This is a genomic window from Kaistia adipata DSM 17808, from assembly GCF_000423225.1.
In the GTDB taxonomy this organism is placed as follows: domain Bacteria; phylum Pseudomonadota; class Alphaproteobacteria; order Rhizobiales; family Kaistiaceae; genus Kaistia; species Kaistia adipata.
On the sequence record NZ_KE383991.1, the window covers coordinates 757931 to 815601 of the forward strand.

Here is a 57671-nt window from a genome sequence, read left to right on the forward strand (position 1 = left end):
CGGACGCGAAAACGCCGGCAGCCCGGCTGAATGGATCCCGGATCTCCGCTTCGCTGCGTCCGGGATGAAGGCAGAGCTATATCACCGCCGGCTCGGGCGCTCCCCGCGCCGAAGAAGGCCCGATCCGGACCGCATTCGCAAAGCGCGATCATCATCCTGAGGTGCCCGGCAAAGCCGGGCCTCGAAGGAGGGTCCAGGGAACGGCCCGGGCTTCCAGCCCAGGTCTACAGACTGGCGTGCTTTGCTGGATCGTCCTTCGAGGCCTCGCTCACGCGAGGCACCTCAGGATGATGGCGGAGCCGGTCGAACGGCGAGGAAGACTGGAGCTTGAGGTAGCCGCGAGCCGCCTACCCCACCGCCGGCAGCATCGAGCCCGTCTCCTCCTGGCGCAGGTGCCAGGAATAGGCCTCGGCGAGAAGATGCGGGGTCTGGCCGCCGCGCTGCTTGACGGCGCGACGGTAATAGTCGGCCGCGAGCTCGCGATAGCTCGGATGGATGCAATTGGCGATGATCACCTCGGCGCGCTCGCGCGGGGCGAGGCCGCGCAGGTCGGCGAGGCCGTTTTCCGTCACCACCACGTCGACGTCATGCTCGTTGTGGTCGACATGCGGCACCATCGGCACGATGCGCGAGATCGAGCCATCCTTGGCAAGCGACTTGGTGACGAAGATGCCCATATAGGCGTTGCGGGCGAAATCGCCGGAACCGCCGATGCCGTTCATCATGTGCGTGCCGCCGACATGCGTCGAGTTGACGTTGCCGTAGATGTCGCATTCGAGCGCCGTGTTGATGGCGATGACGCCGAGCCGGCGGATCACCTCGGGATGGTTCGAGATCTCCTGCGGGCGCAGCACGAGGCGGCTCTTGTACTGGCCGATATTCGGCATGACACGCGCCTGGCAGGCGGCCGAGAGCGTGATCGAGGAGCCGGAGGCGAAGGCGAGCTTGCCGGAATCGAACAGCTCGAACGTGCTGTCCTGCAGCACCTCGCTGTACATGGTCAGGTCATGGAACGGGCTGTCGATCAGCCCGTGCAGCACGGCGTTGGCGATCGAGCCGATGCCGGCCTGCAGCGGGCCGAGCCGGTCGGTGAGCCGCCCCTTGCGCACCTCGGAGCCGAGGAACTCGATCAGGTGGCCGGCGATCGCCTTGGTCTCGTCGTCGGGCGGCGTCGTCTCGGCCGAGCTGTCCTCGCGCTTGGTGACGACGATCGCCGCGATCTTGGCCGGATCGATCGGGATGAACGGCAGGCCGACGCGGCTGTCCGGCGTGATGACGGGGATCGGCTCGCGATGCGGCCGCCGGGTCGGGATGTAGATGTCGTGCAGGCCCTCGAGCTCGGGCGACTGGTCGAGGTTGAGCTCGATGATCACCTTCTCGGCGAGGATGGCGAAGGTGGCGGAATTGCCGACCGAGGTGGTCGGGATGATGCCGCCCTCGCGGGTGATCGCCACCGCCTCGACGACGGCGACGTCGATCGGGCCCATCTGGCGCGACCGCAGCAGTTCGACGGTCTCGGAGAGATGCTGGTCGATGAACATCACCTCGCCCTTGTTCAGGGCGGAGCGCAGCACGCGATCGGACTGGAACGGCAGGCGGCGCTTCAGGACATGCGAGCGGGTCAGCACCTCGTCGATGCCGTTGCCGAGCGAGGCGCCGGTGATCAGCGTGATGCCGAAGGGCTCGGTCGCGGCGCGCTCGGCGAGCGCCAGCGGCACCGCCTTGGCGTCGCCGGCGCGGGTGAAACCGCTCATGCCGACCACCATGCCGTCGCGGATCAGCGACGCCGCCTCGGCTGGCGACATGACCTTGTCGTGGAGCGATGCGAGACGAATGCGGTCCTGCAACATGCTGGAGAACTCTCTGCTGGGGGCGTGCTGGGCCGGACAATAGGCCGGTGGATCGCGCCGCGCACCCCGCAAAACGCACGAAATCCGCGACGGGCTGTCGCGGATTCCGGGATTCCAACTATGTCGCCGCGTCAGCCGGTCCAGGACCGGCCGGGTCGCGTGATCAGATCAGGCCGCCCATCAGGCTGCGCTCATGCGTCTCGCGGTCGTAGCCGAAGGTGGCCAGCGCAGCGTCGTCGAGCGAGAGCTGGTAGCCGTTGACGAAGCGCTTGGTGCGGCGCTCGCCGACATGGCTCAGGCGGGCCACAGCGCGCGGCACGACGCCCCGCCCGCGGCTTCCCGCCGGGGCAACGCCGATTTCGCCATAAGCTGCAGCCAACATGATCCAGTTTCCTTTTACGTAAGGCGCAGTGCGCCGGAGATGACGAGGCATACATAGCGACCTTCCGCGCGCGAAAGAACAGCTGCAACGGAATGACAGACATGCGGTTTTTGCAACGCACAAGCTCCGGTGGATTGTGCACCGCAACGCAAACGGGATCGCCAGGCGAATTGCCGAGGCCGGATCGCGCCGCTAGGGTCGCGCAAACCGTCGCGACCAGCGAAGAAGGCACCAGCGAATGTTCCAGAATTTCGACGCGCCCAGCCGCGCCCACCCGATCACCGATCGCCTCGTCGCGCTGCGCGCCCACCTCGCGCGCGCCGGCCTAGCTGGCTTCGTCGTGCCACATGCGGACGAGTATCAGGGCGAATACATCCCCGCCTCCGCCGAGCGACTCGCCTGGCTGACGGGCTTCACCGGATCGGCCGGCGCCGCCGTGGTGCTGGCGAAGGAGGCCGCCGTCTTCGTCGACGGGCGCTACACGCTGCAGGTGCGCGACCAGGTCGACGTCGCCGACTTCACTCCCGAGGACCTCATTGCTGCACCGCCGCATACGTGGCTGAAGGGCCGGCTCAAGGCCGGCGACCGCATCGGCTATGACCCGCGCCTGATGACGCTCGCGGAAGTGCGCCGCCTGGAGACCGTCTGCAACGCCGCCGGCGCCGCCTTCGTCGCGCTCGACGAGAACCCGATCGACGCCATCTGGCACGACCGTCCCGCCGCCCCGCTGTTCCAGGTCATGCAGCAGCCGGACGAGCTCGCCGGCGAAAGCGCCGACGCCAAGATCGCCCGCCTGCAGGCGATCCTCGCCGACAAGGACGTCGACGCGGCGATCCTGGCGCAGTCGGATTCGATCGCCTGGACCTTCAACATCCGCGGCGCCGACGTGCCGCACAATCCCGTCGTCCTTTCCTATGCGCTGCTCCGCCGCGACGGCCGGCCGACGCTCTATGTCGACGGCCGCAAGCTCTCCAACAGCATCCGCGACGATCTCGCCAAGCGCGCCGACATCAAGGAAGAACGCGCCTTCCTCGCCGACCTGACGGCGCTCGGCAAAAGCGGCGCGAAGGTCCTCGTCGATCCGCAGACGACCCCTGCCCTGTTCGCGCAGACGCTCGTCGCCGCGAACGGCGTCCTCGTCGAGGGCGCCGACCCCGTCGTGCTGCCGAAGGCCCGCAAGAACGCCGTCGAGCTCGACGGCACGCGCCGCGCGCATCGCCGCGACGGCGTCGCCATGACGCGCTTCCTCGCCTGGCTCGACGCCAACGGCGCCAAGGGCACGGAAACCGAGATCAGCGTCGCGAAGAAGCTGGAGACCTGCCGCGCCGAGGCCGGCGAGGCCGACGGCTCGCCCCTGCTGGAGATCTCCTTCGACACCATCTCCGGCGCCGGATCGGACGGCGCAATCGTGCACTACCGCGTCACCGAAGCGACCGACCGCAAGCTCGAGCCCGGCACGCTATATCTCGTCGATTCCGGCGCGCAATATCGCGACGGCACCACCGACATCACCCGCACCATCGCCATCGGCAAGCCCTCGGCCGAGATGCGCGACCGCTTCACCCGGGTGCTGAAGGGTCATATCGCGCTCGCGACCGCGCGCTTCCCTAGGGGTACGACCGGCGCGCAGCTCGACACGCTCGCCCGCCATGCGCTCTGGCAGGCCGGCCTCGACTTCGACCACGGCGCCGGCCATGGCGTCGGCGTGTTCCTGTCGGTGCATGAAGGGCCGGTGCGGATCTCCAAGGCCGGCCATCTGCCGCCGGAGCCCGGCATGATCCTTTCGAACGAGCCCGGCTACTACAAGACCGGCGCCTATGGCATCCGCATCGAGAACCTGATCGTCGTCACGCCACCGGCGCCAATCGAGGGCGGCGACCGCGAGATGCTCGGTTTCGAGACGATCACGCTGGCGCCGATCGATCGCAATCTGATCGATACCGCCCTGCTCACCCCGGCCGAACGCGCCTGGATGGACGCCTATCACGCCCGCGTCCGCGAGGCGCTCGCGCCCGGCCTGCAGGGCGTCGACCTGCAGTTCCTGATCCAGGCGACGCAACCGCTGGACGCATAGCCAGTCACTCCGAATGCCATCACGGAACCTGTCAGCGCGACAGGTTTCGTGATGGAACGTGACCTACCCGCCTCCGTTGTCCCGGCGAGCCCAAGCTCAATAGGCTAGAAAAGACACGGAGTTAACGACCATGAAGAAGCTGTTTGGAACCACCGCCCTGGTCGCTCTCCTGACTGCTGGACCCGTGCTGGCGCAGGACGCAACCACGCCCGCCGAGCCGGCCACGCCGCCGGCGGCCACAACCCCGGCAGAGCCTGCGACCCCGCCGGCCGCGACGACCACCGTCGCTCCGGCCGCCGCCGACCGCTTCATCGTGCTGGAGGACGGCAGCACCGACTGGCTCGCCTCGAACCTGATCGGCTCGACCGTCTATAGCGGCACCGACGAGAACCTCGGCAAGATCGTCGACATTCTCGCCACCGACGACGGCCAGGTGAAGGCCGTGGTAATCGGTGTCGGCGGCTTCCTCGGCATCGGCCGCAAGGACGTCGCAGTCGCGCCCGCCACGCTGGAGCGCGTGAAGACCGACAAGGACGTGAAGCTGGTACTCGCCACCAGCAAGGAAGAGCTCAACGCGGCGCCGGAATTCAAGACCGCCGCGCAGCAGGAATCGGATGCCGCCAAGGCGGCCGCGCCGGACACGAGCATGCCGGCGGCCGACCCGATGCCCCCGCCGGCCAGAGATCCGGCGGCACCGGCAACGGCCCCCGCGGCGCCGTAAGACCCACAAGCCGCAGCAACCGAGGCCTGCCCGAACGGGCGGGCCTCAGCGCATGGCGGGAGCCGAGACGGGACGTTCCGCGCCGCCTCCGCTGCCGGGGTGCGCGGAACGTCGCCGTCATGTGAATCCAGCCCGGAGGAAGCCACTCAGACCGGGCGGTGGATGAACTGCCGCGCAGCCCCACAGCCGGCGGCCGTCCCCAGGCAACTCATGCTCCCGAACGACACTTCTCGAGCGCGACCATGGCCTCGGCCAGTTCGAGATCGGCCGGGTCGGTGATCTTGATGTTGCGAGCGCTGCCCTCGATAAAGGCCGTGCGAATGCCCGCGACCTCCAGTACTTCCAGCAGGCTGGGATCATCCGACACCGCTGCCGCATCGAGCGTCTGGTAGGCCCGCCTTACCGCATCCGCCGAGAAGACGACCGGCTTCTGGCCGACCAGAACGCCGCCCGGCGGATGCAGGATCTCGCCATCGCGACGATACAGATACTCCGTATTGACGATGCCGGGAGCCGAGGCTCCGCGTTCCCGGGCGGCCTCAAGCAATTGCGAGACCGAGGCTGCCGTTGCGAAGGGGTGCACCACGTCGTGCAGGATCAGCCAAGTCGCAGTCGCCTCGTCGATCAGCCTGCGGGTCGTCTCGCTGCGGGTCGATCCGCCAGCGATCAGGATGATGCCGGGACCGCCGACCAAGGAACGCGCCCGATCCAGATCCGCGGCGGGAACCGCGATGACAATGCTCTCGACAAGAGAGCGGAACAGCCCGACCGAGCGCTCCAGCAAGGTTTCGCCATCGAGCCGCACGAAAGCCTTGGGCCCAAGCCCGAGCCGCGATCCGCTTCCGGCGGCCTGGATGAGGGCCTGGGCGGCGGGCGGTCGATCCTCAAGGGCGGACATCGTCACTCCGTCGAAGCAGGAAATGCAGAGCCCGGCCCAAGGACCGCCGGATCGCAGCGCTTCGCCTTCCGGCGCGATCACGGGCTCCGCCAAAGAACGCCTCCCGGCCGTGCCGGTTGATCCGATCGAGGCAGGCGGGATCGAGCGTGTTCAGGACGGAGGGCGCACGGGCGGCGACATAGTCCTGCTTGCCGGTCAGCCAGTCGCGAAGCGCCCCGCGCAGGCGCTGGAAATCCCTGCGGACGGTGTCGTCGCGGCCGAGCACCCCGCCGACGGCCGTGGCGAAATGGGGACGGGCGTCGCGATCGCCCTGAAAGCTGAGTGCCCCATCGCGATCCAGATCGAAGAAGTGCAGCAGGTTGCAGTGGTTGCCGGGGTCGAGCCGATGATTGTAGAGCTCCAGCCCGCGCGAGCTCACCATCAAGCTGTGCGAGGCGTCATGCACCGCGAAGGCCTTGCGGATGTCCATGTCCGTCGCGTCGGGCTGGCTTGCGGTGAAATTCTGGGAGAAGGCAAAGCTGCGCCGCGGCGCCGACACGAGGCTCCGGCCGGATCCAGAGAAGGGAAGCGCCGGCGCGACACCGAGAAGATCGAAGCAGGTTGCCGCGAGATCGATAGTGCTCGCCAGACCATGGTCCGTCCCGGCCGGCAGCGACGAAGCACGGATCAGCAAAGGGCAGTGCACGATCTGGGTGTGCGGCTCGACGCCGTGCAGCAGCCCCTTCTTGAAGCCATGCGTCCAGTAGTCGTCGCCATGGTCGCCGAATATGACGACCACAGTCTCGTCCATCAGGTTCTTGCGCTCCAGGACATCGATCATCGCGCCGAGCGCATGGTCGGCAACCGCGCACGCGCCGCCGATCAGGTCGTCGAGGCCCTCGGCATGGGAGGCCAGTGCCATGGCATGCTCGACATGCGTCACCAGGTTCCAGACATAGAGGGCGAAGCGATCCGCGTTCGTCGCCTCGTCGAACCGCCGCAGCAGGGCGCCGAAATCGTTTGTCGACCAGACGGGAGGGAGCGTTTCGGCGAGAAGCGGAAGCATCCGCTTCGCCGGCCGCGCCGTCACGCCGAGGAATTCGGTCCGGTATCCGGCTTCACCGAGCGTCGCGAAGAGACTCGGATTGTTGGCGGCGGGCCTGGCAAGGCCCGGCGCCGCGTCCATCTCGCGGTCATTGCCGTGAAACAGGTAGGCGAGCACCATCTGGGTCGAGGTCGCTGACGAGAAGTAGGACCGGTAGACACGCGATTCCGGCATCAGCCGGTTGAGATTGGGGAACGCTTCCGGAAAGGACTGGAGCGTTCGCCAGGCAATGCTCTCCAGATGGAGAACCACGAGATTCCTAGTCGTCACGGATGAGCGAGCCTTCCGTGGGACGGGATGGATTCGGAAGGCGAACTGCGGAGGCTCATGATTTCGCCTCGCGCCAGGTCTTGAAGATCGTTACGAAATCCAGGCCGGTGAAACTCCGCCCGGTCCAATTGCGCCCCTCGCCCGCGCCATGGCGCTCGAAATGATGCCAGCCGCTCTTGAAGCCACCCTTCGCGACGGCGAGCCGGACATCGGGATTGAGGGCCAGGTACAGTTCCTCGTCGAAGAGCGCCCTGTCCGGCAGCGCCGATGCCACGACGCCAAGCCCTTTTATGGCGGCGACCCGCGCCCTTGGTGTTCCGTCCGACAGATCACGATAGCCGCGCCACGGCAGGACGGGCTTCAGCTTGAGATCGCGTTCATCGACAAGGTGCCCGTAGCCGATGGCCTGATGCTGGTTGTGCGGATCGATCGCCCGAAATTTCTCGAACCGACGCTCCCGATCGCCGCGATCCATCATGCTCAGGTGATAGAGATAGGCGTTCATCCGCGCCTGCGGCGCCGCGTCGAGCTCCGGCGGGAACCACGGCCGGTGCATGGCGGATCCCCGCTGGCTGGAGTCAGGCGGAACCCTGAACATGCGCACGGTCCAGCGCGGGCCGCACCGGCCATCGGCACGGAAACGATCGGGCGCATTCCAGAGATTGACGATCCGGACCAGCCGCAGATGACGCCCGGTCCGCTCGCCATGGGCCGCCTCTTCCCGCAATCGCCGCAGAAAGGACTCCTCGAACCGTTCGTCGGCGTCCGCACAGAGAACCCATTGCGCGCCCAGCCTGGCCGCCTCGACCAGCAGCCGGTAGCGGTTGCTGGTCTCGTTGGCGTGAGGCGCCCCTTCGCGGTCCTCGCGCAGGACGGAGGCGACGCGGGTATCACGATGCAGGATCTCGGCGGTGCGATCCGTGGAACAGTCATCCAGCGCGACGATCCCGTCCACATGGTCGCGAATGTGGTGAAGGAAGCCGGGCAGATACCCTTCTTCGTTGCGAACCGCAATCAGACAGAAAACACGCACGCCGGTTCCTTGAACGAGAACAGGAGCCAGCCTCGGGAGCGTCATCGCGCCCCCGTCATTTTCTCCCCCTGCGGCAACCTTCTACACCCAAACTGTGCCGTCACAAGAGGCGCAAGCTGCTGGGCCCGCTCGGAAATCCTCATAAACACCTCGATGACCGATCATAAGCTGCATCTAACCACATCTTGCCATCAAGAGTTGCGCAAGCCCAATCGGCCACCCAACGCGCCCGTTCCCGCAGCAAGGGTCCGCCGGGCCAGCCGCCCTCCGCCCGCGCGCGGCCGGACGGATGCGTCACTTGTCCTCCAGCCGGTTCGTCCGTATCAGCGGGAACTCACTCGCAAGGACGGAATCGCATGACCAGTCTGGTTGGAAAAGTCGCCTGGATCACCGGTGCGGGCAGCGGAATCGGGCAGGCGGTCGCGACTGCGCTCGCCGGCGCCGGCTGCGTCGTCGTCCTGACGGGACGGCGCCAGGAGGCCCTCGGCCGGACGGCGGAGGCGATTGCAGGAAATGGCGGCCAGTGCGTCACGATCGCCGGCGACCTGACGCAGCCCGAAATGGCGGGCGCGATCGTCGCCAGGATCGAGGCAGAGTTCGGGCGGCTCGACATCCTGGTCAACAACGCCGGCGGCAACATCGTCGAACGCGCCTGGAAGGACCTGACCACGACCAGCATCGACGGCCTCATCAACAGCAATCTATCGGCTGCCTTCTACTGCGCCGCCGCCGCCATGCATCCGATGCGCAGGGCGCAGCAGGGCCAGCTGATCCACATCGCGTCCTGGGCCGGCAAGTTCATCCATCCGGTCAGCGGCCCCGCCTATACCGCCGCCAAGCATGCCGTGGTGGCGATGAGCCAGAGCATCAACATGGAGGAGTATCGCAACGGCATCCGCTCGACGGCGATCCTGCCGGCGGAAGTCGCGACGCCGATCCTCGACAAGCGGCCGGCGCCGCCGACGGCCGAGGAACGCGGCGCGATGCTCCAGCCGGCGGACCTTGCCGAACTCGCGCTCTTCATCGCGACCCAGCCGGCCTCGGTCTGCCTCAACGAAGTCGTGATCAGCCCCCGGTTGAACAAGTTCTACGAGAGATAGCGCTCTGGCCGGTACAGCTCGATTGCGGAGCACGCCGCGATCGAGCTGGCTTCAGGCGATCCGCCGCCTCGTTGTGAAGGCGTAGGAGCGCCCCGAGACGGGACGCCGCTTGTCGCCTCAGTCCGCGCCGACCAGCGTGAACCAGCCGTCCTCGTCGATCACCTCGATATTGTGCTCGGCGGCGGCTTTCAGTTTCGAGCCGGCGCCGGGGCCGGCGACGACGAGATCCGTCTTCTTCGACACCGACCCCGCGACCTTGGCGCCGAGCCGTTCGGCCATCGCCTTCGCCTCGTCGCGCGTCATCCGGACCAGCGTGCCGGTGAAGACGACCGTCTTGCCGGCGACGGGGCTGTCGGTGCTGGCCGCCTCGAGCGGCTGCGGCGTCACCTGCTCCAAGAGCCTTGCGAAGGCGTCGCGATTGTGCGGCTCGTCGAAGAAATCGACCAGCGCCTCGGCGACAACGCCGCCGATGCCCTCGATGTCGATCAGCTCGACCCAGGCATCATTGCCCTTCAGCAGTTCCGGCCCCGGCGGCCGCGCCGCCTGCGCCGTGTCGCGAAACGCCTCGACCGTGCCGAAATGGCGGGCGAGGCGCTTGGCGTTGGTCTCGCCGACATGGCGGATGCCGAGCGCGAAGATGAAGCGGTTGAGCGCGATGCTGCGGCGGTCGTTGATCGCGGCGAAGAGGTTGCGCGCCGAGGTCTCGCCAAAGCCGTCGCGGTTCCTAAGCCGCTGCAGCTGGTTCGCGTCGCGCGCCTCCAGCGTGAAGATGTCGGCCGGCTCCTTGATCAGCCCCCACTCGTAGAAGGCCTGCACCTGCTTCTCGCCCAGCCCCTCGATGTCGAAGGCGTTGCGCGAGACGAAATGGCGGATGCGCTCGACGGCCTGCGCCGAGCAGATCAGCCCGCCGGTGCAGCGTCGCACCGCCTCGCCCTCTTCGCGCACGGCATGGCTGCCGCAGACCGGGCAAAGCGTCGGGAAGCGGTAGGGCTCCGCATCCGCCGGACGGCGATCGAGCATGACCGAGACGATCTGCGGGATGACGTCGCCGGCGCGCTGCACGACGACCGTGTCGCCGACGCGGATGTCGACGCCGTCGCGGATCGGCAGGCCGTCGCCGCCGATGCCCCGGATATAATCCTCGTTGTGCAGGGTCGCATTCGAGACGACGACGCCGCCGACCGTCACCGGTTGCAGCTTGGCGACCGGCGTCAGCGCGCCGGTGCGGCCAACCTGGATGTCGATGCCGTTCAGCACCGTCACCGCCTGCTCGGCCGCGAATTTGTGCGCGATCGCCCAGCGCGGGCTGCGCGAGACGAATCCGAGCCGGTTCTGCAGGGCGAGCGAGTTGACCTTGTAGACGACGCCGTCGATGTCGTAGCCGAGCCCGGCGCGATCGGTCTCGAGCGCGTGGTAGAAGGCGAGCGCCTCCTCGACCGTGGTGCAGAGGGTCATACGCGGATTGGTCGGCAGGCCCCAATCGGCGAAGGCCTCGACCATGCCCATCTGGGTCTCGGCTGGCATGGCGCTCATCTCGCCCCAGGCATAGGCGAAGAAGCGCAGCGGCCGCGAGGCGGTGATCTTCGGGTCGAGTTGGCGCAGCGAGCCGGCAGCGGCGTTGCGCGGATTGGCGAAGCTCTTGCCGCCGCCGGCCGCCGCCATGCGCGCGTTCAACGCCTCGAAATCGGCATGCGCCATGTAACACTCGCCGCGGATCTCGACGATCTCGGGCACGCCCTTCGGCAGTGCTTTCGGGACATCGCGGATCGTCAGGGCGTTGACGGTGACGTTCTCGCCCTCGAAACCGTCGCCGCGCGTCGCCGCCGTGACCAGGCGGCCGCCCTCGTAGCGCAGCGACAGCGACAAACCGTCGATCTTCGGCTCGGCCGTGAACGGGATCGCCTCGCCACCATCGATCTTCAGGAAGCGGCGGGCGCGATCGACGAAATCGACGACGTCCTCGTCGGCAAAGGCATTGTCGAGCGAGAGCATCGGCACGGCATGGGGCACCTTGGCGAACTTGGCCAAGGGCGCCGCGCCGACCGAGGCGCTGGCGGTCGAGATCAGGTCGGGAAAGCGCGCCTCGATCGCGACGAGGCGGCGGCGGAGCGCGTCATAATCCGCGTCCGAGATCGTCGGCGCGTCCTGCTGGTAGTAGCGGATGTCGTGCTCGGCGACCGCGGCGCCGAGCCGGGCGTGCTCGTCGGCCGCCTCCTCTGCGGTGAGGATCTCGACCGGCTTCTCGCGCGCATGGTCCAACGGCATGGCAACACTCCCATTCAGGGGAAAAGCTATGCCGCGCCGCCGGATCGCTCGCAAGGGCGCAAGGCATCCGCCAACAGGCGAAGCACCCGGTCATCGGAACCCGGGCGGACGAGGCCGCTCGGGAAACGCTCAGTGGCCGACGTCGATCACGGCGGCGGGATCGGGATGGTGCGGCGCGAACAGGCGGCCGCGCTCCGTCCAGAACACGACGCCGAGGCTGAGGATCCCGGTCGCCAGGAAGCCGATGGCGAGCGGAAGCACGCTGCCGTCGAAGGCCTGGCCGATCGCCATGCCGACCAGCGTGCCCAGGATCGTCGTGTAGAAGCCGATCATCGACGACGCCGTGCCGGCGATGTCGCCGAGCGGCTCCATCGCCATGGTGTTGAAGTTCGGCATCGTCAGGCTGAACAGGAACTGGCAGACGGCGAGGTTGAGCGCGAACAGGACGAGCGGCGGCTTGCCGTCGAAGGCATAGGCCGTCACCACCATCACCAGCGACATCAGCACATGGCCGCAGACGCCCGCATGCGAGATGCGCCGCATGCCGAGACGCCGCACGAGGCGGACATTGACGAACGAGGCCACGCCCATCACGGCCGCTACCAGGCCGAAGACGAGCGGAAACAGATGGCCGAGACCATAGACCTCGGTCTCGAAGATCTGCTGCGACGAGCCGATATAGGCCATCAGGCCGCCGAACATCAGGCCGATCGCCGTCGAATAGCCGAGCGTCATCCGCTCGCGGACACAGCGCTTGGCGCCGGCGGCAATGCGCTCGAACGAGAACGGCATGCGATATTCGGGATGCAGCGTCTCCGGCATGCGCTTGCCGAACCAGATCGCGATGACCACGGCCATGACCAGCATCGAGACGAAGATGGCGTGCCAGGAGCCGAACAGCAGGAACAGGCTGCCGATCGCCGGCGCGAAGACCGGCACGATGATGAAAATCATCATGGTGAACGACATCACGCGCGCCATCTCGCGCCCCTCGTAGCGGTCGCGCACGATCGCCACCGAGAGGATGCGCGTCGCCGCCGCGCCCATGCCCTGGATCAGGCGGGCGACGAGCAGCAGCTCGAAATTCGGCGCGAACAGCGCGATCAGGCTACCGACCGAGAAGATCACCAGTCCGATCGTCAGCGTCGGCTTGCGGCCGACGATGTCGGAGACCGGGCCGTAGAACAGCTGCATCAGCGCGAAGCCCGCCATGTAGACGGTCAGGATCAGCTGCACCTCGTTGGCCGAGGTCAGGCCGAAGTCGTTCTGGATATGGCCGAAGGCGGGCAGCAGGTTGTCGATCGACATCGAGCCGAGCGCCATCATGACCGCGATGATCAGGACGAATTCGGGAAAGGACGGTTCGCGGGCCGGGCGCGCGGGAGCGCCGGCGGACAGGACGGACATGGCAGATTTCCAAAAACGGCATCGGCGGGCAATATGGCCCGCGCGACGTGCGAACGACCGGGAGCCGGTGGCGGGCCCGATAGGATCGACGCGAAGTCTTATACTAAACGAATATTTGTGGCGCGGCCGTGACGGGTGTCACAGGCGATACGCTTGGGCAAGCTTACTCGACGCCCCTGCGTACTATGAAGGCAGCCTTACGATCAACGCTGAAACCCGCCCCGCCTTCGATTTCCTGCCGACTGCGGCATGTCGATCACAGACTGGCGGGGACTTCCGCGACGACGGAGCGACGCAAGAGTGTGGCTGCCGGGTCCGCTTTGGCGTAGCATGCGCCGGGCACTTCCGACGAGATCGGCGAAGACGCGAGCCGGAGGAAGCAGCCATGCATGCACAGGAATCCATCGAGCTCTCCAACCGCCTGAGAGGGCCGGTCATCGATCGCGACAGCCTCGATTATGACGAGGCCCGCAAGCTCTACAACGGCATGATCGACAAGAAGCCGCTGCTGATCGCCCGCTGCAGCGACGTCGCCGACGTCATCGAGGCGGTGAATTTCGGGCGCGAGCACAAGCTCCTGATCGCCATTCGCGGCGGCGGGCACAATGGCCCCGGCCTCGCCAGTTGCAACGACGGCCTGGTCATCGATCTCTCGTCCATGAAGGGCGTCCGGGTCGATCCCGCCAGTCGCACCGTCCGCGTCGGACCGGGCTGCACCCAGGGCGACGTCGATCACGCGACGCATCCCTTCGGCCTCGCCGTCCCGGCCGGCATCGTCTCGACGACAGGCATCGCCGGACTGACGCTCGGCGGCGGCACCGGCTACCTGACCCGGCAGTTCGGCCTCACCATCGACAATCTGCTCGAGGCCGACGTCGTTCTGGCCGATGGCCGCTTCGTCACCGCGAGCGCGACCGAGAACTCCGACCTGTTCTGGGGCCTACGCGGCGGCGGCGGCAATTTCGGCGTCGTGACCAGCTTCCTGTTCCGCGCCCATCCCGTCGACATGGTCTTCGCCGGCCCCATCTTCTGGGACCAGAAGGACGCCCGCGCCGTCATGAGGCGCTATCGCGACATGCTGCCGAAGGCGCCGGAACAGCTCGGCGCCTTCCTTGGCCTGAAGACCATTCCTTCCGCCGATCCGTTCCCGCGCGAACACTGGGGCAAGCGCATCTGCGCGCTGATCTCCTGCTACAACGGGCCGGAGGCGGACGGGCAGAAGGCGATGCAGCCCTTCCTCGAAGGCCTGCCGCCGCCGCTCGTCAACTGGATGGGCATGATGCCCTTCCCGGCGCTGCAGAGCCTGTTCGATCCGCTGCTGCCGTCCGGCATGCAGTGGTACTGGCGCGGCGATTTCGTCAACACGCTCAGCGACGCGGCGATCGACGCCCATCTGGCGCAGGCCGAGCGGACCCCGAGCGCCCTGTCGCTGATGCACCTCTATCCGATCGACGGCGCCGTGCATCGCGTCGGCCATGGCGATACGGCCTGGAATGCGCGCGGCGCGACCTGGTCGATGGTGATCGCCGGCATCGACCCGAACCCGCAGCAGGCCGGTCCGATCAGCCGCTGGACCAAGGCCTATTGGGAGGCCGTGCATCCGCACAATGATGGCGGCCAGGGCGGTGGCTATGTCAACTTCATGATGGACGACGAGGGCGAAGGCCGCATCCGCGCCACCTATGGCGACAACTACGCCCGCCTCGTCACGATCAAGGCCAAGTACGATCCGGACAATCTGTTCCGGGTCAACCAGAACATCCGGCCGCTGCATTGAGCCCATGAAGACGATGCGGGCGCCACGGCGCCCGCATCATCGGCATCCGTCTATCTCAGTCGTCATGCGTGTCGTGATGGCTGGCGAGGCCGCGCTTCCAGTAGCCGGACGCCTTCACGCGCTTCTTCGACAGCCCCTTGTCGTCGACCAGGATACGGCGGAGCCGCTTCGCCGTGTCGGATTCGCAGGCGACCCAGGCGAAGCCTTCGCCAGCCTCGGGCGCGAAGGCCGCGACCGCCGCGTCGAGCAGCGTCCCCTCACCCGGCGCTGCCGCGCCGCGATGAAGCCAGGTGACGGTGCATCCGGCCCGTTCGGGCAGCGCGATCTCGTCGGTCGGGGCCCCAACTTCCACGATCACGGCCACGCGCGCATCGGGGCGCAGTTCCTCCAGCCGGCGGGCGATCGCCGGCAGCGCCGTGTCGTCGCCGACCAGCAGGTACCAGTCGAAATCATCCGGCACGATCATCGATCCGCGCGGTCCGGCGATATGCAGCGTGCTGCCGACGGTGGCGTTGATCGCCCAGGCAGTGGCGGGGCCCGCCTCGTGCACGGCGAAATCGAGGTCGAGCTCGCCGGACGCGGCATCGTAGCGGCGGGGCGTGTAATCGCGCGCGATCGGTTTCTCCGCGCCTTCCGGAAAGTCGGGACCGTTCGGCCCGAAGGTCGGCAGCGAGGGAACGGTCTCGCCGGGCCGGGCGAAGAACAGCTTGACGTGATCATCATGGCCGCGGCTCTCGAAATCGACGAGATCGGGCCCGGTGAGCGTGACGCGGATCATCGAGGGCGATAACGGCTCGGTCCGCACCACCGTCAGGCGACGGATCCTGAGCGGGTAGCGGACGCGGTAGGTTTCGAACGGAACGGCGGGGGATTGAGTGTCGGACATATCAACTCCTGAGGAGAGCAGTCCGACCGATGCAACGTCATCAAGGCAACGCCGCGCAGGCCGAACCTGCTCGGGCAAGCTCGATCGGCGCGTTGTTTGACGTTAACGCCTACGTGCAGGCCTGTGGCGAGCCCGCAAACCACGGCAGGAAAATGCCCCGCCACAGCCGGCAATGCAAGCCCGCTCAGGCCGTTCCGTGGATGAGCTGCTGGGCGGCGGCGCGCGCCTCGTCGGTGATGACGCTGCCGGCGAGCATGCGGGCGATCTCCTCGCGCCGCTCCTCGCCGTCGAGCGGGGTCACGCCGGTCGCGACCCGATCCTCGCCCGCGACGCCGTCCTTGGCGATGCGCAGATGGCTGCCGGCGCGAGCCGCCACCTGCGGCGCATGGGTAACGGAGAGCACCTGCACCCGCTCGGCGAGGCGCGCCAGCCGACGACCGATCGCCTCGGCCACGGCGCCGCCGACGCCGGTGTCGATCTCGTCGAAGACGAGCGTCGGCGCCGAACCGCGGTCGGCGAGCGCCACCTTGATCGCCAGCAGGAAGCGCGAGAGTTCGCCGCCGGACGCGACCTTCATCATCGGCCCCGGCCGCGTGCCGGGGTTGGTGCGGACGAAGAAACTCACATTGTCGATGCCGTGCTCGCCCCGCTCCTCGGTATCGGTCTCGATCGAGACGATGAAGGCGGCGCGCTCCAGCTTCAGTGCCGGCAACTCCTCGGCGACCCGCGCCTCGAGCTCCTCGGCGACGATCCGACGACGGGCGGACAGCGCGGCGGCGAGCGCGTCATAGCGCCGGCGGGCCGCCTCGGAAGCGGCTTCCAGCGCGGCAAGCCGCTCCTCGCCGGAATCAAGCGCCGCGAGATCGGCCACCATCTTGTCGCGCAGCGCGGCGAGGTTTTCGACCGCGACGTCATGCTTGCGCGCGGCGCCGCGCAGCGCGAACAGGCGCTCCTCGGTGCGCTCCAGTTCCTTGGGGTCGAACTCGCTGTCACGCATCGAGCGCGTCAGGATCGACTCGGCCTCCTCCAGCGCGTTGATGGCGCTGTCGATCGCCTCGACGACGCCGTCGAGCAGGCCGCCGGCCTGGTCGCGCTTGCGCTCCAGCCGCCGGGCGAGGCTGGCGAGATTCGGGATCGGCGAGGTATGGCCGGCAATGGTGTCATGCGCGTCGGAAAGGTCGCCGGCGACCTTTTCGGCCTGCATCATCGCGTGGCGACGCTGCGCCAGTTCCGTCTCCTCGCCGGGCTGCGGCGCGAGCTTGGAGAGCTCCTCGACGGAGGCGCGGAGATAGTCGCCCTCGCTGCGAGCGGACGCGATCCGGCGCCGCAAGGCTGCGACCTCGCTCTCGGCCGCCCGCCAGGCGCGGAACGTCTCGGCGACGGCCCCCGCCTCGGCATCTAGCGCGCCGAAGGCGTCGAGCAGGCGGCGATGGATGGCGGAATCGATCAGCGCGCGGTCGTCATGCTGGCCATGGATCTCGACCAGCGTCGCGCCGACGTCGCGCAGCAGCGCGACGCTGACCGGCTGGTCGTTGACGAAGGCGCGCGTGCGCCCGTCGCCGGTTTGAACCCGGCGCAGGATGATGTCGCCGTCATGATCGATGGCGTTGTCGCCGAGGAGGCCACGCACCGGATGATCGCCGGAGACGTCGAAGACGGCGGTGACCTGGCCCTGGTTGGCGCCCTGGCGCACGAGCGCGCCGTCCCCTCGCCCGCCGAGGGCGAGCGAGAGCGCGTCGAGCAGGATCGACTTGCCCGCGCCGGTCTCGCCGGTCAGGACCGTGAGACCGCGCGCGAAATCAATTTCGAGCCGGTCGATCAGGACGATGTCGCGGATCGCGAGCGCGGCGAGCATGGCGCGCCCTGCCCCCTGTTAGCCCGTAACGGAACGGAATGCGCGGCTGATCCAGGAGCCCTTGTTCTCCGAGGGCGACACGCCGCCCGTCTGGAGAAGCGAATAGGCGTCCTTGTACCACTTCGAATCCGGGAAGTTGTGACCGAGCACGGCCGCGGCGGTCTGCGCCTCGGGCACGATGCCCATGGCGTAATAGGCCGCGGTCAGGCGGTACAGCGCTTCCTCGACGTGGCGCGTGTTGGCGTATTCGGTGACGACCAGCTTGAAGCGGTTGATCGCGGCCGGATATTCCTTGCGCTCGAGGTAGTAGCGGCCGACCTGCATCTCCTTGCCGGCGAGCTGGTCGCGCGCCACGACGATCGCCTTCTGCGCGTCGTCGACATATTCGGAGGTCGGATACTTGTCGACGACCTCCTGCATGGCGGCGATCGCCTTGCGGGTGGCGTCCTGGTCGCGCGTCACCTCGGGGATCTGCTTGAAGTAGGCCTGACCGATGATGTACTGCGCGTAGCCGGCGTCCTGGCTCGACGGATAAAGCGAGATGTAACGCTTCGAGGCGTTCACGGCCTCGTCGAAATTGCCGAGACGGTAGTTGGTGAAGGCCTGCATGATGAGCGCCTTGCGGGCCCATTCCGTGTACGGATGCTGCTGATCGACCTTCTCGAACTGCTGCGCCGCCGACTTCAGCTTGCCGTTCTGCATCAACGCCAGGCCTTCATTGTACATCTGGCCGGCGGGAACGTCGGGCTCGTCGACCGTGTCGTCTTCCTTGGTCAGCGAGCAGCCGGCGACCGCGACGAGCGCGCAAAGCGCGACGGCACGCAGCGTGACGGCGCCGAACCGGCCAACATTGGCAAAGGTCGACGGGCGGATCGAGCTATATTCGTTCATTCACACATCGAACCGGCGTCAGCCGGCATCGCCTCTTTCGATGGGGCAAAGCGGTGCAGCCTCTCTAGCGGAAACAGCACGATGACGCCACAAGCCGTCGCAACGCATTGCCGCAATTTCGTGGCAGAGAAAGACGCGACCCCGGAAATATCCGAAATGTGCGGAATATGCCGCTTTCCGGACTAGGACTTGTCCGGACCGAAGGCCGCCGCCGGCAGGCGGACCGGCATCTGGTCGTGCACGAGGTCGCGCTTCGCCGGCACGGGAGCCTCGACATAGGTCCAGGCATCCGAATCAGCGAACAGCGTCTCGACGATCTTGGCGTTCATCCGGTGGCCACCGCGATAGGAGCGGTAGGTGCCGAGGATCGGCGCGCCGGCGAGCGCGAGGTCGCCGACGGCATCGAGCGTCTTGTGACGCACGAACTCGTCCGCGAAGCGCAGGCCTTCCGGGTTGATCACCTTGTCCTCGCCGAGCACGACGGTGTTGTCGAGCGACGAGCCGAGCGCGAGGCCGCGCGACCAGTAGAACTCGACGTCCTTCATGAAGCCGAAGGTGCGGGCCCGGGCGAGATCGCGACGGAAGACGTCGGCGTCGAGGTCGACGATGAAGGCCTGGCGGCCGATCAGCGGCGACGAGAAATCGATGTCGATCTCGAAGCGGCGGCCATTGTGCGGCAGCAGCTCGGCGAAGGCGCCGTTGTGCTCGATGCGGACCGGCTTCAGAACCTTGACGAAACGGCGCGGCGCGGCGAGCGCGACGATGCCGACCTGGTCGATCAGCTCGACGAAGGCGGCGGCGCTGCCGTCCATCATCGGCACTTCGGCGGCGTCGATCTCGACGACGACATTGTCGATGCCGAGGCCGTTGAAGGTCGCCATCAGATGCTCGATCGTGGCGACGGAGACGCCGTCGAACGCGACGGTGGTGCAGGAATCGGTCGCGTGCAGGCGGTCGATCCGGGCATGGATCGGCTGCATGTCGCCGGAATCGATGCGGTGGAATACGATGCCCGTTCCGGCCTCGGCCGGGTTCAGTGCCATCGCCACGGGCTTGCCGCTATGCACGCCGATACCCGAAACCACAACGCGATCGCGCAAGGTGGTCTGGTGCGTGCCCTGTCGTTTAGCCATCAAATCGCCCCAAGAGAGCTTGTCAAAAAATCCGACTGCTCTGTGGTCCGTCCCTCTGCTGTTGCGATCGACCGATACCCCTGGGATCAGGACGCAGACCAACAGGGAATCATCAGATTCGTCAGCATGTTGTGATGGATAGATAGAGCCTCGACCAGCTGGTCAACAAATCACTCTTTCTAACCTTCTGTAACGCGGCAGGCCGCGCCCTCAACAAGAGAGGCCCGGCGCTGTTTCCAGGGCCGGGCCTCGTTTTCTTTCTATGCCGCCTCAGTTCGCCTGGCGACGGAGGAAGGCCGGGATCTCCAGCTGGTCATCCTCGTTGCGCGGCATCACGCGGCCATGCTGGTCCAGCTCGGCCTGGCGCGGGCGGTACATCGCGTCCTGCGACTGCTGCGGGGAACGCGGCTGCATCGGCTGCTGCGGGGCGCGCGGCGCGGCCTGCTGCGGCGGACGCTGCTGGGGCTGCTGGCCCTGCTGCGGCGCGCGCTGCTGCGGAGCCGGCTGCGGACGCTGGGCCTGCGGCGCCTCTTCCTCGCGACGGCCGAGACCGACGCTCGCCAGGCGGCGGAGCAGGCTCATCGGGCCGCGGTCTTCCTCGTGCTGCGGCTGCTGATCGGCACGCTGGGCCTGCATCTCGCGCTGGGCGACGACCGGGAAGTCCTCGACGCGCGGCATGCGGGCCGCGGCCGGGGCCTCGGCGGCCGGCGGGATGAAGGGCTGCGGCGCGGGGACATGCTCCTCGCGGACCGGCGCCGGCACCATGCCGAACTCGTGGTCCAGCTCGGCCTCGTCGAAGGAAACCGGCGGCGGCGCCAGCGGGGCGATGGTGACGCCCGGGTCACGCATGACCGGCTGGGCCGGAGCGTGCTGGACCGGAGCGGCCTGCTGCGGCGCGGCCGGACGGAAGGCCGGCGCGGACGGCTGGACCGGGGCGCGGGCCTCGGTCTGCACGTTGGTCGGACGCGGAGCCTGCGGCGCCTGCGGGGCGGCAGCCTGGGCGGCGGCCTTCATGCGGGCAGCCATTTCCTGCGTGCGCAGGTCGGCCGGCGCAACTTCGTCCTTGGCGTCCGACTCGATGCCCGTGGCGACGACCGACACGCGGATGACGCCCTCGAGGCTCTCCTCGAAGGTGGCGCCGAGGATGATGTTGGCGTCGGGATCGACTTCCTCGCGGATGCGGGTCGCGGCTTCGTCGACTTCGAACAGCGTCAGGTCACGGCCGCCGGTGATCGAGATCAGCAGGCCGCGGGCGCCGTGCATCGAGGTCTCGTCGAGCAGCGGATTGGCGATCGCCGCCTCGGCGGCCATGATCGCGCGGCGCTCGCCGGAGGCCTCGCCAGTGCCCATCATCGCCTTGCCCATCTCGCGCATCACCGAACGGACGTCGGCGAAGTCGAGGTTGATCAGGCCTTCCTTGACCATCAGGTCGGTGATGCAGGCAACGCCCGAATAGAGCACCTGGTCGGCCATCGCGAAGGCGTCGGCGAAGGTGGTCTTGTCGTTGGCGATCCGGAACAGGTTCTGGTTCGGGATCACGATGAGCGTGTCGACGCTCTCCTGGAGTTCCTTTATGCCGGCTTCGGCAACGCGCATCCGGCGGGCACCTTCGAATTGGAAGGGCTTGGTCACCACACCGACGGTCAGTATACCGTGCGAGCGGGCCGTGCGGGCGATGACCGGCGCGGCGCCGGTGCCGGTGCCGCCGCCCATGCCGGCGGTGACGAACACCATGTGCGAGCCGGCGAGATGATCATTGATCTCGTCGATGACTTCTTCGGCGGCCGCGCGGCCGACATCCGGCATCGAGCCGGCGCCGAGACCCTCGGTGACCGCCACGCCCATCTGGATCAGGCGCTCGGCGCGAGCCGACATCAGCGCCTGGCTGTCCGTGTTGGCGCACACGAACTCGACGCCCTCCAGACCCGAGCGGATCATGTTGTTGACGGCGTTGCCACCCGCGCCGCCGACGCCAAAGACCGTGATCTTGGGCTTCAGCTCAGTGATATCCGGCATCTTCAGGTTGATCGTCATGGTGACCTCGTCGTCTTGACCCCTAAGCCGGTGGCGTTCCCCGACCATATTTCCATCAAATCGGTACGACCCGCCGCGGCCGTCCCGTCCTGCTGAACTCAGAAACTCTCTCTGAACCAGTGACCGAAGCGGGCGAGATAGCCCCCCGTCCCGGTCATGGCCAATCGATGCCCACGCATCGCGGATACCTGCTCGATCTGCGCGACCTGCGGATAGATCAGGAGACCCACCGCGGCCGAGAAGGCCGGCCCGCGTGCCGCCTCCGGCAGACCCGTCACGCCGAGCGGACGGCCGAGCCGGACATTGCGGGCGAGAATGCGCCGCGCCGCCTCGGTAATGCCGGTCAGCTGGCTGGCGCCGCCCGTCAACACGATGCGCCGGCCGACCATGGTCTGGAATCCGGAGGCATTGAGCCGGTCACGGACCAGTTCCAGGATTTCTTCGATGCGCGCGCGGATGATGCGCGTCAGCGCCGAGCGCGGAATCTGGTTCGGCAGGTCGCGGTCGTCGTCGCCGATCGGCGGCACCGAGAGGATGTCGCGGTCGTCGGAGACGCTCGGCAGCGCGCTGCCATGCATGGTCTTCAGCCGCTCCGCGTCCTCGATCCGGGTCGAGAGGCCGCGGGCGATGTCGGTGGTGACGTGCTGGCCGCCGATGGCGATCGCGTCGGCATGGACGAACTGGCCGTCCATGAAAACCGAGATGGTGGTGGTGCCGCCGCCGAGATCGACGCAGGCAACGCCGAGTTCCGTCTCGTCGTCGACGAGCGCCGACAGGCCCGAGGCGTAGGGCGTCGCCACCATCGCCTCGACGGAGAGGTGGCATCGGCCGATCGCCAGCTCGAGATTGCGCAGCGGGGCGCTCTCGCCGGTGACGACATGCATGTCGACGCCGAGACGCTCGCCCAGCATGCCGCGCGGATCGCGGATGCCGCCATTGCCATCGATGGCATAGCCGATCGGCAGCGAGTGGATGACCGAGCGATCCTCGGTGATCGAATGCTCGCGGCCGGCCGAGAGCACGCGCTTGATATCGGCCTCGACGACCTCGTGGCCGGCAAGCGCGACGCTGGCCGAGAAGGCCTCGCTGGCGAGACGGCCGCAGGACACGTTGACGATCAGCGATTCGACCGTGCAGCCCGCCATCCGCTCCGCCGCGTCGACCGCCATGCGGATCGCCTGCTCGGCCTTGTCGAGATCGACGACGACGCCGGACTTGATGCCGCGCGAACGCTGGTGGCCGATGCCGAGAACTTCGACCGCATGGGTACGGCCGGGCAATACGTCGCCGACCTCGCGCGGCTTCAGCCGGGCGATCAGACAGCAGATCTTCGAGGATCCGATGTCGAGGATGGAGACGACAGTGCTCTTCTTGGTCGGAAGCGGACGCATGCGGCTATCGGAGGATACAAACAGGGACATCAGGTGCTCGCCCCCCTGCGCTTGGCGAGCTTCTCGCGTTCCTTGATCTCGGCGGTGCGGCGCGCGGCCGCTTCCGGCGTCAGGCGGACGAACATCCGCGAGCCGAGGCGCAGGTCGACGCTGGCGATATCCTTGGAGAGGAATCCGTCGCGCGCATCGAGCGCCGCGATCAGGGCCAGAGCCTGCTCCGGCTGCTCCTGCGGCAGCATCAGGGTGACGCCATTGTCGAGGACGAGGTTCCAGCGGCGCTCCGAGATCAGGACGGCGGCGCGCAGGCGGTCGCGGATCGACGCCGACGTCTCGGCCAGCTCCAGCGCCTCGCCGGCACGCTTGTCGGCGCCCTGCCCGACCACGCGGATCAGGTCATAGTGGCCGTCGGCGGTATCGCTGATGACGCGGCCGGTCTCGTCGATGACCGAGAGGGTCTGGTCGCGCTGCCACAGGACGAAGGGCTTGCGCTCGTCGATCATGATCTTGAGCGTGCCGGGATAGACCTTGCGCAGGGTCGCGTTCTCGACCCAGGGCAGCGTCTCGACCCGCTCGCGCGCGGCGGCGAGATCGAAGAAGGCCAGCGATGCCTCGGGCTTGAGCTCGAGCCGGTTCAGCACGGCGATCTCGGAGGTCTCGGTCTGGCCGGTGATGCGCACGGATTCGATCGCGAGGCCCGAGGTCGAGCTGACCCAGGTCAGCGTCTCGTCGACGCGATCGGCCGAGATCACGCCTGCGATGCCGGTCGCGGCGAAGAGGAGCGCGGTGCCCTTGAGGCCGGCGTGGCGGGGAACCCGCCACTGGGCCCGCGAGAGGGCGCGGATCCGCCGGTGCAGCCAAAGCGGCAGCTTCGGCCACGAGGCCGCTTCCGCCGCAGGCGCTTCCTTCGTTTCCCTGGTCGATCTCGGGCTTACCTGCCGCAAGATGCGTCCTCCACCATCCAACTGACCAACGCCGGGAAGTCGATCCCGGCATATCGCGCCATGTCCGGGACCAGCGACGTCGCCGTCATGCCCGGTTGCGTGTTCACTTCGAGACAGACGAGTTCGCCCGTCCCGCCCGGACGATCGTCGTATCGGAAGTCCGCCCGGCTGATGCCGCGACACCCGAGAGCCCGATGCGCCCGTACCGCTAGATTCTGTATACTTTGGTAAATATTTGGTGAAAGCGGCGCCGGAATAACGTGGCGGGCACCATGGTCCGAATATTTGGAATCATAGTCGTACCAGCCACCATCGGCCATCACGAGCTCAATGATATCAAAGGCTTCGTCGCCCCTGACCCCGCAGGTGAGCTCCCGCCCACCGACGTAGCGCTCGACCATGACGGTCTCGCCATAGCCCCAGTCATCCGCAAATAATTGCTGAGGCGGGTTAATTGCGTCCTCGCGGACGATCAGCACGCCGAAGCTCGACCCTTCCGCGACCGGCTTGACCACGTAGGGCGGCTTCATCGGATGGGCGCGGGCGACCTCGAGGCGGTGCATCAGGAGCGATTCCGCGACCGGGATGCCGGCCGCCTTCATCACGTCCTTGGCGCGCGCCTTGTTCATGGCAAGCGCCGAGGCGAGCACGCCGGAATGGGTATAGGGGATGCCCAGGATCTCGAGCACGCCCTGGATGGCGCCGTCCTCGCCATAGGGGCCGTGCAGGGCGTTGAAGGCGACGTCGGGCTTCAGCTTCGCCAGAACCTCGGCGATGTCGCGCTGCACGTCGACGCGCGTGACCCGGTAGCCGGCCTGCTCCAGAGCGTCGGCGCAACCCTTGCCCGAGTTGAGCGACACGGGTCGCTCGCTGGACCACCCGCCCATCAGGACGGCGACATGCTTCGCCAAAACGCATTCCTTCCAACCGAATCGGATTGGAACGGAATATCTCCGAAAATTGGTAAAGAAGCGTTAACCAAACCCGATCACGAACGAGAAAAAGGCGGCCGTTTCCGGCCGCCTTTCCTGCACTGAGTCAATCGGTCGCGCGGTGGCGACGGTCAGCCGGCCTTGGCCAGCGCCTCGAGCTCGCCCGGAAGCGCATAGGCCCAGCTGGTGATCGAGCCGGCGCCGAGGCAGACGACGTAGTCGCCGGGCTTGGCGAGCGCCGCGATCTCGGGAGCCAGCGCCTGCGGGCCGAGCAGGACCCGCGCATCGCGATGGCCGCGCATCTTCATGCCATCGACCAGATGGTCGCTGTCGATGCCCTCGATCGGCGCCTCGCCGGCGGCATAGACCGGCGCGACGAACACGGTGTCGGCATCGTTGAAGCAGGAGCAGAAGCCGTCGAAGAGGTCGCGCAGGCGCGTGTAGCGATGCGGCTGGACCACGGCGATGACGCGGCCCTTGGTCGAGGCGCGCGCCGCGCGCAGCACGGCCGCGATCTCGACCGGATGGTGGCCGTAATCGTCGAACACCTCGACGCCGTTCCACGAGCCGGTGCGGGTAAAGCGCCGCTTGACGCCGCCGAACGCCGCAAGGCCCTTGCGGATCGCCTCGTCGGAAATGCCGAGATGATGCGCGATGGCGATGGCGCCGGTCGCGTTCTGGACGTTGTGTTCGCCCGGCATCGGCAGGATCAGGTCGATCAGCTCCGTCGTCTCGCCCGTGACGCGGTCGCGCAGGCTGGCGGTGAAGATCGAGGTGCCGTTCTCGTTGCGCAGATTGCTGTAGCGGATGTCGGCCTGCGGATTGGCGCCGTAGGTGATCAGCCGCCGGTCCTCGATGCGGCCGATCAGTGACTGCACCTCGGGATGGTCGAGGCACATCACGGCGAAGCCGTAGAACGGGATGTTCTCGATGAACTGCTTGTAGGCGTCACGCGCCTTGTCGAAGCTGCCATAGTGGTCGAGATGCTCGGGATCGATATTGGTGACGAGCGCCACGTCTGCCGGGAGCTTGACGAAGGTGCCGTCGCTCTCATCCGCCTCGACGACGACCCAGTCGCTCGCGCCCATGCGCGCATTGGTGCCGTAGGCGTTGATGATGCCGCCATTGATCACGGTCGGGTCGAAACCACCGGCGTCGAGCAGCGCCGCCACCATCGAGGTGGTGGTCGTCTTGCCATGCGTGCCGGCGATGGCGATGGCGCTCTTCAGGCGCATCAGCTCGGCCAGCATCTCGGCGCGGCGGACGACCGGCAGCAGGCGCTCGCGCGCCGCCTTCAGCTCGGGATTGCTCGCCTTGATGGCGGAAGAGACGACGACGACGCGGGCGTCGCCCAGATTGGCGGCGTCATGCCCGATCGCGATCGTGGCGCCCTTCGCCTTCAGGCGCTGGACATTCGCGTTCTCGGCCGCGTCCGACCCCTGAACCCGATAGCCCAGATTGACCAGCACCTCGGCGATGCCGCTCATGCCGATACCGCCAATGCCGACGAAATGAACGGGACCAATGTCCCGGGGCATCTTCATGTTCAAACTCCGGTGGATGCGCCGACCCGCTCGCCACCGGCAACCCGCTCGACCAGATCAGCCAGGCGTTCGTCAGCGTCGGGACGTCCGACTGATTTCGCGGCGGCCGCCGCCTGGGCGAGACGCCCCGGCTCGGCCAGGAAGCCCGTCAATTCGCGCGCCAGGCGGTCGGCTGTCAACTCGGGCTGCGGCACGACCCAGCCGCCGCCGACCTTGGCGAGCACGAGCGCGTTGGCGCTCTGGTCCTGGTCGATGGCGCCGGGCAGCGGCACCATGATGGCCGGGCGGCCGATGACGGCGAGCTCGCAGACGGTCGACGCGCCGGAGCGCGAGATCACGAGATGGCTAGCGCCGATGCGCGCCGGCATGTCGCGGAAGAACGGCGCGAGCTCGGCCTCGATGCCGAGCCCGGCATAGGCGGCGCGGACGCGCTCCAGGTCCTCGGGCCGGCACTGCTGCACGATCGAAAGCCGCACGCGCTCCCCGGGCGCGAGTTTGCCGAGCGCGTCGGGCAGAAGATCGGAGAAGAAGCGCGCGCCCTGGCTGCCGCCGAAGATGACGAGATTGAGCCGTCCGCCCTGCGCGAGCGCCGGATAGGCGACCTTGCTGGCGTCGATCACCTGCTCGCGGACGGGATTGCCGGTCTGCACCACCTTGCCGCCGAGGCCGCCCACATGGCCGACCTCGGGAAAGCTCGTCGCCACGGCGCTGGCGCGCTTGGCCAGCAGCCGGTTGGCACGGCCGAGCACGGCGTTGGCGTCGTGCGCGATGGTCGGGATGCCGAGATGGGCGGCCGCGAGCACGGGCGGCACGGTCGGATAGCCGCCGAAACCGACGACGGCGCTGGGCCGGACCCGCTTCAGCATCGCCTTCGACTGACGGTAGCCGTGCCACAGGCTCCAGGCAGCAGAGATCATCGCCTTCGGCGAGCGGACCGACGGCGTGGCGGATCGGATGATGTGGGTCTCGTCGGCCGGGAAGTTCTGGCCGTAGGTCTCGGCGCGATGGTCGGTGGCGAGATGCACCGACCAGCCGCGCCGCTTCAGCGCATAGGCCAGCGCCTCGGCGGGAAACAGGTGCCCGCCGGTACCGCCGGCGCAGAGCAGGATCGTCTTCTCCATGGCCTCACGCAGCCTTCGCCGTGCCGAACCGGCTGAAGCCGGAGGTGAGCCGCGCCGGCTCGAAGCGGCGGCGGGTCAGCGCCAGCACCAGGCCCATCTGGAAGGCGAGCGCGATCATCGACGAACCGCCATAGGAGATGAACGGCAGCGTCATGCCCTTGGCGGGCATCAGGTTCAGGTTCACCGCCATGTTGATCACCGACTGCACGCCGAACAGCACGAGCAGGCCTGCCGAGGCGAGGCGCACGAAGGCGTCCTCGTTCTTCAGGCTGTGGCTGAGGCCGCGCACGACGACGAAGCCGAACATCAGCACCAGCCCCATGCAGAGGATGATGCCGAATTCCTCGGCGGCGACCGCGAAGATGAAGTCGGTGTGGCTGTCGGGCAGGATACGCTTGACGATGCCCTCGCCCGGACCGCGACCGAGCCAGCCGCCATGCATGACCGAGTTCAGCGCGGTATCGACCTGGAAGGTGTCGCCGGCGCCAGGATCGAGGAACCGGTTGATGCGGCCGGCGAAGTGCGGGAACACCGTGTAGGCGGCGAGGATGCCGCCGGCGGCGAGCACGGCGAGCGCGGCGATCCAGAACCAGGAAAGCCCGGCCATGAAGAACACCGCCGACCACGAGATCACCACCAGCATGGTCTGGCCGAGGTCCGGCTGGGCCACGAGCAGCGCCGCGACGATCGCCAGCAGCAGCATGGCGAAGATGTTGCCGGGGATGTCGTTGCGGCGGGAATTCTCGGTGAAGAGCCAGGCCGACAGCACCAGGAAGGCCGGCTTGACGAATTCGGACGGCTGGATCGAGAAGCCGAGGATGTTGATCCAGCGGCGCGCACCCTTCACTTCCTGGCCCACGAACAGCGTCAGGATCATCAGCACGATGGAGATCGAGAACACGATCAGCGCTGTGCGCCGGACGTTGCGCGGCGACAGGAACGACGTCGCGATCAGCACGCCGATCGTCGGGATCATGAAGAGGATGTGGCGCTTCACGAAGTGAAAGCTGTCGAGGCCGATGCGCTCGGCGACCGGCGGGCTGCCGGCCAGCGACAGCACGACGCCGCCCATCATCAGCGCGATGAGCCCGAACAACAGATATTTGTCGACGGTCCACCACCACTCGGCGAAGACACTGCGATTGGCCCTGCTGACCATCACTTCACCTCTGCGACGGAGTGCGCGCCCGCGAGCGCCTGGACGAGACCGCGGAAATGGTCGCCGCGGATCTCGAAATTTCGATACTGGTCATAGGAGGCGCAGGCCGGCGACAGCAGCACGACCGGCTCGGCCGCGCCATCCGCCGCCGCGTCGCGCGCCGCGGCCGCGACGGCCGCGTCCATCGTGCCCGCCATCACCGTGTCGACCTTGCCGGCAAGCGTCGCGGCGAATTCCTCCGCCGCCGCGCCGATCAGATAGGCCTTGACGATCCTCGGGAAATAGGGCGCGAGACTGGTGATGCCGCCGGTCTTCGGCTTGCCGCCGGCGATCCAGTAGATGCGGTCGAAGCTCGAAAGCGCCTTCTCGGCCGCATCGGCATTGGTCGCCTTCGAGTCGTTGACGAACAGCACCTTGCCGATCCGCGCCACCTCTTCCATGCGGTGCGCGAGGCCTGGGAAGCTCTTCAGTCCCGCCACGATCACCGTCTCGGAGAGGCCGATCACCCGCGCGGTGGCGATCGCCGCCGCCGCGTTCTGGGCGTTGTGGGCGCCGCGCAGCGAGCCGATGCCGGCGAGATCGGCGACCTGGCGCACCACCGCGTCGTCGGCCTCGAAGATGCGGCCGCGATCGGCGTAGAAGCCCGTGGCGACGGGGCGGCGCACCGACAGGCGCTCGACCGGCTTGCCGATCGCGTCGAGATCGGAGGCGATGGTCGCGCACCATTCGTCGTCGATGCCGATCACCGCCGTGTCGGCGCCGCGCACCAGTCGCGCCTTGATGGCGGCATAGCGCTCCATCGTGTCGTGGCGGTCGAGATGGTCCTCGGTGAGGTTCAGCAGCACGCCGACGGTCGGGTCGATCGTCGGCGCCAGGTCGATCTGGAACGAGGAGCATTCGACGATGTGGATGCGGTCCGTCGCCGGAGGCTCCAGCGACAGGATCGCCGTGCCGATATTGCCGCCGAGCTGAACGTCCCATCCGGCGGTGCGGAAGAGATGCGCGATCAGCGCCGTCGTCGTCGACTTGCCGTTGGTGCCGGTGATGGCGATGAACGGCGCGCCCGGCGCGGTCGCCCGGCGCTCGCGGCAGAACAGCTCGATGTCGCCGATGATCTCGATGCCCGTCGCCTTGGCGAGATCCACCGTCCAGTGCGGCACCGGATGGGTCAGCGGCACGCCCGGCGACAGCACGAGCGCCGAGAAGCCGGCGAAATCCTGCTGGCGCAGGTCGCCGGTCGGGATGCCGGCAGCGGCCGCCTTGGCGACCGACTCGGCGTTGTCGTCCCAGGCTACGACCTTCGCGCCGCCGGCGACGAGCGCTTGCGCCGTGACGATGCCGCTGCCGCCCAGTCCGAAGACCGCGACCGACTTGCCGGCGAAGGAGGTGATCGGGATCATCGTGACGTTACCGGATCTTCAGGCTGGAGAGGCCGATCAGGGCGAGGACGACCGCGATGATCCAGAAGCGGATCACGACCTGCGGCTCGGTCCAGCCGAGATGTTCGAAATGATGGTGGATCGGCGCCATCTTGAACACGCGCTTGCCGGTCAGCTTGAACGACAGCACCTGGATGATCACCGAGACGGCCTCGAGCACGAACAGGCCGCCGACGATGGCGAGCACGATCTCGTGCTTGGTGGCGACGGCGATTGCGCCGAGCATGCCGCCAAGTGCCAGCGAACCGGTGTCGCCCATGAAGATCGCCGCCGGCGGCGCGTTGAACCAGAGGAAGCCGAGGCCGGCGCCGAGCATGGCGCCGCAGAGCACGGCGAGTTCGCCCGTGCCGGGCACGAAGTGGATCTGCAGATATTCGGCGAAGATCGCGTTGCCCGAGAGATAGGCCATCACGCCGAAGGAGGCGGTGGCGACCATGACCGGGACGATGGCGAGGCCGTCGAGGCCGTCGGTCAGGTTCACGGCATTGCCGGCGCCGACGATGACGAAGGCGCCGAAGGGAATGAAGAACCAGCCGAGGTCGATGACGACCGCCTTGACGAAGGGAAAGGTCAGCGTGTTGGAGAGCGGCCCGCTCGACAGGTGCGAGATCGCGATACAAGCGATGGCCGCGATGGCGAATTCGACGGCCAGGCGCGAGCGGCCGGAAAAGCCCTTGTGGCTCTGCTTCGTGACCTTGAGATAGTCGTCATAGAAGCCGATCAGGCCGAAACCGACGGTAACCCCGAGCACGGTCCAGACATAGAAGCTGGAGAGGTTGGCCCAGAGCAGCGTCGAGACGATCAGCCCCGACAGGATCATCAGGCCGCCCATGGTGGGCGTGCCCTTCTTGGTGACCAGGTGGCTCTGCGGCCCGTCCTCGCGGATCGGCTGCCCCTTGCCCTGCTTGATCTTCAGGGCCCGGATGATGGCCGGGCCGAACAGGAAGACGAAGATCAGCGCCGTCATCGTCGCGCCGCCCACCCGGAAGGTGATGTAGCGGAAGACGTTGAGCCCAGAGAATTGCGTGGAGAGATCCCCCAGCAGGTACAGCATCAGACGGGTCCTTCAGTGGCGGGATCGCCTTGGTGAGGCGCCAGCGCATATCGTGTCAGCAGAGCCTCGACCAACGGCGCCATCCGGCTGCCATTCGAGCCCTTGACCATCAAGACGTCGCCGGCGGCGACTTGTTCGAGGAGAATCGGCTCGAGTTCGCTCGCGGTTTCGGAATAATGGCCCCGCATGGCCGGCGGCAAGGCCTCCCAGAGCGCCAGCATCGAAGGACCGGCGAGATAGGCGCGGTCGATGCCGGCGGCGACGAGCGACTCGGCGAGGCCGGCATGGAGATCCAGCGTGTCCGGGCCGAGCTCGCGCATGTCGCCGAGCACGGCGATGCGCTGGCCGGCGCCTTCCGGCACCGCCTGCGCCAGCACCGCGAAGGCGGCGCGCATCGAGACGGGGCTTGCGTTGTAGCTCTCGTCGATCAGCGTGGCGCGGCCTTCGCCGATCGCGAGCTCGTGCCGGGCGCCGCGTCCCTTCGGCGCGCCGAGGCCGCCGAGCGCGCTGGCCGCCAGGGCGACGTCGCCGCCCATCTGCGCCACGGCGAGCAGCACCGCGAGCGCGTTCTGCACCAGATGACGCCCAGGGGCGCCGACGATGAAGCCGACCTCCTGCTCGAGGATACGGGCGGTGACGCGCGAATAGGCCGGCTGCAGGTCGAGGGCCTCGAGCCGCGCATCGGCATCGCGCCCGGATCCGAACGACAGCACGTTGTTGATGCCCGCATCCATGGCGAGCAGCGCCAGCCGCTCGAATTGCGGGCTGTCGCCGTTCAGGATGACGCTGCCGCCCGGCTCGACGCCGGAGAAGATCTCCGCCTTGGCGCGGGTGATGCCGTCGATGCCGTCCGGGAAGAACTCCAGGTGAACCGGCTCGATCGTGGTAACAATAGCCACATGCGGCCGGACCTGTCCGACCAGCGGGGTGATCTCGCCGGGATGGTTCATGCCGATCTCGAACACGGCGAAGCGCGCATCGGCCGGCATGCGCGACAAGGTCAGCGGCACGCCCCAGTGATTGTTGAACGAGGCCGGCGAGAAATGCGTCGCCCCCTGCGCCGACAGCACGTGGCCGAGCATCTCCTTGGTCGAGGTCTTGCCGACGCTGCCGGTCACCGCCGCGATCCGCCCGGTGGCGCGGGCGCGGGCGGCACGGCCCAGCTGCTCCAGCGCCTCGAGCACGTCGGAGACGACGACGAGCGGGATCGTCATGCGGCCGAGCCCGGCGAGCTTGTCCTCCGACACCACGGCGACGGTCGCGCCATGCGCGGCGGCGGCGCCGACGAAGCGATGGCCGTCGAAGCGGTCGCCGAGGATGGCGAAGAAGGCGTCACCCGGCTGGACGGTGCGGCTGTCGATCGAGATGCCGGAAATCGACGGGCCGGCATTGGTCGGCCGGCCATGCATGGCATCGACGAAGGCCTCGAAGGTCCAGAGCGCCTCGGTCATGTGCGTGCCTCCGCGGCCAGCGCCGCCGCGACGACCTCGTGGTCGGAGAAAGGCAGCACGACGCCGTTCACGATCTGGCCGGTCTCATGCCCCTTGCCGGCGACGCAGAGCACGTCGCCCTCCCCGAGCATGGCGATCGCCTCGGTGATCGCCGTCTTGCGATCGCCGATCTCGATGGCGTTCGGCGCGGCGGCGAGGATTTCGGAGCGAATCCGGGCGGGATCCTCGGAGCGGGGGTTGTCGTCGGTGACGATGACGACGTCGGCATGGCGGCTGGCCGCCTCGCCCATCAGCGGCCGCTTGCCGGCGTCGCGGTCGCCGCCGGCGCCGAAGACGACGAACAGCCGCTTGCGCGTCATCGGGCGAAGCGCGCCGAGCGCATGCTCGATCGCGTCGGGCTTGTGGGCGTAGTCGATGAAGACCAGCGCGCCCTTGTCGGTGACGCCGACGCGCTCCAGCCTTCCCGGCGCGCCGACGAGGCCGCCGAGCGCGTGGATCGCCGTTTCGGGCGCGATGCCCGCGCCGATGGCGAGGCCGGCGGCTACGAGCGCGTTGGAGATCTGGAAGCCGCCGGCGAGCGGCAGCCGCACGTCCATCGGCGTGCCGAACACCTCGAGTTCCAGCGCCTGGCTGTGGAGGTCGGGTTGCGCCTTGACGAGGCGGATCGCGCGGCCCGCGCGGCCGACATCGATCAGGCGCTGGCCGCGCCGCCGCGCCACCGCCATGACGGCGTCGGCATAGGGGCCGTCGGCGTCGACGACGGCGGTCTGTCCCTCGGGCAGCAACGCGCCGAACAGCTTCAGCTTGGCCTCGAGATAGTGTTCGACCGTCGGATGGTAGTCCATGTGGTCGCGGCCGAGATTGGTGAAGGCGGCGGCGACGAGGCGCACGCCGTCGAGCCGGTGCTGGTCGAGGCCGTGGCTGGAGGCCTCGAGCGCGGCGTGGGTGACGCCCTGGCGCGCCAGCGTGTCGAGGATCTCGTGCAGGCGGATCGGGTCGGGCGTGGTCAGGCTGCCATAGTCGGAGCCGGTCGGCGAGACGACGCCGATGGTGCCGATCGAGGCGGCCTGCTTGCCCGCCGTCTCGAAGATCTGGCGGACGAAGGCGGCGACCGAGGTCTTGCCGCTGGTGCCGGTGACGGCGACCATCTGCTCCGGCTGCAGCGGATAGAAGCGCGAAGCGATCCGCGCGAGCGCCAGGCGCGGATCGGCGGCGCGCAGCACCGGCACGCCGAGATCCGGCGGCAGTTCGGTGTCGGCGCCGGCAAGAACCGCGGCCGCGCCGCGCTTCACCGCCTCCGGGGCGAAACGTCCGCCATCGGCGGCGGCGCCCTTGAGGGCCGCGAAAAGAAAGCCTAGCCGGACGGCGCGGCTGTCCGCCGTCAGTCCGGAAATGACGATCGCGCCCGCTTCGGGCGCAATCGGAAAGTCGTTCGAAGCTAGATCACCGAGCCGCATACTGGGAGCGAATCCTCTCGATCTTCACGTTTTGGATCTGCCGCTCTTCGAACCTCAATACGACACAAGCAAGGCATCCGGCTGACCTTCGCTCTCCGAGCGGGGCCGAACGCCGAGAATGTCGGCGGCGCGGCGGACGACATTGGAGCTGACCTTGGCGGCGTTCCAGGCCGCGAGCGCCGGCAGGCCGGGCTTCTCGGGCTTCGGATCGTCGATCGTGATCAGCATGACATATTGCGGGTCGTCCATCGGGAAGGTCGACAGGAACGAGTTCAGATAGGTTCCCTCGACATAGCGGCCGTTGACGATCTTCTCGGCGGTGCCGGTCTTGCCGCCGACGACATAGCCCTGCACGTCGCCATTGCGGCCGGAGCCGTTGACGGCGTTGAAGCGGAACAGCCAGCGCATCTGGTCGCTCGTGTGCTTCGAGATCACCTGGGCCGAGCTGGCCATCGCCTCCTCCTGCGTGCGCGGGTAGAAGGTCGGCGACAGCAGGTAGCCGCCATTGACGAGCGCGACGTCGGCCATGGCCGCCTGCATCGGCGTGATCGCGATACCGTGGCCGAAGGAGACGGTAAGCTGCGTCGCCTGGCTCCAGCGCTTCGGCACCTGCGGCGTCGCGACCTCGGGCAGGTCCGTCTTCAGCCGCGTCGAGAGGCCGAGCTTCTTCAGATACTCCTGCTGCTCTTCCTGGCCGACGGCGAGCGCCATCTTGGCCGTGCCGATGTTCGACGAGTACCTGAACACTTCCGGCACGGAGAGGAAGCGCGCCTTGCCGCGATAGTCGCGGATCTGCTGGCGGCCGACCCGGATCGGGAAGCGCGCATCGATGCTGTCGCTCATCTTGACGCGGCCGGAATCGAGCGCCATCGCGAAGGTGAAGCTCTTGAACACCGAGCCGAGCTCGTAGGTGCCGGCAGTCAGGCGGTTGAGGCGGTCGGGCTTGTTGGCGTCGACCGGATTGTTCGGGTCGAAATCGGGCAGCGAGGCCATGGCCATCACTTCGCCGGTCTTGGCGTTGACGATCACGCCCATGGCGGCGAGCGACTGGTAGCGCTGCATGGCGCCGGCCAGCTCGTCGCGCAGGATGTGCTGCACGCGCATGTCGATCGACAGCTTGACCGGCTGCAGGTCGGCGCCCTTGGTGGCGAAACCCGCGCCATGCAGATCGCCGAGGCCGCGCTCGTCGATCGCCTTCTCGATGCCGGCGATACCCTCATTGTCGATGTTGACGAGGCCGACAATGTGCGCGGCGGCCGGACCGCCCGGATAGAAGCGGCGGTTCTCGGTCAGGAAGCCGACGCCCGGAATGCCGAGATTGTGCAGTTCCTGCTGCTGCTTCGGCGTGATCTCGCGCTTGATCCAGACGAAGCCGGCATTGGTCGAGAGGCGCTTGCGCAGCTGGTCGGCGTCGATGTCGGTCAGGACGCTGGTGATCAGCTCGGCCGCCTCGTCGGGATCGACCATCTTGTTCGGCTCGGCGAAGAGCGACGACGTCTTGATGTCGGTGGCGAGGATCTCGCCATTGCGGTCGACGATGTTCGGCCGCGCGGTCGCGACCGAGGACGCGGCGCTGCCGCGCGCGCCGGCCGCCGCCTGCTCGCTCATGCCGAGCATGACGAGGCGGCCGCCGATGACGCAATAGACCAGCATGAAGGCCATCATCGTCAGGCCGATGCGGCTGCGCGTCTGGTCGCGGCGCGCCTTGCCGGCGCCCTTCAGGGAAACATGGCGCGCCCCGCTGGCGGGGCTGAAGGTGCCGGGGCGGTCGGTGAAGGTCATCGTCATGGCTGTGCTCCCGGAATCCGGGGCCTGGCGGGAGGAAGCGGATTGGCCGGCGAATGCGGCTTGGCCGCGGCGGCAGGCTTGCCGACGCCGCTGGTGATCAGGCCGTCGAGGCCGGCGACCGGGCTCTCGATCGGCTTCGACGGCACGTCGGCGAGCGTCGCGATCTGGCGCACTTCGAGCGGCTGCAGATGCAGATAGTCGCCATAGCGCTCGACCAGGCCCTGCAGGCGCGCTGGCTGGTCCAGCACGCTCCACTCGGCGCTGAGAACGGTCATCAGCTCCTTCTCGCGCGCGATGTCGCGACGCAGCTCCATGACGTGATCGGCAGCGCGACCGGCGCGATCCTTCATGACGTAGGTCAGCACCGCGCCGGCGACCATCAAAGCGACCCAGATGACGTTGAGTGCCCTGAGCATTACGACCTCGCGGCTTTGAATTCGGGAAGCGCCGGGACGCCGGCGGCGTGGGCGTCGAACGGGCGCGACGGCGCCTCCGTCCGGATGCCGGCGCGAAGCTTGGCGGAGCGGGCGCGCGGGTTGCGCGCGGTCTCGGCGTCGCCGGCCACCACCGCGCCCTTGACCGCGAGCGTGAAGGTCGGCGCCGCGACCTCGCGCTCCGGCATGTGGCGCGAGCCCCCCGCCCTCACCTCGCTCCGCTCCGCGAGGAAGCGCTTGACGATGCGATCCTCGAGCGAATGGAACGAGACGATGACGAGCCGGCCGCCCGGCTTCAGCACGCGCTCGGCCGCCGCCAGCGCCCGGCCGAGTTCGTCGAGCTCCTGGTTCACGTAGATCCGCAGCGCCTGGAAGGTGCGGGTGGCGGGGTGGATCGGGTCGGTCGGCTTCTTGCCGACGACGCGCTCGACGAGGCCCGCCAGTTCGCTGGTGCGCAGATAGGGCTTGGCGACGCGGTCCTGCGTGATGGCGCGGGCGACCGCGGCGGCGCGGCGTTCCTCGCCCAGCACCGAGATGATGCGGGCGAGATCGCGCGCATCCATCGTGTTGACGACGTCGGCGGCGCTCGGGCCTTCCTGGCTCATGCGCATGTCGAGCGGGCCGTCGAAGCGGAACGAGAAGCCGCGCTCGGCCTCGTCGAGCTGCATCGACGAGACGCCGATGTCGAGCACGACGCCGTCGACCCGCTCATGCCCCTGTTCGGCGGCGATGGCATCGAGATCGCCAAAGCGGCCATGCGCCAGCCTGAGGCGGCCGCCGAACTCGGCGACCAGCGCCTGGCCGTCGGCGATGGCGTTCGGATCGCGATCAATGCCGATGACATTCGCGCCGGCGCCGAGGATGGCGCGGCTGTAACCGCCGAGACCGAACGTGCCGTCGACGACGACCTCGCCCGGCTTCGGGGCCAGGTAGCGCAGGACCTCGTCCAGCAGGACCGGAACGTGGCGGTCGGCGCCGCCCTGATGTGACGTTGCGCTCATTCCGTCCCTCCCGACGCGCGTAGGCCGGAGCCCAGGCGGCGGCGCAGTTCGCGCACGCGGCTCTTGGCCTCGTCCCGATAGGCGACGAAACGGTCCGGTTCCCAGATCTGGAACTTGTAGCCCTGGCCGACGAAGGTCACCGTGTCGCGGATGCCGGCATGCGCCTTGATCGCCTCCGACAGCGCCACGCGCCCCTCCGGATCGACCTTCAGCACCTCGCTCTCGCCGATCAGCGTCGTCGAGAGAAACTCGTGATCCTCGGAAAACGGCTCGAACAGGGCCAGGCTGGAGCGGATCTGCGTCACGAGGCGATTGCCCCCGGCATCCACGGCGTTCTGGTCCAGCGTCGGGCAGCAATAGAGCCCCTCGAAGCCGTCGCGCGCCAGCACGGCACGAAACGAAGCGGGGATCGAGACCCGCCCCTTCGAGTCCAGCCTGTTGGTGAAGGTTGAAACGAATTCTTCCATCACCCTTCGCGCCGGCGCCCCTCTCAAAATTGCCCATTGGCGATCCGCCCGCTTGAAGCGGCTGGAACTCACCCAATGGACGCAGACTGGAAACAACACCCCGGCGTGCCACGCCGCCCTGCGTGCCGACCCGCAAAAGTCGGTCGCAGCGCCCTCGAACCGGGATGATTTGGGATATCATGGGCAAATATGGGCGTCAATGGAATCGGCCCCCACGACAGGCGGAAGCGCACGCCTGATCACACCCTGTTAGCCTTAATTTTCCGTAGCTTTTTCAAGGAAGGCCGGCGGAAAACGCGGCGCGCGCCGACGACCGGGCCAGCAGGCAAGGACGCACGCGACCAACGGCGTGCTGCCGCACGCGGCCGCGCAGGCCGGCGGCGCCGCGCGAAGCGCGGCGTAGCAAGGAAGTTTGGAGAAGGAAAATGCCAGCCGGCCTATAAGCCGGGTTCTGTAGGGCGGCGGCGAACCGCCGCGTGACGACCATTCATCTGGGACGCCCGTTGCCGGGACGCCTCTCGCGACCAACCCGGGCGACTAGCCTGGAAACAGGCAGGGCTTGCGCCCGCGTCGCCCCTATTCGGTCTTGCTCCCGGTGGGGTTTGCCGTGCCGTTCCCATTGCTGGGCCCGCGGTGGGCTCTTACCCCACCCTTTCACCCTTACCCGCCGCGCGAACGCAGGGGCGGTTTGCTTTCTGTGGCACTTTCCCTGGGGTTGCCCCCGCCGGGCGTTACCCGGCACCGTGTTTCCATGGAGCCCGGACTTTCCTCCCCTGCAACCTTTCGGTTTCGCAGCAGCGGTCGTCCGGCCGACTGGCAGTGGGGGGCTTACGAGGGTGACGGGTGCGGGTCAAGCCCGCAGACGCGGTCACTCGACCCGACACCCCGTCCCGAGCCCGATCCGAACACAAAAGCGTCCGCGACCGGCCGGGAGAACGGAGCCCGTCGGGCTCCGGCGTGGCCGCGGGCCCGAAACGGGCGCTCGCGGCGCACGAAGCATTCATGCCGGCGGACCGGCCTCGCCTCAGTTCGAGGCGATGATCTGCTGGACCTTGCCGCAGTAGCGCAGCGGGCCCTTGCTCATGCGGGTGGCGCCATGGCCGCCATTGTACTTCAGGATCGTGCCGCAGAGGTCGCCGCCGGCGAGCTTGCGCGCCTGGCCGAGATACTTCATGCCGAACTTGATGTTGGTGGCGGGGTCGTAGAGCGCCTTGGCGGAGCCCGAATAGCCCATGCCGCGCGCCGTCTGCAGGCGGATCTGCATCAGCCCGATCTCGCCGACGCTGCCGGTCACGTTGGGATTGTAGTTGCTTTCAACCGTGACGACGGCGTGGGCCAGCGACAGCGGAACATTGTTGGCGGCGGCATGGGTCTTGATCAGTGCATCGTAGCGGCTGCGCTCGGCAGCAGCGACCCGGGTTTCGTTCGACTTCAGGATACGCTTCGACTGGGCCGAGGCGGGCGAGATGGCGAGGGCGCTGCTAGCAACGAGGACGGCCAAAGCGAGAACGCTGAACTTCTTCATACTTGGGGGTAAACTCTCATCATTGAAGATGGAGCATCGTTTCGCCGCCCAAGAGTCCCGAAATGGGGCACTGGAACTAAAATCAGATTACAGACTTTAACAATCCGTGATCGCCATTCCGGCGCCCGTTTTCCTTTGCCGGCTCAGGGATTTTCGCCTGCCGCTACGGCACCTTCCGCCCTCTTCGTCAGGCCTCGCGCCAGCCTGTGCAGCGTCGCGATCGTCGAGGAATCAGCGATTCCGTCGACCCGCTCCGGCCGGAAATGGCGCTGGAACGCCGTCACCACCAGTTCGGTGGCCATATCGTAAACACCAGTGATCTGAAGGGGATAGCCATAAAGCGCCAGCATGGCCTGGAGGGCCTCGATCGGCGCCCCATTTTCACCGAGGCAAAAAAAACGGCCACCGCGAATCGGTTCCGGCTCGACGTAATGACCTACCCCAGCGGCGGCAAGGCGCGCCCAGGGAAACTTCTCGCCAGGGTCGCGCTTGCGGTCCGGCGCAATGTCCGAGTGCGCAAGGATTCGTTCCGGACGAATGCCGTGTCGAGCGCAAATGTCGCATGCGAGCGCGATGACCGCGTCGACCTGGACATCGGGAAAATCGGGGTAGCCGTGATCATGGCCGCGATTGGCGATCTCGATCCCGACCGACCGGGAGTTGAGATCGCCCTCGCCGTGCCATGACGAAACGCCCGCATGCCAGGCCCGGTCGCGCTCCGCGACGAGCTGGGTGATGGTGCCGTCCTCGGCCACGACATAGTGGCAGGAGACGCTGGAGGCCGGGTCGCAGAGCAGGTCGATGGCGGCTTCCGCGCTCTTCATGTCGGTGTAGTGGAGCACCAGCATGTCGATGGCGAGCCCCTCGGCGCGCGCGCCGAAATTCGGCGAGGGCCGCCAGGCAAAGCCCGGCAATGCGACGTCGGTCATCATGTCTCCATCAGGTGGCGGCCGAAGCTCAGGCGAAGGCCCGCTCGCGGCGAATGCGGTCATAGGCGCCGTTCAGCGCGGCGAGCTTCGCCGTGGCGATGGCGAGGAACTCGGCCGGCACGCCGCGCGCGATCAGCTTGTCGGGATGGGTCTCGGCGACGATGCGGCGATAGTGCCGCTTCACCTCGTCATTGGTGGCGTCGCGGTCGATGCCGAGGATCAGGTACGGGTCGCCCTCCTCCGGCACGATATGGCGGCTCGTGATGCGGGCGAAGGCGGCCTCGCGAATGCCGAAGATCGTCGCCACCTGGTCGAGGAAGGCGAGCTCGGCCTCGTGCACCATGCCGTCGGCCTTGGCGATGTGGAACAGCCCGTCGATGATGTCCTCGAACACGGGCGAGCCCTTGTCGAACAGGCTGGCGAGCTTGCGCGCATAGGCGTCGAAGCCGGCGACGTCCTGCTTGGCGAGGTTGAACAGCCGCGCCACGTTCTGGTGCTCGGCCGGCGGGATCTCGAACAGTTCCTCGAACGCCGCCACCTCATGCGGCGTGACGACGCCGTCGGCCTTCGCCATTTTCGCCGACAGCGCGATCATCGACACGGAGAACGCCACCTGGCGCCGGTCCTCGGGCGAGCCGAGCAGCGCCGTGCGCACGGTTTCGATGAGCGCGTCCAGCGCCTGACCGATGGTGCAGGAGCCGGGCAGCTGCCGGATGAGATCGCCGAGTCGTTGCCAGATTGTCATCGCCAGAGAATAGGCGACCCGATGCCGCCGCGCGAGAGTCAGGGTGTCGCGCAGGAAAGCGATCCACCGGCAGCGCGCCGCTCCGTCGCGCGCCAGGCGCGGCCGCTAGTCGATCTCCAGCAGGCTGACCTTGCGGGCGACGGAAACGGCGAGGCTGCGCCGGCCGACCCCGAGCTTGGCGTAGAGATTCTTCAGATGGAACTTGACCGTCGCCTCGGTCAGGCCGAGATCGCGGGCGATCTCCTTGTTGGTCGCGTCGCGGGCCAGGAACTCCAGAACCTCCGCCTCGCGCACGCTGAGGAGCTCGGTGCCGAGGCGTGGCTGCGCCGCCTTGACCTGGTGGAAGGCGCCGGCGATGCGGCTGACGAACTCGGCCGTCTTCGGGCTGAAGGCGGAGAGGCCGAACCGTCGGACGATGCCGCGCACGGCCAGCGACAGCGGCCGCCCTTCGTCGAGAAAGATCTGCAGGCAATCCTGCGGCCGCGCCAGGGCGATCGAGCGCTGCAGCGCGGCAAGCGCATCCTCCATCCGCCCGGCCGCCCAATAGGCCTCGATCGCCACGACGGTGCCGGCGAGCACGTGCCAGCCATGCTCCGCCGCCGTCGCCTCGGCGACCAAGTGCTCGACGCGCCGCACGGCGGCGCCGGTCTCGCCCGTACGCGCCAGAAGCCGCGCCGCCACGACGGTCGCGTCGCTCCATTCGCGCCAGGTCGGCCAGGCGGCGGCGTCGTCGAGATCCGGCATGGCGGCGACAAGCTGGCCGGCCGATTCCACCAGCCCCGCCCGCGTCAGCAGCTCCGCCCGCAGGATCGCGACGGCAAGCTTCAGCCGGGGCAGGTCGCGCTCGATCGCCACTTCCTCGGCGCGGTCGAGCACGCCCTGCGCCGCCTCGATGCCGACAAGCCCCATCTGCGCCCGCGCCAGCGTGCCGAAGCCGCGCACGAAGAGATCGACCCAGCCCTCGCCGCGCGCGAGATAGGGCACGTCCTCGGTCATCATCTTCGCCGCGGCCGCGACCTCGGCCTGCTGGTAGAGCGCCTCGGCGAGCGGCAGGTGGACGATCGCCATCAGGCTGCGGTCGCTCCACTGGGTGCGCTGCGCCAGCTCCTCCGCCTCGCGCGCCAGCAGCAGCGCCGCCGACGGCCGTCCCATCAGCATCGTCACCAGCGCCAGGTGGATCAGCATGAAGATCTGCGGATAGGCGGCGCGCTCCTCGCGGTAGCAGGCGAGCGAACGCAGCGCGTTGGTGCGCGCCTTGTCGAGATTGCCCCGCCTGGTGTGGACGATGCAGAGATGATTGTAGAGCCAGCCCCGGTCCCAGGTGTCCTTCGGGCCAAAGCGCCGCAGCAGCCGCTCGAGCTCCAGTATCTGCGTGTCGTCGAGGCCGCAATCCTCGTAGATGTCGACCATCCCCTCGATGTGCTCGTAGTCGAGTTCGGAATGCGACCCGTTCTCGTCGAGCGCACCGATTTCATCGGACTCGCGCAGGTCGACGATGATCTCGCGCGCCGCACGGATACGGCCGCGCTTGGCAAGCACGAGCGCGTAGATCAGCTTCAGGCTCGGCGAGCGATAGATGTCCGCGGTCGGAATGTTGTCGATCAGCCGCTCCAGCACCGTGTGACCGGCGCGCAGGAAGATGTTGACGCCGCCCGCCTGGCGGATGGTCTCGGTCGCCAGCGCGAAATCGCCGGCGCGCGAGGCATGGGTCACCGCCTTCTCGAGATGGTTGCGGGCGGCGAACCAGCAGGCGGCGCTCGAATGCAGCGCCGAGACGCGCTCGGACGGGTGCAGCTGCAATTGCAGGGAGAAGGTGGCGCGCAGCACCGGATGCAGGCGGAACCAGCCCGGCCGCTGGTCGACCGGCACGATGATCGGCGCGAACTCCTCCAGCTCGCGCACCGAGCGCTGCTCGACCGCGATACCGGCGAGATGCGAGGCGAGGTCGAGCGGAAAGTCGGCGAGGATCGAGCAGACCGTCAACGCCTCGCGCATGTCGGGCGGGATGCGCGGCACGATCTCCTCGAACACGAAGTCGCGGAAGGTGCGATGGGTCCCGGTGACGATCTCGGCCCGCTCGCGCGGGTCCTGGGTCCCGGAAAGCAGCGGCACGGCGAGCTGGACCAGCGCCGGCCAGCCGCCGGTCAGCTCCGCGAAGGCGTCGAAATCGGCCGCCGACAGCCGCTTGCCGACGAGCCGCCGCATCTCGGCATGGGTAAAGGCGAGCTCGCTCGAGAGCAGCTCGGTCAGGAAGCCGCGCAGCCGGAAGCGCGACAAGGGGATTTCCGGCCTGCTGCTGGAGCCGATCACCACGCGCACATTGTCGGGGAGCTGGCGAAAGAAGGTGGAACAGCAGGAGAGGAACGGCTCGCCGCCCGCCGTCTGGAACTCGTCGAGGAAGAGCACGACGCGCTCACCGCCATGGGCGAGTCGCTCGAGCAGCCGCTGGGTCGCGGCGATCACCTCGTCGCCGCGCGCCAGACGCAACCCGAGCGACGCGGCGATGCCGTCGAGAAAGACGAACGGATCGGCATCGGCCGGCGCGACGGTGAGCCAGCCGAAGCGATCGCCCGGCTCCCGGAGCGTCTCGAAGGCGCCGGCCAGGAGTTCCGTCTTGCCGAAACCCGGCGGCGCCTGGAGCACGACGATCTGGCCGGCGATGCCCTGCCGGATGCGGTCGATGAGAAAGGGTCTGGGAATGGCGTCGCCGAAGCGCCGCGGCACATGATTGCGTCGTGGCGCTTCGGCGGAAAGATCGAAGACAGGCAGTGCCGTCATGGGATCCGGAACACAGTGTGTCTACGCGAGCAACTGAATTTCACCCTTGCTGGGATCCGAGTATAACGGCGCTTCCGCGATGCACCAGAGGCCGGGCTCAGAGACCGAGGCCGACATAGTCATGCTTCAGCCCGAAGGCGCGCGGGCCGAATACCTCCAGGGCCTCGGGCGTGCGCATGATCGGCGGCACGCGCACGGCCAGAACGTTGACCCGCTGGCCATAGCGCAGACGTTCGGTGAGGATCGGCTCCGACGTGTCGACGTCGAGCAGGCAGATCAGGTCCGGCACGATCGCCAGCACGTCACTGCCCTGCTCCACCACCAGGTTCTCGTTCTGGATACGGATCCGCATCGGTTCACCACCGCCGAACGGCTCGATCGTGACGATCCCGACCGACCAGCCGTTCTCCATGCGCCGTGACACGTCCGTCACCTTGCCGGAGCCGATGATGCGCGCCTCCTCGTAGTGGGTCGTCGCGAAGAACTCGATCAGTGCCTTGATCATGTCCTGGTGGTTCTCGCGCGCCTCGCGCAGCGTGCGGCCGATGCCGATCGCCAGCGACACGGTGCCGGGAACCGAGACGCGACGGGCGGTCTCGCCATCCATGCCGTAATTGGCGATGTAGGCCTGTCCGCCCATGCGGATGGTGATGCCGCGCGCGATCCACTCTGCCTTGGCGGCGGACTGCGTGGTGATGATGCCGCAATTGCCCTGCTCGTCGGCGATCGCCACTGGCGCGGCCGGCACGCCATAGACGTTGAAGGTCTCCATCTCGAGCTGCGGGAAGGCGCGGCCCATGCCGTCGGCATCGACCAGCGGCAGGCCGCGCTGGGCGGCGATCATCACCGGTGTCGTCGAATTGACGCCGCCCGCCTCGAACGGCATGACGGCCTCGATCTTGTAGCCGACATGCGCCTCGTAGGTGTCGAAGGCGAGGCCGAGCTCTTCCCCGGACGCGATCTTCTCGATCAGGATGGTCGGCGCCCCCATGGCGCCGCAAGTCAGCACCTTCGTGGCGTCCGGCAGGTCCTCGAGCTGGATCAACGGCACGGGGCCGAACTGCTCGATGGCGTTGCGCGCCAACAGCTTGCCGATATAGGGGTCGCCGCCGCCGCCGGTTCCCAGCACCGCCGCGCCAAGGGCGAGATCGTCGAGGTCGTCGAGCGTGATATGCGTGATCATGTCAGGCCATGCTCTCGATGGGAGTGAAGGGCTGGTCGAAGCCGAAGCAGCGTGGCCCGAACACGGCGAGCGCCTCCGGCGTGCGCATGATCTCGGGCACCGCCACCGCCACGACGGTGACACGCTGGCCGTAGCGCAGCTCCTCGGTGGTGATCGGCTCGGCGCTCTCGCTGTCCATGATGCAGATCAGGTCCGGCACGATCGCCTTGACGACGCCGTCGACGGTGGCGATCAGGTTCTCGTTCTGGATCTCGATCTGCATCGTCCCCTTCCAGGGAGTGAAGGCGTCGATCCGCGCCCGCCCGATCGCGAAGCCGTTGCGTGTCTCGCGCTGCACGTCGACCAGCTTGCCGCTGAAGATGACGCGCGCATGGTGGTAGAGGGTCTGCGGCATCAGCGCGATCAGCGCATCGAGCGGGTTCTGGTGGTTGGCCTTGGCCTCGCGCAGGCAGCGGCCGATGCGCATGGCGAGCGTCATGGTGTTGGGAACCGCGGTCCGCTTCACGTCGGCGCCCGACATGGAATACTCGGCGATATAGGCGCAGCCGCCCATGCGGATCGCCACCATGCGCGACAGCCACTCCATCGACTTGTTGTCGGCCGCCATGATCAGCGTGGAGTCATTGTCTTCGTCGGAGACATACATCGGGCTCCCCGGCACGCCATAGACGCCGAAGGTTTCCATCTGCAGTTCCGGAAAGGCCCTGCCCATGCCGTCGGCGTCGACGATCGGGATGCCGAGGCGCGCGCCGACCACCAGGGGGATGGTCGAGTTGATGCCGCCGATCTCGATCGGCATCGTCGCGAACGCCTTGCGGCCGAGATGCTTCTCCAGCGACTTGAAGGAGTTCAGCGCCTCTTCGCCGGACGGCAGCTTCTCCACCAGCACCGTCGGCGCCCCCATCATCGCGGTCGGGATCACGAGCGCGTCGTCCGGCACGTCGGCGGGATCGATCAGCTCGATCGTCAGCCCCTCATCGAGGCATTGCTGCGCCATCAGCCGGCCGACATAGGGGTTGCCGCCGCCGCCCGTTCCGAGGAAGGCGGCCCCGACCGCGAGATCGCGGAGGTCTTCGGATGTCAGCTTCATCGCTTCACCCCATCACCAGGTCGCCGACCGCCTTCACGCGGATGCGCGTCGCGCTTCCGGGCAGATAGGCGAGCGGGACTTCCTCGATGTCGACGATCTTGACGCTCTGCGGATCGGCGCCGGCATTGGTCGAGCGTTCGGCCGCCTCGGCCTTGGCGGCGCTCAGCACGACGTCGCGCGACGTGCCTTCGAGCGAGAAGATGCGGTCGACCTCACCGCCGACCTGGGCGATGGCGGCGCCGATCGCATTCGCGACCGAAGCATTTTCCGGGCGGATGACCTTGGATGCCGAGGGCAGATCGCGCGAGATCAGGATGGAGCCGCCGCCGACGAGGATGACGGGCAGCGGATCGGCGCTGGTCTTCATGCGATCGACCGCCTCATCCACCATGCGATGCATGGTGTCGAGCGCGTTGTTCACCGTCCTGGCGGGGATATGCGCGACACGCGAACGGTCGCCGATGTCCTCGAGCCCGGCCGCGACGACGATGTCCGTCGTGGTCAGCGTGTCGCCGCCGAAGACGAGCGCCTTGGAGGTAATCTCGTAGCCGACGGAATCCGGCCCGATGCGCATGCCCTCGTCGCGGACGATCGTGCCGCCGCCGAGGCCGATGGCCAGCACGTCCGGCATGCGGAAATTGGTGCGCACGCCGCCGATGTCGACGGCGACGGCCGACTCACGCGGGAAGCCCTGCATCAGCATGCCGACATCGGAGGTGGTGCCGCCGATGTCGACGACCATCGCCTCGGACTCGCCGGCGAGCAGCGCCGCGCCGCGCATCGAATTGGTCGGGCCCGAGGCGAAGGTGAGCACCGGGTAGCGCGCGACATAATCCGGGGTCATCAGCGTGCCGTCGTTCTGGCTGATGAAGAACGGCGCGTCGATCGACAGCTCCTTGAGCGCGCTGTGGAACGAACTCACGACCCGGCTCGACAGATCGGCCAGGCAGGCATTCATGATCGTCGCGTTCTCGCGTTCGAGGAAGCCGACGCGACCGATCTCGTGCGACAGCGAGAGCGAGAGATCGGGCACCTCGTTCTTGAGGATCTCGGCCGCGCGCTGCTCCATGATCGGCGTCACCGGCGAGAACACGGAGGTGATCGAGGCGGTCTTCAGGCCGCGCGCCCTGATCTCGCCGGCGATCCGGAGGATTTCCTTCTCGTCGAGCGGCGCGATCTCGCGCCCGTCGAACTCGTGGCCGCCGCGCACCATGAAGATGTGGCGGCCGAGCGTCGTGGCGAGATCGCCCGGCCAGTCCGTCATCGGCGGCAGGCCCTTGGTCGCCGGCAGGCCGAGGCGGATGGCGGCGACCTCGAGCAGGCGCTTGCGCTCGACGACGGCATTGGTGAAGTGCGTGGTGCCGATCATCACCGCCTTGATCTCGGACACCGAGACGCCGGTCATGCTCAGCACCTTCTTCAGCACGGTGCTGATGCCGGTGCTCACGTCGGAGGTGGTCGGGGTCTTGCAGGCGCCCTTGACGGTCATGCCGTCCATCAGAGCGGCATCCGTGTTGGTGCCGCCGACATCAATGCCGATACGCATTTATCGAACCTCGAGCTTGGGATTGTTCGGTGCAGTTGGGATCAGGCGACCAGCGCCTCGGACCATTCGGGGTCCCAGCCGATCGTCACGACCGTGCCGGGGGCAAAGCGCTCGACATGCGCCTGGTTCTGGCGCTCGGCGACAATTTCCTGCGCGCCGACCTGGAGCCGGTAGCGGACGATCGCGCCCTGATAGGTTTCGCTGAGCACGGTGGCGTCGAGGCGCATGTCGCGCTCGCCAACGGCACCGCCGAGCAGCACGTTTTCCGGCCGCACTACCAGCTTGGCGGCGCCGCCCGGCGCGACGCCATCGGCCGCCCGGGCGCGCAGTTCCCGGCCGGCCAGGTCCACGGTGACGTCGTCGCCGTGACGGCCGCGCACCGTCACGTCGAGGATGTTGGAGTGGCCGATGAAGCTGGTGACGAACAGGGTCTTCGGCCGCTCGTAGATCTCCTGCGGCGTGCCGATCTGGATGATGCGCGACTTCTGCATCACGCCGATCCGGTCGGACATGGTCAGCGCCTCGTCCTGGTCATGCGTGACATAGACGGTGGTGATGCCGAGCTTCTTCTGCAGGTCCTTGATCCAGAACTTCATTTCCTCGCGCAGCCCCTTGTCGAGGGCGGAGAGCGGCTCGTCGAGCAGCAGGATGCGCGGCTCGGTGACGAGCACGCGGGCGAGCGCCACGCGCTGCTGCTCGCCGCCCGAGAGCTGGCGCTGGTAGCGTTCGCCATAGCCGGCCAGCCCCACCTGCTTCAGCGCCTCGGTGACGCGCCGGGCGATCTCTTCCCTGCCGCGCTTCCGCAGCTTCAGGCCGAAGGCGATGTTCTCCGCCACGTTCATGTGCGGAAAGATCGCGTAGTTCTGGAACACGATGCCGATGTCGCGCTTCTCGGGCGGCAGGCCGGTGACGTCGTCCGAGCCGATCAGGATCCTGCCGGAGCTCGGCTTGATGAAGCCGGCGACCATGCGCAGCGTCGTCGACTTGCCGCAGCCGGAGGGGCCGAGGAGGGAGAAGAACTCCCCCTCCCCGATGTTCAGGTTGATCTCGGAGACGGCGTTGCCTTCGCCATAGGTCTTGGTGAGGTTCACAAGGCGGATGTCGGACATGTCTATCGAGGCTTCCGTTCCCGGGATCGTTCGTGGCGGATGCTGAGGGGTCAGCCGGCGAAGATGCCGTTGACCGTCTCGACGATGTCCTCTTCGTGCTCGTTGTAGCTCTTCCAGTCCGGCGTCCAGTAGCCGGCGATCGCGTCGGCGGTATTGGTCACGCCCTTGGAGGCGAGGTTCTCGGTGATGACCACGTCCCTGTTGACCGGGCGCTGGTAGAAGGTGCTGCCCATGACCGACTGCAGCTTGGTCTCGAGCGTGCGGTTGATGAGCGCGTAGGCGAGCTTCTTTTCCGTCGGCTCGATGTAGCGGCTGACGGTCTTGGTCTGGGTCAGGATCGGCTTGACCTCTTCCCAGAGCATCGGCGCGACCTTCACGCCCTTGTCCATCTGCTGGTAGACCTCGGCGTCGTGCTGAACGGCGAGCTCGACTTCGCCGCGCTCGAGCAGGGCCTGCATGTTGCCGGTGAAGTCGGAGATCTTCATCGGCATGGCCTTGCGCATGGCCTCGTAGCCGGCCTCGAGGTCATACTGGTCCTTGCCGAACAGCTTGCAGGCGGCAATGAAGAAGTCCATCTGCAGGCCATTCGAGGTGATGTAGGTGCCGCGCTTGCCGGCGAACTTCTCTTCCCAGAACGTCTTGAAATCGGCGGGCTTCGGGTCGACCAGGTCGATCCGGTAGGCATAGCAGTAGCGCGAATAGCTCCACGTCACGCCGACGCCGTTCTCGGTCGCGAACGGCCAGATCAGCTTGGCGTTCGGCAGGTTGGCCAGCACCTCGTCCAGCGGCACGAAGAAGTCGCCGGCCGCGGCCGTCTTGAACATCTCGCCATAGTTCCAGTTGACCACCGCGAAGGGCGGCTTCTGCGGCCCTCCGGCGACGAATTTCGGGAACCAGGGGAAGGAACTCTCGTAGGCGATCTTGCAGTTGAAGTCCTTCTCGAACTGGTCGAGCAACTCCTTGCGGATGATCTCCTCCCAGAAACCGCCCCATTCGGCGATGCGCAGCGTCGCGCCACCGGCGTCGAAGACGGTGCCGTCATAGACGACGTCCTGCGAGAAGGCATGATTGATGTTGAACAGATTGACGCCCGAGCCGAGCGCGAGCGCACCGGCGGAGCCCTTCAGAAAGCCGCGCCGCGTGGGGGCGACACCCTTGATCCAGTTCTTCATTGCAGTTCCCCTTCGTTGTTTTTGAAGTCCCCCGATCCTCGTAGCGGGCGGGGTGAACACATCGGTCCTGGCGGCGCGCGGCCTCAGGCCCGGAAGACCCTCCGCAGGCTGACGAGACGGGACGTGATGATCGTGGAGATGACGACGAGGGCGATGGCGAAGATGCCGGCGGCCGCCGCGGTCGGTTCGAACTTGTAGCGAAGCGAGATGTACATCGCCATCGGCAGCGGCTCTCGGTTCGGCACCGACAGGAAGAGCGTGGTCTCGAACTGGCCGAAGGAGACGATGAAGGCGAAGATACAGCCGGCCGAGATGCCGGGCGCGATGATCCGGAGCGTCACCTTGCGGAAGGCCGTCCAGGGCGAGGCGCCGAGGCTGCGGGCCGCCTCCTCCAGCGACACGTCGAAGCCGACGAGGGACGCCGTGACGGTCGCGATGACGAACGGACTCGTCACCAGCACGTGGCAGATCAAGAGCCCGGTGAAGGTGCGGGCGAGACCGATGTCGGTGGTGGTGAAGAAGACGTAGAGCGACAGGCCGAGCACGACGCCGGGCAGCACGATCGGCAGCATGAAATAGCCGCGCAGGAAGGCAGCCGCCCGACTGCCGGAGCGCGCCAGGTAGAGCGCGGCGAGCGTTCCGATGACGGTCGAGATCGCCGTCGCGGCCAGCGCCAGCAGGAACGAATAGAAGTAGGCCGAAAGGAAGACAGGCGAGCTCAGGAACGCCTTCACCCAGCGCAGCGACAGGCCCTGCGGCGGGAAGGTCAGGTAGTCGCCGGCATTCAAGCCGGCAAGCACGACGATGGCGAGCGGCAGCAGCAATACCAGCAGCGCCAGACCGGCGACGACCTTGAAGACGAGGGGGATCGGGGATTCGTCGCGCATCACGTCCGCCCTCCGGCCGTGCGGGCGGCCGCCTTGTGATAGATGAACACCGCGAGAAGGCTGGTCAGGAACAGCACCACGGCGATGGCGGCGCCGAACTGCCAGCGGCCGGTCTCGGCGATCTGCTGGTAGATGTGGATCGGCAGCACCATCACCTTCCAGCCGCCCATCAGCGCCGGCACGACATAGGAGGAGATCGACAGGGCGAAGACGAGCAGCGAGCCCGCCAGGATCCCCGGCATCGAGAGCGGCAGGACCACGCGCCAGAACGCCTGGGCGCGGGTCGCGCCGAGGCTGCGCGCCGCCTCCTCGAGCGAGGGGTGGATCGCCTTGATGATGCCGATCAGCGACAGCACCATGAAGGGCAGCGTCACCTGCACCAGCCCGACGACCACGCCGAACGTGTTGTACATCAGGGGCAGCGGCTTGCTGATCAGGCCGCTGGCCAGGAGCGCGCCATTGACCAGGCCGCTGTCGCCGAGCAGCACCATCAGTCCGTACATGCGGATGACGGTGTCGAGCTGCATCGCCGACAGCACCAGGATCATCAGGAAGGTGTTGCGGCCGGGATGCTCCGTCTTCGCGATGACGAAGGCGAGCGGATAGCCGATCACCAGCGCGCAGGCAGCCACCACCGCCGCGATCCCGATCGAGCGCAGGATCGCCATGTAGTAGAGCGGCCGCGTGAAGATGCGGACGAAATTGTCGAAGGTGAAGTTGCCGGCGAAGGTGACCACGCCGGGCACCGACTTGTCGAAGGCGATGGCGAACAGCGAGACCGCCGGAACGACGAAGAAGCACAGGAAGAGAACGAAGGCGGGCACCACCAGCCACCAGAGGCGAAAGCCACCGAGCGCCTCGGTGATCGACCCGCCGGAGCGGATGCTGGATATGGCTTGCGTCTCGGCTATCGCCATGGGGTCCGCCTCCTTCCGCATGCTTCCAGGACTTCCTATTCGGCCGCGATGGCGGAGGGCAGCGTGAAGCCGTAGCCGACCAGCTCTTTCTTGGGCGGCATCGGATAGGTCAGCTTGCTTTGCGACAGGCCGGCGCGCGCCAGCGCCGCGGCGACCGACACGGCGGTCGGGATCGGGTCGATCACCGGAATATCGATGCCCTTGGCGAGCAGGCCCTCGCGAACCGCGCCCGCGCAGCCCATCAGGCCGGTGCAGCCGAAGATGATCGCCTCGGCGCCATCCTGCTCGACGGCGATGACCGCCTGCTCGACCAGACGGGCGCGCGTACTGACGAGGTCGTCCTCCAGTTCCAGGACCGGAATGTCCACATGGCGGACGGAGGCGAGCTTGGTGCTCAGGCCATAGACGGCGGCCGCGTTCTCGAACTGGGCCCGCAGGCGGCGCAACACGGTCACGACGCTGAAGCGATGCCCGAGCATGGCGGCGACATGCATCGCCGTTTCGGCCGGGCCAAGCACCGGGATCGACACCACCTCGCGGGCGGCGCGCAGGCCGGGATCGCCCATGCAGTCGATGATGATGGCGTCGGCGCCCTCGCGCTCCGCCTCGATCGCCTTCTCGACGGTGCCGGGCACCGACATGGCGATCTCGAACTCGCTTTCGATCGAGCCGGGGCCGGTATCGATCTGGCTGTGGCTGACCTTCACGCCGGGATAGCCGAGCGCGGCGAGCTCGTCTGGCTTGCGGAAACCCTTGGTGGTGATGGGGGACAACACCCGGACGTCGATGAAATCGGTCATGTCACGCACTCGCCTCCTGCTGCGGTGTCAAAAAGCTGGCATCGAAACCGCCCGGGGTCCAAGGGATGAAAAAGATAGGCGAGCAAGTGATTGGGAGGGCCGGTTTGCGCAATAATCTCCGCTTCACCTACCCATATGGGTAGGATGCCAACCCGGTCTGGCGTTGATTTCCTTCCCTTTTTCGGACGATTCCGGCTGCATGCTTTCCAGGCATGCCCGCAATGAGGGCATAGTTGCCCCTCTCCCGCGGTTTGACAGATCCCGCCGCGATGGCGACGCTCGCCTCAGCGACGACATGCGAGGGCGGCGCCCTCCCCATTCAGCGAGCGACACCGGATGACCGGTTCTCCAGCCATGCCCGGCATGGGCACACCGTTCGAGCGCGCCAGGCGGAGCCTTTGGCTGATGCGCAATTTCCTCTACGACTATCGACGCTTCGCGCGATCGTCCTTCCTGCATGCCAGATCCAGCCGAGAGAACCGCAAGGCGCATATCCATCTCCTGGCCCACACCGTCGAGCACGGCCTGTCGCTGCCCCATCCACGCCCCGGCTTCGGCCAGGACAAGGTACGGCAGCTGATTTCCGAAACGACGGCCTATGTCGGCGATTTCGGAGCCGACGCCAGCGCCGAGATCGCGGTCAAGGCACTCGCGGCCTATGTCGCCTTCAATCGGGCCGGCGGCGCCCCGATCGGCGATATCCCCGCCGCCGTGGACGCCCTGGCGACGCGCCTCGGCGCGCAACGCGCCGATCTTCTCGGGGGAACGGAGGACGTGACGGCCGAAGGCATCCGCCAGCGCGCCGCGATGGATTTCCTCGGCTTCATGGAAGCGCGCCACAGCGTCCGCCAATATGCCGACAAGCCGGTCGATCCGCGCATGATCGAGAACGCGGTGCGCGCGGCGCATCAGTCGCCATCGAGCTGCAACCGGCAGACCTGCCGCGTCTACGCCTTCACCGAGCGGAACGCGATCGCCCGGGTCCTGTCGTTCCAGTCCGGCCATCGCGGCTTCGGCGACCAGCTCGGCGGCCTCGCCGTGATCACGACCGACATCCAGCACTGGGGCACGGTAGGCGAGCGCAACCAGGGCTGGGTCGATGGCGGCATGTTCGCCATGACGCTGGCGCTCGGTCTCCATGCCGAGGGGCTGGGCGCCTGCATGCTGAACTGGAGCGAAACGCGCGACGTCGATACGGCCATGCGCGCCTTCGTCGGCATCCCCGACAATGAGCTGGTCATCACCATGCTCGGCTTCGGCCATATGCGGGAGAGCTTCAAGGTGCCCCGCTCGCAGCGCAAGCCGATCGACGAGGTCCTGCGTCTCGACCCCGCCCTTCCCGCCTGACATCATCTGCGCCGTTCGGCGTTTCCCCGAGGCGCTGAACGGCGCAAGCCCCAGGTCCGATCACGTGCTCCTCACGCGTGCCCACGTCGCACGACAACGCTCCAGTCCGAAAGTCATCCCATGACCTCTGCGCCGATCCCCGTCTTCGACGGCCACAACGACGTCTTGCTGCGCCTCCTCGACAAGGGCGGCGACGCGGCCGCGATCCGCTCCTTCCTCGAAGGGGGCGGCGGCGGCCATCTCGACCTGCCGCGGGCGCGCGCCGGCGGCTTCGTCGGCGGCATGTTCGCGATCTTCCCGCCGTCGCCTTCCATGGCCGACTTCATGGAACTGATGCAGGGCGACAGCTACGACCTGCCGTTGCCCGAGCCGCTCGCGCTCTCCACCGGTCAGGCGTCGACGCTTTCCATGGCGGCGCTGCTGTTCCGCCTCGAACGCGCCTCGGACGGCGCCTTCGCCGTCTGCCGCACGGTCGCCGACATCCGCGCGGCCGAGGCGCGCGGCGCGGTCGCAGCGATCCTGCACATCGAGGGCGCGGAGGCGATCGACCGCAACCTCACCATGCTCGACGTGCTCCATGCCGCGGGCCTGCGCTCGATCGGTCCGGTCTGGAGCCGCCCCAACATCTTCGGCCATGGCGTTCCGATGCGTTATCCGGGTTCGCCGGACACTGGCCCCGGCCTGACCGAACGCGGCTTCGAGCTGGTGCGGGCCTGCAACCGCCTTGGCATCCTCGTCGACCTCTCGCATCTGAACGAACGTGGCTTCTGGGACGTAGTCGAGGCGAGCGATGCGCCGCTGGTCGCCACCCATTCCAACGTCCACGCGCTCTGCCCGGTGGCGCGCAACCTGAACGACGCCCAGTTCGAGGCGATCCGCGCCAGCCGGGGCGTCGTCGGCCTCAACTACGCCACCGCCTTCCTGCGCGCCGACGGCCACATGAATCCCGACACCGGCCTCGACGTGCTGCTCCGACATCTCGACGCCATGCTGGAGCGGCTCGGCGAACACGGCGTCGCCCTCGGATCCGATTATGACGGCGCCGTCGTGCCGGAGGCGATCGCCGACGTCTCGCTGCTGCCGCGCCTGATCGAGGCGATGCGGGCGCATGGCTATGGCGACGAACTGGTCCGCCGCATCGCGCACGACAACTGGCTCGACGTGCTGGACCGCACCTGGAAGGATTGACGCCGCGGCTCCGAGCCTTACTCATGCCCTCCGGATTCTGTTCGGAGCGAGGGCATCGGCATGGCGCAGTGGGACTTCTGGATCGATCGGGGCGGCACCTTCACCGATATCGTCGCCCGCGATCCCGAGGGCCGCATCCGCGCCCACAAGCTGCTTTCCGAAAATCCCGGCGCCTATCGCGACGCGGCGGTGCAGGGCATCCGCGAGCTGATCGGCGTCGCCCCCGGCGCGCTGATCCCGCCAGGGCTGATCGACACCGTCAAGATGGGCACGACGGTCGCCACCAACGCGCTGCTGGAGCGCAAGGGCGACCGCACGCTGCTGCTCATCACCAGGGGGTTTCGCGATGCGCTCGCCATCGGCTACCAGGCGCGGCCCGACATCTTCGCCAAGAGGATCGTCAAGCCGGAGCTGCTCTACGAGCGCGTCGTCGAGGTCGACGAACGGGTCCGCGTCGACGGCGCGATCGAGGCGGCGCCGGATCTCGCCGCCGTCGAGGCGGCGTTGCAGGCAGCCTATGATGACGGCATCCGCGCCGTCGCCATCGTCTTCATGCATGCCTGGAAATATCCGGCGCACGAAGCCGAAGTCGCGACCGTCGCCGAAAAAGTCGGTTTCCCGCAGATCTCGGTCAGCCACCGCGTCTCGCCGCTGATGAAGCTGGTCGGACGTGGCGACACCACGGTCGTCGACGCCTATCTCTCGCCGATCCTGCGCCGTTATGTCGAACAGGTGGCGGGGGAGCTCGGGGCGTCTTCGAAGGAGCCGGCGCTGCTACCCCCCTCTCCAACTCTCCCCCACAAGGGGGGAGAGAGCCCGACGGTGCATGGCATCGACGTCGCGGCAGCCGAGACCGAAAAGCCCTCCCCCCTTGTGGGGGAGGGTTGGGTGGGGGGTACCACCTCCCAAGCCACAGAAACCCCTCCCTCCCCGCGCCTGATGTTCATGATGTCATCAGGCGGGCTGACGGCGGCGGAACTGTTCCAGGGCAAGGACGCCATCCTCTCCGGCCCGGCCGGCGGCGTCGTCGCGGCGGTGGAGACGGCGCGACAAGCGGGCTTCGGCCAGGTGATCGGCTTCGACATGGGCGGCACCTCGACCGACGTCTCGCATTATGACGGCGCCTATGAGCGCTCCTTCGAGACCGAGGTGGCGGGCGTGCGCATGCGCGCGCCGATGATGCGCATCCACACCGTCGCGGCCGGTGGCGGCTCGATCCTGCATTTCGAGGCCGGGCGTTTTCGCGTCGGCCCGGATTCGGCGGGTGCCGATCCGGGTCCTGCCGGCTACCGGCGCGGCGGGCCGCTCACCGTCACCGACGCCAACATCATGACCGGCAAGCTGCGCCCGGAGCATTTTCCGAGAATCTTCGGACCGGGCCGCGACCAGCCGCTCGACGCGGAAGCCGTGCGGGCCGGCTTCGCGGCGCTCGCGGCCGAGATCGGCGACGGGCGCAGCGCGGAGGAGATCGCCGACGGCTTCCTCAAGGTCGCCGTCGCCAACATGGCGAATGCGATCAAGAAGATTTCGGTCCAGCGCGGCTATGACGTCACCGACTATGCGCTGAACTGTTTTGGCGGCGCCGGCGGCCAGCACGCCTGCATGGTCGCCGACGCGCTCGGCATGAAGACGGTGCTGATCCACCCCTTCTCCGGCATCCTCTCCGCCTATGGCATGGGCCTCGCCGACATCCGCGCCGGCCGCAGCCGGGCAATCGTGAAGCCGCTCGCCGACGCGGCCCTGCCGGCGCTGCATGCCGAGGCAGAGGCGCTATCGGGCGAAGTCCGTGCCGAACTGGCGCAGCAGGGCGTCGAGGCGGCCGAGATCTCCGTCCGCGCGCACCTCCGCTATGACGGCACCGACACGCCGATCCCGGTCGAGGCGCTCGACCGGCCGAACGGCGCCTGGCTATCCATCCCGGCCATCCGCGACGCCTTCGAGGCGGCGCACAAAAAGCAGTTCGGCTTCGTCTTCGAGATGAAGGCGATCGTCGTCGAGAGCCTCGAGGTCGAGGCGGTCGGCGGCGGCGCGGCGATCGAGGAGCCGGAGGCCGACGCGCCGGAGAGCCGGCCCGAACCCTCGGACCACGTCGCGATCTTCTCCGAGGGCGCGGCGCATGAGGCCGGCATCTTCCGCCGCGAGGACCTTGCGCGCGGCGCCGTCGTCGCCGGCCCGGCGCTTGTCATCGAGCCGCACCAGACCATCGTCGTCGAGCCCGGCTGGCAGGCGCGGATCACCGGCCGCGACCATGTCGTGCTGGCCCGGATCGCGCCGATCGCCCGCAACCACGCGATCGGCACCGAGGCCGATCCGGTGATGCTGGAGGTGTTCAACAACCTCTTCATGTCGATCGCCGAGCAGATGGGGCTGACGCTGCAGAACACGGCGCATTCGGTCAACATCAAGGAGCGGCTCGATTTCTCCTGCGCCGTCTTCGACCATTCGGGCGCCCTGATCGCCAACGCGCCGCATATTCCGGTGCATCTCGGCTCGATGGACCGCTCGGTCGAGACGATCATCGAACTGAACCGGGGCACGATGCGGCCGGGCGACGTCTATGCGCTGAACGCGCCCTATAATGGCGGCACGCATCTCCCCGACATCACCATCGTCTCG

At 67.7% G+C, this 57671-nt stretch carries 45 protein-coding genes and 1 other RNA gene (1 of these 46 cut by a window edge); 7 read left to right on the forward strand and 39 right to left on the reverse strand.

Features of this window, described 5'->3' with window-relative positions; genetic code table 11:
• Positions 1-347: 347 nt before the first annotated feature.
• Together scpC and G539_RS27140 are read right to left on the reverse strand one after the other, a co-directional pair.
• The gene (gene scpC, locus G539_RS0116480) at positions 348-1850 is read right to left on the reverse strand and encodes a succinyl-CoA:acetate CoA-transferase ScpC (RefSeq protein WP_029076171.1); all 1503 of its coding nucleotides are present in this window, start codon (positions 1848-1850) and stop codon (positions 348-350) included.
• A 163-nt stretch (positions 1851-2013) separates the two neighbouring features.
• Positions 2014-2232: a hypothetical protein gene (locus G539_RS27140; protein WP_156912008.1), complete on the reverse strand. Its 219-nt coding sequence runs from the start codon at positions 2230-2232 to the stop codon at positions 2014-2016.
• Between the two features lie 238 nt (positions 2233-2470).
• On the opposite strand from G539_RS27140, the gene G539_RS0116490 reads away from it, so the two are divergent.
• Both G539_RS0116490 and G539_RS25170 read left to right on the forward strand, forming a co-directional pair.
• On the forward strand, positions 2471-4306 hold the full coding sequence (locus tag G539_RS0116490; protein WP_029076173.1) for an aminopeptidase P family protein: 1836 nt from the start codon (positions 2471-2473) through the stop codon (positions 4304-4306).
• 130 nt (positions 4307-4436) lie between these two features.
• Complete coding sequence (locus G539_RS25170) at positions 4437-5027, forward strand: PRC-barrel domain-containing protein (protein WP_051231535.1); 591 nt, start codon at positions 4437-4439, stop codon at positions 5025-5027.
• 208 nt (positions 5028-5235) lie between these two features.
• Here G539_RS25170 and G539_RS26340 read toward each other — a convergent pair whose 3' ends face one another.
• From G539_RS26340 to G539_RS0116510, 3 genes are all read right to left on the reverse strand, one after another.
• Entirely contained in the window at positions 5236-5925 is a 690-nt protein-coding gene (locus G539_RS26340; RefSeq protein ID WP_051231537.1) for an IspD/TarI family cytidylyltransferase, read from the reverse strand.
• A complete protein-coding gene (locus G539_RS0116505; RefSeq protein ID WP_029076174.1) occupies positions 5912-7261 on the reverse strand; it encodes a sulfatase-like hydrolase/transferase in 1350 nt (449 codons plus the stop codon). The genes G539_RS26340 and G539_RS0116505 overlap by 14 nt, the downstream gene beginning before the upstream one ends.
• A gap of 73 nt (positions 7262-7334) precedes the next feature.
• Entirely contained in the window at positions 7335-8312 is a 978-nt protein-coding gene (locus tag G539_RS0116510) for a glycosyltransferase family 2 protein (protein WP_169516660.1), read from the reverse strand.
• A 356-nt stretch (positions 8313-8668) separates the two neighbouring features.
• On the opposite strand from G539_RS0116510, the gene G539_RS0116515 reads away from it, so the two are divergent.
• The gene (locus G539_RS0116515; RefSeq protein ID WP_029076176.1) at positions 8669-9412 is read left to right on the forward strand and encodes an SDR family oxidoreductase; all 744 of its coding nucleotides are present in this window, start codon (positions 8669-8671) and stop codon (positions 9410-9412) included.
• 117 nt (positions 9413-9529) lie between these two features.
• Here the strand turns inward: G539_RS0116515 and ligA are convergent, their stop codons facing one another.
• A complete protein-coding gene (ligA, locus tag G539_RS0116520; protein ID WP_029076177.1) occupies positions 9530-11677 on the reverse strand; it encodes an NAD-dependent DNA ligase LigA in 2148 nt (715 codons plus the stop codon).
• Between the two features lie 129 nt (positions 11678-11806).
• Entirely contained in the window at positions 11807-13084 is a 1278-nt protein-coding gene (locus G539_RS0116525; RefSeq protein ID WP_029076178.1) for a multidrug effflux MFS transporter, read from the reverse strand.
• Between the two features lie 385 nt (positions 13085-13469).
• Here G539_RS0116525 and G539_RS0116530 point away from each other — a divergent pair, with 385 nt between their 5' ends.
• Positions 13470-14861, forward strand: coding sequence for an FAD-binding oxidoreductase (locus G539_RS0116530; RefSeq protein ID WP_035831490.1), 1392 nt, complete (start codon positions 13470-13472; stop codon positions 14859-14861).
• 55 nt (positions 14862-14916) lie between these two features.
• On the opposite strand, the gene G539_RS0116535 is transcribed toward G539_RS0116530, so the two are convergent.
• The 32 genes from G539_RS0116535 to G539_RS0116685 all read right to left on the reverse strand — a co-directional run bounded on the left by G539_RS0116535 (position 14917) and on the right by G539_RS0116685 (position 52520).
• On the reverse strand, positions 14917-15747 hold the full coding sequence (locus tag G539_RS0116535) for a siderophore-interacting protein (RefSeq protein ID WP_029076180.1): 831 nt from the start codon (positions 15745-15747) through the stop codon (positions 14917-14919).
• Between the two features lie 184 nt (positions 15748-15931).
• A complete protein-coding gene (gene recN / locus G539_RS0116540; protein WP_029076181.1) occupies positions 15932-17602 on the reverse strand; it encodes a DNA repair protein RecN in 1671 nt (556 codons plus the stop codon).
• Positions 17603-17620: 18 nt separating this feature from the next.
• Positions 17621-18493, reverse strand: coding sequence for an outer membrane protein assembly factor BamD (locus G539_RS0116545; RefSeq protein ID WP_051231539.1), 873 nt, complete (start codon positions 18491-18493; stop codon positions 17621-17623).
• A gap of 182 nt (positions 18494-18675) precedes the next feature.
• On the reverse strand, positions 18676-19626 hold the full coding sequence (lpxC, locus tag G539_RS0116550) for a UDP-3-O-acyl-N-acetylglucosamine deacetylase (protein ID WP_029076183.1): 951 nt from the start codon (positions 19624-19626) through the stop codon (positions 18676-18678).
• Between the two features lie 270 nt (positions 19627-19896).
• Positions 19897-21660 (reverse strand): cell division protein FtsZ, encoded by a 1764-nt coding sequence (gene ftsZ / locus G539_RS0116555; protein WP_029076184.1) that lies wholly within the window; start codon positions 21658-21660, stop codon positions 19897-19899.
• Between the two features lie 98 nt (positions 21661-21758).
• Entirely contained in the window at positions 21759-23051 is a 1293-nt protein-coding gene (gene ftsA, locus G539_RS0116560) for a cell division protein FtsA (protein WP_029076185.1), read from the reverse strand.
• A 29-nt stretch (positions 23052-23080) separates the two neighbouring features.
• The gene (locus tag G539_RS25180; protein ID WP_051231543.1) at positions 23081-23992 is read right to left on the reverse strand and encodes a cell division protein FtsQ/DivIB; all 912 of its coding nucleotides are present in this window, start codon (positions 23990-23992) and stop codon (positions 23081-23083) included.
• A complete protein-coding gene (locus G539_RS0116570; RefSeq protein WP_029076186.1) occupies positions 23980-24903 on the reverse strand; it encodes a D-alanine--D-alanine ligase in 924 nt (307 codons plus the stop codon). The genes G539_RS25180 and G539_RS0116570 overlap by 13 nt, the downstream gene beginning before the upstream one ends.
• Before the next feature lie 152 nt (positions 24904-25055).
• Positions 25056-26468 (reverse strand): UDP-N-acetylmuramate--L-alanine ligase, encoded by a 1413-nt coding sequence (gene murC / locus G539_RS0116575; RefSeq protein ID WP_029076187.1) that lies wholly within the window; start codon positions 26466-26468, stop codon positions 25056-25058.
• 2 nt (positions 26469-26470) lie between these two features.
• The gene (gene murG / locus G539_RS0116580; protein ID WP_029076188.1) at positions 26471-27589 is read right to left on the reverse strand and encodes an undecaprenyldiphospho-muramoylpentapeptide beta-N-acetylglucosaminyltransferase; all 1119 of its coding nucleotides are present in this window, start codon (positions 27587-27589) and stop codon (positions 26471-26473) included.
• A gap of 4 nt (positions 27590-27593) precedes the next feature.
• A complete protein-coding gene (gene ftsW / locus G539_RS0116585; RefSeq protein ID WP_029076189.1) occupies positions 27594-28748 on the reverse strand; it encodes a putative lipid II flippase FtsW in 1155 nt (384 codons plus the stop codon).
• Positions 28748-30148, reverse strand: a complete 1401-nt coding sequence (gene murD / locus G539_RS0116590; protein ID WP_029076190.1) for a UDP-N-acetylmuramoyl-L-alanine--D-glutamate ligase — start codon at positions 30146-30148, stop codon at positions 28748-28750. The genes ftsW and murD overlap by 1 nt, the downstream gene beginning before the upstream one ends.
• A 7-nt stretch (positions 30149-30155) precedes the next feature.
• Complete coding sequence (mraY, locus tag G539_RS0116595) at positions 30156-31241, reverse strand: phospho-N-acetylmuramoyl-pentapeptide-transferase (protein WP_029076191.1); 1086 nt, start codon at positions 31239-31241, stop codon at positions 30156-30158.
• Positions 31241-32692 (reverse strand): UDP-N-acetylmuramoylalanyl-D-glutamyl-2,6-diaminopimelate--D-alanyl-D-alanine ligase, encoded by a 1452-nt coding sequence (locus G539_RS0116600; RefSeq protein WP_029076192.1) that lies wholly within the window; start codon positions 32690-32692, stop codon positions 31241-31243. The genes mraY and G539_RS0116600 overlap by 1 nt, the downstream gene beginning before the upstream one ends.
• On the reverse strand, positions 32689-34149 hold the full coding sequence (locus G539_RS0116605; protein WP_029076193.1) for a UDP-N-acetylmuramoyl-L-alanyl-D-glutamate--2,6-diaminopimelate ligase: 1461 nt from the start codon (positions 34147-34149) through the stop codon (positions 32689-32691). The genes G539_RS0116600 and G539_RS0116605 overlap by 4 nt, the downstream gene beginning before the upstream one ends.
• Positions 34150-34203: 54 nt before the next feature.
• Complete coding sequence (locus G539_RS0116610; RefSeq protein ID WP_029076194.1) at positions 34204-35937, reverse strand: peptidoglycan D,D-transpeptidase FtsI family protein; 1734 nt, start codon at positions 35935-35937, stop codon at positions 34204-34206.
• On the reverse strand, positions 35934-36353 hold the full coding sequence (gene ftsL, locus G539_RS25185) for a cell division protein FtsL (RefSeq protein ID WP_051231545.1): 420 nt from the start codon (positions 36351-36353) through the stop codon (positions 35934-35936). The genes G539_RS0116610 and ftsL overlap by 4 nt, the downstream gene beginning before the upstream one ends.
• Positions 36353-37372: a 16S rRNA (cytosine(1402)-N(4))-methyltransferase RsmH gene (rsmH, locus tag G539_RS0116620; RefSeq protein ID WP_029076195.1), complete on the reverse strand. Its 1020-nt coding sequence runs from the start codon at positions 37370-37372 to the stop codon at positions 36353-36355. Before rsmH ends, ftsL begins: the two co-directional genes overlap by 1 nt.
• Entirely contained in the window at positions 37369-37839 is a 471-nt protein-coding gene (locus tag G539_RS0116625) for a division/cell wall cluster transcriptional repressor MraZ (RefSeq protein ID WP_029076196.1), read from the reverse strand. Before G539_RS0116625 ends, rsmH begins: the two co-directional genes overlap by 4 nt.
• Positions 37840-38263: 424 nt before the next feature.
• An RNA gene (gene rnpB / locus G539_RS26390) (RNase P RNA component class A) lies at positions 38264-38656 on the reverse strand.
• Between the two features lie 207 nt (positions 38657-38863).
• On the reverse strand, positions 38864-39364 hold the full coding sequence (locus G539_RS0116630; RefSeq protein ID WP_029076197.1) for a lytic transglycosylase domain-containing protein: 501 nt from the start codon (positions 39362-39364) through the stop codon (positions 38864-38866).
• Positions 39365-39507: 143 nt separating this feature from the next.
• Positions 39508-40293, reverse strand: a complete 786-nt coding sequence (locus G539_RS0116635; protein WP_029076198.1) for an N-acetylmuramoyl-L-alanine amidase — start codon at positions 40291-40293, stop codon at positions 39508-39510.
• A gap of 28 nt (positions 40294-40321) precedes the next feature.
• On the reverse strand, positions 40322-41038 hold the full coding sequence (locus tag G539_RS0116640) for a molecular chaperone DjiA (RefSeq protein WP_029076199.1): 717 nt from the start codon (positions 41036-41038) through the stop codon (positions 40322-40324).
• A 105-nt stretch (positions 41039-41143) separates the two neighbouring features.
• Entirely contained in the window at positions 41144-43816 is a 2673-nt protein-coding gene (locus tag G539_RS0116645) for a LuxR C-terminal-related transcriptional regulator (RefSeq protein WP_051231549.1), read from the reverse strand.
• Between the two features lie 97 nt (positions 43817-43913).
• Entirely contained in the window at positions 43914-44999 is a 1086-nt protein-coding gene (locus tag G539_RS0116650) for an S-methyl thiohydantoin desulfurase family protein (RefSeq protein WP_029076201.1), read from the reverse strand.
• Position 45000: 1 nt separating this feature from the next.
• Positions 45001-46089 (reverse strand): S-methyl thiohydantoin desulfurase family protein, encoded by a 1089-nt coding sequence (locus G539_RS0116655; protein WP_029076202.1) that lies wholly within the window; start codon positions 46087-46089, stop codon positions 45001-45003.
• Between the two features lie 4 nt (positions 46090-46093).
• Entirely contained in the window at positions 46094-47635 is a 1542-nt protein-coding gene (locus G539_RS0116660; protein WP_029076203.1) for a hydantoinase/oxoprolinase family protein, read from the reverse strand.
• 41 nt (positions 47636-47676) lie between these two features.
• Positions 47677-48744, reverse strand: a complete 1068-nt coding sequence (locus G539_RS0116665; RefSeq protein ID WP_029076204.1) for an ABC transporter ATP-binding protein — start codon at positions 48742-48744, stop codon at positions 47677-47679.
• A 50-nt stretch (positions 48745-48794) separates the two neighbouring features.
• Positions 48795-49916 carry a type 2 periplasmic-binding domain-containing protein gene (locus G539_RS0116670; protein ID WP_029076205.1) on the reverse strand — a complete coding sequence of 374 codons (1122 nt, stop codon included), beginning with the start codon at positions 49914-49916 and terminating at the stop codon, positions 48795-48797.
• An 83-nt stretch (positions 49917-49999) separates the two neighbouring features.
• Positions 50000-50803, reverse strand: a complete 804-nt coding sequence (locus G539_RS0116675; RefSeq protein ID WP_029076206.1) for an ABC transporter permease — start codon at positions 50801-50803, stop codon at positions 50000-50002.
• Positions 50803-51720, reverse strand: a complete 918-nt coding sequence (locus tag G539_RS0116680; protein ID WP_029076207.1) for an ABC transporter permease — start codon at positions 51718-51720, stop codon at positions 50803-50805. Before G539_RS0116680 ends, G539_RS0116675 begins: the two co-directional genes overlap by 1 nt.
• Before the next feature lie 35 nt (positions 51721-51755).
• Positions 51756-52520 (reverse strand): aspartate/glutamate racemase family protein, encoded by a 765-nt coding sequence (locus G539_RS0116685; protein ID WP_029076208.1) that lies wholly within the window; start codon positions 52518-52520, stop codon positions 51756-51758.
• Between the two features lie 336 nt (positions 52521-52856).
• Here G539_RS0116685 and G539_RS0116690 point away from each other — a divergent pair, with 336 nt between their 5' ends.
• From G539_RS0116690 to G539_RS0116700, 3 genes are all read left to right on the forward strand, one after another.
• The gene (locus G539_RS0116690) at positions 52857-53867 is read left to right on the forward strand and encodes a nitroreductase family protein (RefSeq protein ID WP_029076209.1); all 1011 of its coding nucleotides are present in this window, start codon (positions 52857-52859) and stop codon (positions 53865-53867) included.
• Positions 53868-53987: 120 nt separating this feature from the next.
• Positions 53988-55055 carry a dipeptidase gene (locus G539_RS0116695; RefSeq protein ID WP_029076210.1) on the forward strand — a complete coding sequence of 356 codons (1068 nt, stop codon included), beginning with the start codon at positions 53988-53990 and terminating at the stop codon, positions 55053-55055.
• Positions 55056-55115: 60 nt separating this feature from the next.
• Positions 55116-57671: the 5' portion of a hydantoinase B/oxoprolinase family protein gene (locus tag G539_RS0116700; protein ID WP_051231551.1), read on the forward strand. It continues 1236 nt past the right edge of the window; only the first 2556 of its 3792 coding nucleotides appear in the window; the start codon lies at positions 55116-55118; the stop codon falls past the right edge of the window.

Excerpts from the sequence above, each read along its gene's own strand:
- G539_RS0116535 (WP_029076180.1), bottom strand. The coding sequence starts at position 15,747 with ATGTCCGACACTCAATCCCCCGCCGTTCCGTTCGAAACCTACCGCGTC.
- G539_RS0116625 (WP_029076196.1), bottom strand. The coding sequence starts at position 37,839 with ATGGAAGAATTCGTTTCAACCTTCACCAACAGGCTGGACTCGAAGGGG.
- rsmH (WP_029076195.1), bottom strand. The coding sequence starts at position 37,372 with ATGAGCGCAACGTCACATCAGGGCGGCGCCGACCGCCACGTTCCGGTC.
- G539_RS0116645 (WP_051231549.1), bottom strand. The coding sequence starts at position 43,816 with ATGACGGCACTGCCTGTCTTCGATCTTTCCGCCGAAGCGCCACGACGC.
- G539_RS0116530 (WP_035831490.1), top strand. The coding sequence starts at position 13,470 with ATGCATGCACAGGAATCCATCGAGCTCTCCAACCGCCTGAGAGGGCCG.
- lpxC (WP_029076183.1), bottom strand. The coding sequence starts at position 19,626 with ATGGCTAAACGACAGGGCACGCACCAGACCACCTTGCGCGATCGCGTT.
- G539_RS25170 (WP_051231535.1), top strand. The coding sequence starts at position 4,437 with ATGAAGAAGCTGTTTGGAACCACCGCCCTGGTCGCTCTCCTGACTGCT.
- G539_RS0116630 (WP_029076197.1), bottom strand. The coding sequence starts at position 39,364 with ATGAAGAAGTTCAGCGTTCTCGCTTTGGCCGTCCTCGTTGCTAGCAGC.
- ftsW (WP_029076189.1), bottom strand. The coding sequence starts at position 28,748 with ATGGTCAGCAGGGCCAATCGCAGTGTCTTCGCCGAGTGGTGGTGGACC.
- G539_RS0116490 (WP_029076173.1), top strand. The coding sequence starts at position 2,471 with ATGTTCCAGAATTTCGACGCGCCCAGCCGCGCCCACCCGATCACCGAT.
- G539_RS0116600 (WP_029076192.1), bottom strand. The coding sequence starts at position 32,692 with ATGACCGAGGCGCTCTGGACCTTCGAGGCCTTCGTCGATGCCATGCAT.
- recN (WP_029076181.1), bottom strand. The coding sequence starts at position 17,602 with ATGCTCGCCGCGCTCGCGATCCGCGACATCGTCCTGATCGACCGGCTC.
- G539_RS0116660 (WP_029076203.1), bottom strand. The coding sequence starts at position 47,635 with ATGCGTATCGGCATTGATGTCGGCGGCACCAACACGGATGCCGCTCTG.
- G539_RS0116650 (WP_029076201.1), bottom strand. The coding sequence starts at position 44,999 with ATGATCACGCATATCACGCTCGACGACCTCGACGATCTCGCCCTTGGC.
- ftsZ (WP_029076184.1), bottom strand. The coding sequence starts at position 21,660 with ATGACGATCAACCTGAAGATGCCGGATATCACTGAGCTGAAGCCCAAG.
- G539_RS0116525 (WP_029076178.1), bottom strand. The coding sequence starts at position 13,084 with ATGTCCGTCCTGTCCGCCGGCGCTCCCGCGCGCCCGGCCCGCGAACCG.
- G539_RS0116635 (WP_029076198.1), bottom strand. The coding sequence starts at position 40,293 with ATGACCGACGTCGCATTGCCGGGCTTTGCCTGGCGGCCCTCGCCGAAT.
- G539_RS0116640 (WP_029076199.1), bottom strand. The coding sequence starts at position 41,038 with ATGACAATCTGGCAACGACTCGGCGATCTCATCCGGCAGCTGCCCGGC.
- murD (WP_029076190.1), bottom strand. The coding sequence starts at position 30,148 with ATGATCCCGATCACCTCCTTCGCCGGCAAGTCGGTCGCGGTCTTCGGA.
- G539_RS0116685 (WP_029076208.1), bottom strand. The coding sequence starts at position 52,520 with ATGACCGATTTCATCGACGTCCGGGTGTTGTCCCCCATCACCACCAAG.
- ftsA (WP_029076185.1), bottom strand. The coding sequence starts at position 23,051 with ATGCGTCCGCTTCCGACCAAGAAGAGCACTGTCGTCTCCATCCTCGAC.
- ligA (WP_029076177.1), bottom strand. The coding sequence starts at position 11,677 with ATGCCGTTGGACCATGCGCGCGAGAAGCCGGTCGAGATCCTCACCGCA.
- G539_RS0116610 (WP_029076194.1), bottom strand. The coding sequence starts at position 35,937 with ATGACGATGACCTTCACCGACCGCCCCGGCACCTTCAGCCCCGCCAGC.
- G539_RS0116665 (WP_029076204.1), bottom strand. The coding sequence starts at position 48,744 with ATGTCCGACATCCGCCTTGTGAACCTCACCAAGACCTATGGCGAAGGC.
- G539_RS0116515 (WP_029076176.1), top strand. The coding sequence starts at position 8,669 with ATGACCAGTCTGGTTGGAAAAGTCGCCTGGATCACCGGTGCGGGCAGC.
- ftsL (WP_051231545.1), bottom strand. The coding sequence starts at position 36,353 with ATGCTCAGGGCACTCAACGTCATCTGGGTCGCTTTGATGGTCGCCGGC.
- G539_RS0116695 (WP_029076210.1), top strand. The coding sequence starts at position 53,988 with ATGACCTCTGCGCCGATCCCCGTCTTCGACGGCCACAACGACGTCTTG.
- G539_RS0116670 (WP_029076205.1), bottom strand. The coding sequence starts at position 49,916 with ATGAAGAACTGGATCAAGGGTGTCGCCCCCACGCGGCGCGGCTTTCTG.
- G539_RS0116675 (WP_029076206.1), bottom strand. The coding sequence starts at position 50,803 with ATGCGCGACGAATCCCCGATCCCCCTCGTCTTCAAGGTCGTCGCCGGT.
- mraY (WP_029076191.1), bottom strand. The coding sequence starts at position 31,241 with ATGCTGTACCTGCTGGGGGATCTCTCCACGCAATTCTCTGGGCTCAAC.
- G539_RS0116680 (WP_029076207.1), bottom strand. The coding sequence starts at position 51,720 with ATGGCGATAGCCGAGACGCAAGCCATATCCAGCATCCGCTCCGGCGGG.
- G539_RS26340 (WP_051231537.1), bottom strand. The coding sequence starts at position 5,925 with ATGTCCGCCCTTGAGGATCGACCGCCCGCCGCCCAGGCCCTCATCCAG.
- murC (WP_029076187.1), bottom strand. The coding sequence starts at position 26,468 with ATGAAGATGCCCCGGGACATTGGTCCCGTTCATTTCGTCGGCATTGGC.
- G539_RS0116690 (WP_029076209.1), top strand. The coding sequence starts at position 52,857 with ATGACCGGTTCTCCAGCCATGCCCGGCATGGGCACACCGTTCGAGCGC.
- scpC (WP_029076171.1), bottom strand. The coding sequence starts at position 1,850 with ATGTTGCAGGACCGCATTCGTCTCGCATCGCTCCACGACAAGGTCATG.
- G539_RS0116655 (WP_029076202.1), bottom strand. The coding sequence starts at position 46,089 with ATGAAGCTGACATCCGAAGACCTCCGCGATCTCGCGGTCGGGGCCGCC.
- murG (WP_029076188.1), bottom strand. The coding sequence starts at position 27,589 with ATGGAGAAGACGATCCTGCTCTGCGCCGGCGGTACCGGCGGGCACCTG.
- G539_RS0116545 (WP_051231539.1), bottom strand. The coding sequence starts at position 18,493 with ATGAACGAATATAGCTCGATCCGCCCGTCGACCTTTGCCAATGTTGGC.
- G539_RS0116605 (WP_029076193.1), bottom strand. The coding sequence starts at position 34,149 with ATGCGGCTCGGTGATCTAGCTTCGAACGACTTTCCGATTGCGCCCGAA.
- G539_RS27140 (WP_156912008.1), bottom strand. The coding sequence starts at position 2,232 with ATGTTGGCTGCAGCTTATGGCGAAATCGGCGTTGCCCCGGCGGGAAGC.